Here is a 56,401-nt window from a genome sequence, read left to right on the forward strand (position 1 = left end):
CTCGTCGAAACAATCGAGGCAGCCGAATGCAAGAACTACTTCGAAAACGCAGGCTACGCTTCCGTCAAAATATGAAACGCTCTAGCCAGGGAAGACCCGCACCTCAAAAGAGGCGCGGGTTGTTGCCTGGGCGCTTGTGGCGCCGCGGTACTCAAGACATGACCGCAGGATGCGAACCTGCCGCATGATGGTGAACATAGGCTTAACGCGCCGGGTGTTCGTGATGGCGGTGACTGCGTCGGTCAGGTGATATGCCGGAGCAGGCTGAAGAGCCGCTCGAACGTCTTGCCGTAGGGCGGGCGCAACAAGGCTCCCGCGCTCAGCCGGGACTGCAGGAAAACCGGCTTCTCCTTGCTGAAGGTGCGAAAGCCCCATTCGCCGTGATAGGCGCCCACGCCGCTGGCGCCGACGCCGCCGAAAGGCTGGTTCTCCTGCACCAGATGCAGCATGCAGTCGTTGATGGTGACGCCGCCGGCGACGGTCTCATGCAGGATGCGTTGACGGTTGCCGCTGTCGCGCCCGAACCAGTAGAGCGCCAGCGGCCGGTCCGCCCCGTTCACATGGGCTATCGCCTCGTCGATCCCGGCATATTCGACGATGGGCAGTACCGGCCCAAAAATCTCCTCGCGCATCAGCCGCAGGTTTGCGCCGGCGTTGCGGACCAGGGTCGGCGGCAATTTCCGGTTTGTCGCGCCGAATGCCTCGCCGGCCGGGTTGATTTCGGTGACATCGGCGCCGGCATTACGCGCCTCGGTGATCATGTCGCGCAGGCGCTGGTGGTGCCGCTCGCTGATGATGGCGGTATAATCGGGGTTGTCGCGCAGGGTTGGGTAGAGCTTCGTGATCGCCGTTGCGAGCTTGGCAGCGACCGTGCCTGCCTGTCCCTTCGGCACCAGCAGATAATCCGGCGCGATGCAGGTCTGCCCGGCATTCAACAGCTTGCCATAGGCAATGCTGGATACCGCCGCGTCGAGATCGCATGACGGATCGAAGATTGCCGGCGACTTGCCGCCGAGTTCGAGCGTGACCGGGGTCAGGTTGGCGGCCGCGGCGATCGCGACCTGGCGTCCGACCGCGGTCGAGCCGGTGAACAGCAAATGATCGAAAGGCATCGACACGAAGGCCTTTCCCATCTCCGCGTCGCCGCTGATGACGCTGAGCTCATCGGGTGCGAAATGCTCGGCAACGAGTTTGGCCAGCAGCGCTGAAAATGCCGGCGTCAATTCGGAAGGTTTTATAAGCACGCGATTGCCGGCCGCGAGTGCCGCCGTGACCGGCGCGACGGCGAGCTGGAAAGGATAATTCCAGGGCGACACGATGCCGACGACGCCGAGCGGCTGCGGGACGAGGCGATTTCGGCCGGGCAGGAACGGCATGGTGGTGACAACGCGGCGTTCGCGCATCCAGCCCCTGAGGTGCGACAGCGCGTGGCGGATACCGGCGCGCACGACGAACAGTTCCGCAAGACGCGTCTCATGCGCGGAACGGCCGCCAAAGTCGGTGTCGATGGCGGTGCAGATGTCGGCTTCATGCCGCTCGGTCAACGCCAACAGGCGTTTCAGGCGATCCTTGCGGATGCCAAAGTTGGGGAAAGGCTGCGTCTCGAAGGCAGCACGCTGCAACCGAAACCGCTCGCCGAGAGCATCCTGAATGGCCTGCAGCATCGCGCCCTCCCTGACTTGTCGGGCCGAGCTTACATCGTGGTGCGTGGCGGAATCCAGCGGGGGTGCAGGTCTCGCAAGGGAAGGTGCTGCGGCGAGCCTTGGATCAATCGGTCAGCTTCCGCGTTCGCGCCGCAGGCTTTCCTTGTGCCGGCTTGTTCTGGTTGTGGTCCGGTGTCAGCTGCGCTAAGGCAAGGTGCCCATGCGGAGAGTCGTTTTGACCGGTTTCCACATCCTCTCCAATCCACGAAATTGCAGCCCGGTGTCTGCCTGATGCAGGCATCGGCGATGAGCATCTTGGCCGTGGCCCGCAGGCGGCGCGTTTCGTCCCGGGTGGCCCTGATGCAAGATCGGGTTGCCGCATTGCGCCAGCGGAATTGCGGATGAAGGGCGCGCGCAGGCTTGAGGCTGCGTTTGGAGCGGCCGCGCGAAGGGTTATGCGGGAGTTTCTGCGATTCGTGCCGCTGTCTCTGAAACAGCGCATGCAAAGACGCACATACGCACGCGCAACGCCCGCCAACAGAATTTTCATTTCGGGCTGCGCGCGCAGCGGGACGACGCTGACACAGCGGCTGATGAGGTGTTTCGGGGATATTTTCGTCCATCCGCCCGAAGCGCGATACACAATGCTGGACATGCTGGATCGGCCGGAATCGAACCTCGTCGTCAAGCGCGATGCGCGCGGTTTTGCGCATCTGGCGAAGCTACCTCCCTCCATCAGCTTGATCTATTGTGTGCGCCATCCATTCGACACGCTGACAAGTTCGCATCCGCAAACACGCCACGAGCGTCGGTTCCACGTCACGCCGCATCGCTGGCTGGCCGAATACGACGCGCTGACCCGGCTGAAGAAGGCACAACCGCACCGGCAGATACTCTTTGTCCGCTACGAAGACATGATCGGCGCGCCCGATGCGCAGCAGGACAGAATCGCGCAGTCGTTCGGACTGACACCGCGCATTCGTTTCAGCGAGGATCCGGACAATCCGATCCGGGTGGCTTCGTTGAGAAAATGGGAACGGAATGAAGAATTCAGGACCTATCTCGACGGTCTGCCCCCGGCATTTCTCGTCGGCGTCCGGCGTTTCTGCGCCGAGTTCGGCTATGACATGCCAATAAGCACGCCGACCGTGGACGCGCGGTGATGCAGGCACCGGCGGCCGTCGCGACAGAAGAGCGAGATCCCAAGCGGCGCGTGCTGAAAGACGTGTTCGGCTTCGATGATTTTCGCCCCGGCCAGGCCGATGTCATGGACGCGCTGCTGGCTGGGCGTCATGTGCTGGCCGTCATGCCGACAGGTGCGGGCAAATCGCTCTGCTACCAAGTGCCGGCACTGGTCCTGGGTGGGCTCACCATTGTCGTTTCGCCGCTGGTGGCGCTGATGCAGGATCAGGTCGCCGCCTTGCGGCTTGCCGGCGTGGCGGCCGACACGATCAATTCCTCGATCGACCGCGATGCCAATATCGCCGCATGGCGTCGCGTCGCCTCAGGCCAGACGCGCCTGCTCTATCTCGCGCCGGAGCGGCTGATGACCGAGCGGATGCTCGAGGCGCTGGCCAGGCTCGATGTCAGCCTGATCGCCGTCGACGAGGCGCATTGCATCTCGCAATGGGGGCCGGCGTTCCGGCGCGAATACGAGGACCTGTCGCGTCTGCGCGGCATCTTTCCCAATGTGCCGATCATCGCGCTGACGGCAACGGCGGACGAAGGCACGCGCACGGACATCGAATCTCGGCTGTTTGCCGAGCGCGTCGAGACCCTGGTGCTGGGCTTCGACCGGCCGAACATCAAGCTTGCCATCGAGGCCAAGCAGGACAGCAAGCGGCAATTGCTGCGCTTCGTCGAGCGCCATCCCGGCCGCAGCGGCATCGTCTACTGCCTGTCGCGCAAGAAGACGGAGGAGATGGCGGCCTTCCTCGAGAAGAACGGCGTGACCGCGCTCGCCTATCATGCCGGCATGAGCAAGGAGGCGCGAGACGCCAACCAGAACAGCTTCATGACTCTTTCAGGCGTCGTCATGGTGGCGACCATCGCTTTCGGCATGGGTATTGACAAGCCTGATGTCGCCTATGTCTTCCACACCGACATGCCGGGCAGCCTGGAGGCCTACTACCAGGAGATCGGCCGCGCCGGCCGCGATGGGCGGGACGCCGAGGCGCATATGCTGTTCGGCCTTGGCGATATCCGCATGCGCCGGATGTTCATCGACGACGAGGATGCGCCGCCCGAGCACAAGAGGCGCTCGCATGGCCGGCTCGACACGCTGATCGGCTATTGCGAGACGGCGCAGTGCCGCCGCCAGGTGCTGCTCGGCTATTTCGGCGAAGAAGCGCAGCCTTGCGGCAATTGCGACACCTGCCTCGACCAGGCGCCGCGCGCCGATGGCGGAGCGGAGGCGCGGATCATCCTGGCAGCCATCGCCCAGAGTGGCGAACGCTTCGGTGCCGGCCATGTCATCGACATTCTGCTCGGCCATGAAACCGAGAAGGTGCTGGCCAGGAACCACCAGAGACTTGCCAGCTTCGGCAGCGGGCTGGCGCATAAGAAGGATTTTTGGCTGTCGCTGATCCGGCAACTCGTCGCCGGCGGGTTCCTGATCCCGGATCCGGCCGGCCATGGCGGGCTCGCCATCGCCGAAAAGGGCCAGGCGCTTGGCCGTGGCGAGGTGCCGTTCCATTATCGTGTCGAGGTACGCAGCCGCGCCTTGCGCGGCAAGACGCGCTCCGGGCAGGATTTCGGGCAATCGGATGTGGACACCGGGCTGCTGGCCGCGCTGAAGACCTTGCGACTGCGGCTCGCCAAGGAGCGCCAGGTGCCGGCCTATGTGGTGTTTTCCGATCGCACCCTGATCGACATGGCAGAGCGCCGCCCAAACGACCTCGACGCCTTCGCTGAAGTGAATGGGGTTGGGGCGGCAAAGCTGAAGGAGTTCGGCCAGGTTTTTCTGAGTGCGATTGCCGAGCACCAATCCGATGGTTCGGCCTGAGGTCAGATCAGCGACTGGTCACGCGCCCTGAAGCATAGGGATCTTCGGAGAAGGCATCCGTTCCGAAACCTCCTGTTCCGTCGCCGCCCATTCCTCCACCGCCCATGCCCCCGCCGAGACCGATCAGTTCAATGTTCTCTGGCCGGCCAGTCGACAGATCAGGCCCAGACTGAGGCGTTCATCGACTTCATGGCTGAGCATCTGCAACCGCAATAGGTGCCGCTATCCGCCTATCCACCGCAGCGTCGACCCGCCGGGCGTCAGTCGCGCGATATGGACAGTCCCGTGAAAAGCGGAGCGTAGGCGGCGAGCCTGCGGGATACGAACTCCGTGAAGAGCCGCACGCGCTTCGTCTTGCGTGTCTCCCCCTGTGTGAGAAGCCAGAGCGTTCCGTACATGTGCAGGTCGGTGCCCGGCACCCTCACCAGCAGGGGGTCGGCATCTCCGACGAAGCACGGCAGTGTCGTGATCCCGAGACCTTGCCGTACGGCAACGATCTGCGCCTCGGCGTCCGTGGTCCTGAATGGAACCCCCGCGGTGCGAACCTCACCCGCGCCGGCCCACTCTGGAATTCCATGAACGCTTATGACGATCCACCGGATGGGATCAGGCGCGCCCGCACGCCACGCGGCCAGGCGATCGCGGGACATGTAGACGCCGCCGAACACCTCCGGTCCCTTCAGGCCGTGAAGATTGAGCGGCAGGGTTTTGCGGTCGTAGACGACGCGGATCGCGACGTCGGCCTCTCGGTTGGTCAGATTTGCCAGCTCGCCGGACGACAGGATTTCCATCTCGATGTCCGGGTGCAGACGCGCGAAATCGGCGAAGTCCGGCATGAGCAGGTGTGTCGCGAGGGGAGGTGCCAGCGTCACCCGCAGAAGCCCGCGCACACCCTGGTCGCGCCCGAAGACGCGCGTCTCCAGCTGGTGCGACGACGCTTCCATCTGGTTCGCGAGATCGAGGACCTCCTCGCCCGCAGCCGTCAGGCGGTAGCCCGAAGGCAGCTTTTCGAACATGTGCGCTCCGAGGCGTTCCTCGAGCTGGGCGACGCGTCGCAGCACGGTCGAGTGATTCACCCCGAGCTGCGCGCCGGCAGCCCGCACCGAGCCTCCGCGCGCGACGGCAAGAAAGTAGCGAATGTCATCCCAGTCGATCATGGTGCAATCCGGCACCGCGCGGTGCGCCTTCCAAAGCCCGTATCTAACGCATGCTACAGCAGTACGGGCGGGACATCATAGCTTATGTCGACAGGGGCGGCGCAATTCCGAATGGCGGACACGGATCGTCACGGCTGGCGTCAGTTCCTGAAAGCGGATCGATTTTGCACCACCGATGTGCGCGCTTCCGCACTCACGGCGTGACTCTGACGGGCCCATCTAGAGGTTCTCGGGGCTTACCCGAACGACCAAAGACAGAGCCTGGAAGGATTGAGTTATGGGAAAACTAGACGGTAAGGTTGCGGTTATTACGGGTGGCGCCACCGGCATCGGCCGCGCCGCAGCGAAGCGCTTCATCGAGGAGGGCGCCTTCGTCTTCATCTTCGGCCGCCGGCAGGAAGCGCTAGATGCCGCCGTGGCCGACCTCGGGCCTAATGCCCGCGCGGTGAAAGGCTCGGTTTCCAACGAGGCCGACCTCGACCGGCTCTACGTAGCGGTGAAGGCCGAGCGCGGAACCCTCGACATCGTCTTCGCCAATGCCGGGGCGGGAGGCCTGCTTCCGCTCGGCGAGATCACCGCCGAGCACATTGACGAAACCTTCGACACCAATGTGAAGGGTACGATCTTCACGGTCCAGAAGGCGCTGCCGCTGATGGGCGAGGGCGGTTCGATCATCCTGACCGGATCGAGCGCCGGCACCACGGGCGCCCCCGCATTCAGCGTCTACAGCGCGAGCAAGGCGGCCGTGCGCAATCTTGCGCGGAGCTGGGCGGAGGACCTGAAGGGCACCGGCATCCGGGTAAACGTGCTGTCGCCCGGGCCGACAGCGACCGAACTCGCGAAGGCAGCGATAGGGGAGGAGGGCTTGAAGGCCTTTGCCTCGATGAACCCGCTCCAGCGCATGGCCGATCCGGCTGAGATTGGAGCGGCGGCTGCCTTTCTCGCGTCATCGGACAGCAGCTTCATGACCGCCAGTGAGGTAGCCGTCGACGGCGGCTTGGCGCAAATCTGACGCCCTGCGCCCGGCCGGTCACTCCATTCGATATTTTGAGCCCGCAGGGCGTGGTAAACTGAAGGAGAATATACATGAGCTATGCAATTATTGGCTTCGGCAAGATCGGCCACGCTCTTGCCAAGGCGTTTGCCCGCAACGGCATCGAAGTGTCCGTGGCAACCACGCGCGACCCGGAAAGCTTTGCAGCCGATGCGGCCGCGATCGGACCCACGATTATCCCGAAAACGCTGGCGGAAGCGATCAAGGCGGACATCGTCTTTCTGGCGGTTCGTTTCGAGTCGCACCCAGATGTTGCGAAGGCTCTGTCAAGCTGGGAAGGCAAGACGATCATCGACGCGACGAACGTGTTTCCAGTCCCTGAAGAGCTGGACGGTCTGCCGTCCTCCGCTTTCGTCGCAAAGGCGTTCACCGGCGCCAAGTTGGTCAAAGGCTTCAATCACCTGATCGCGGCCACTTTGGCTGCCGATCCGATCGTGGAGGGCGGGCACCGGGTCGTCTTCCTGTCGAGCGACGACGAGGACGCGATCGCTCCCGTGGCGGCCTTAGCCAAACAACTCGGGTTCGCACCGGTCAAGCTGGGGAAGCTCAACGAGGGTGGCGCACTGGTGCACGCACGCGGCCGCACTTGGGGCCAGCTGATCTTCCAGGACCTGTTCAAGAAGGAGCAGTAACGGATTTATCGTGCACCGACAGAGTGGCCGGTGTTCGACGCCGGCCACATCGTCAGCAACGAGCCGAGCCGCAAAGTGACATGCTTGAAAGCGGCTTACATTTGCCTGGGATCCTTCGGCCGACATGTGCCGGCCACCCATGAATCGTAATTGCAATAGCTGACGTCCCAGCCGGCATCGCGTCTTTTGGAAGTTACCTCACGACCGCCCGGGCGGATGGGTCCGAAGCCACCCCAACTGCCATCCGAGCCTTTGCAATTTCCCATGACGCGATAATTGCAGTTGTTTACGACGAAGTTGCCGTCCATCGACACGCATGCCGATGCGACAGTGGAAAGACTGAAGAAGGCCGTGCCGACGACTGTGACGGCGAGAGAGGCTTTGCGCATAGTGGTCTCCTAACTGGCTGGGCGAACCAACCATTACGAGATCTTGGGCCGGCCACTTCCCCCATTTGGGCCAAACCGGCTGGCAAATTCACAGCGACATGGCTGCGCTTGCGGACAGAAAACCATGTGCGGAGAGCCGAATGGGCCTGCCCATCGCCGAAGCTTTACGCCTCCGCAAAGGCCAGAGTGTCCCGGCTCGGGCGGCTTTGTCCTGTTGGCTGCGCGATATGCGGCAGGCGGCTAGCAGCCCAGGAGATGTCAGGTTCTTGGGCTAAATGGCGGAGAGGGAGGGATTCGAACCCCCGATGGGCTTGCACCCATGCCGCATTTCGAGTGCGGTGCATTCGACCACTCTGCCACCTCTCCGCGGTCATGGTCGGCCGTTGCCGGCGCGGCGCACTAGATAACGGCTGAACGGGCAGGTTACAAGGCCAATCCGTCAGTTATTTGGCTTGCTTGGCAAGCGGCGGATTCACGGCTGGTGGGGTACAGCGAGACCCGAGGCAGATTGCCGACCAGTCACCCATCCTCAGCCCAGGCGGGGGGCAACGCCGTGGGCATGTCGGCACAGCCGGTCCGTGCCCGCCAATGACAATCTCGGAAACGGCGCGGCTGGTTTGCCTTGACTCGCCCCCAACCTTCGGTTAGGGACAGCGCGCAATCGGCGTGGAGGGTTCTTCCGCGCCGCTTGTTTTTTGAACCCGCAGACTGACAAAAAGACGGCTGAACTGCCAGAGGCGGTTCATCAAGGCCGACCGAACAGCGAAAGGCAAAAAATGTTCGCAGTCATTAAAACGGGTGGCAAGCAGTATCGCGTTGCCGCCAACGATCTCCTGAAGATCGAAAAAGTTGAAGCCAATGTCGGCGATATGGTCGAAATCGGCCACGTTCTGGCGCATGGCGAAGGCGAGAATGTCACGTTTGGCGCGCCGTTCGTCGACGGCGCGGTGGTCACCGCCGAAGTCGTCGAACAGGGCAAGAACCGCACCGTCATCGCCTTCAAGAAGCGCCGCCGGCAGAATTCGCGCCGCAAGATCGGCCATCGCCAGCTTTTGACCACCGTGCGGATCTCCGAGATCCTGCTGGGTGGCGCCAAGCCGACCAAGACGGCAGCGGCCAAGGCGCCGAAGAAGGTGAAGGCCGAGGCCGCCACCGAGGTGCAGGCGGAAGCCGCGCCGAAGAAGGAGCCCAAGGCCAAGGCAGCCGAGACAAAGGCAGCCGAGACCGCCGCAGCGCCACTGTTCAAGGCACCGAAGGGTGAGCCGGACGATCTGACCGTGATCAAGGGCATCGGCCCGGTCGCAGCCAAGGATCTTAACGAGCAGGGCATCATCACCTTCGCCCAGCTTGCCAAGCTGACCGAGAAGGATGTCGCCAAGATCGACGAGCACATGCCCTTCAGCGCCGACCAGATCAAGGACTGGCGCGAGCAGGCCAAGGAATTGGCTGCGAAGTAATTTTCTGGCGATTGGGTCGCCGGATCGGACTTGAAACGGAACGCGAACGCGTTCATAAGGCCTTTTAGGCGCCTTGCGGCGCAACGGAGTTAGTTAGATGGCACACAAGAAAGCTGGCGGCTCGTCGCGCAACGGTCGCGACTCGCATTCCAAGCGTCTGGGCGTGAAGAAGTTCGGCGGCGAAGCCGTCATCCCGGGCAACATCATCATTCGTCAACGCGGCACCACGTGGCATCCCGGCGTCAATGTCGGCATGGGCACGGACCATACGCTTTTTGCGCTCGAGACCGGCGCCGTGACGTTCAACAAAAAAGCCAACGGCCGAACCTACGTATCGGTCAACCCGATTGCCAAAGCCGCGGAGTAGCCGGTTCCGCACTAGAACACCGGCGCCCATCTCGGGAACCGGTGTCTGGCAAAGCCAGGAAAAGGATCAGGGGAGATGGGTTTCCATCTCCCCTTTTTCTTGTGCCTGGAGGACTTTCAAATGGTTGCCGAAGCGGAAGACTCAGAAGACGGAAGTTACGCGATAGACTGCCCGGTGCTGGTCACCGAGCGGCTGGTGATGCGGGCGCCCCATGAAGGCGATGTCGCGCAACTGGTCGAACTTGCCGACAACCGTCATGTCGCCGAAATGCTGGCACGCATGCCGCACCCCTATGGCGAGGCCGAGGCGCGCTCCTTCCTCGCCATGACCAGGTCGCGCCGGGCCGGCATCGCCTACGCCCTGACGCTGGCCGGAACCGACACGTTCGTCGGCTGTGCCGGTCTCAACACCACCGAACGCGGGCTGGAACTCGGCTACTGGATCGGCGAGCCTTACTGGAAGAAGGGCTATGCGACGGAAGCAGCGCATGCGCTGGTCGATCTCGCCTTCCAGAGGACGTCGATCCAGGTTCTGCAGGCCTCGACGCGGGTCATCAATCCGGCCTCCAGGCGGGTGATCCACAAATGCGGTTTCCAATATGCCGGCCAGGGCATGCTGAACTCGATCGTTGCCGGCCAGGTTCCCGTCGAGCGCTACCGGCTCGATCGCAAGACCTGGACCAGCCTGCGGAACTGGGTACATTTTTGATGTGTGACGACGGTCAAGCCAATGGTCGACAGCAGCGATATTGAAACGGTCGCGATCGCGCCGATGACGCCCGGGGATATCGAAAGCTTTCATCGCGCGCTCGATGTCGTCGCGCGTGAGCGAAAGTACCTGTCCTTCCTAGAGGCGCCACCGCTGGATCAAGTCAGAAGTTTCGCAATGGACCGTATCGGGAGAGGCGATCCGGGGTTCGTGGCCGTTGTTCGTGGCGAGGTCGTCGGCTGGTGCGACATCTCACGCCACGATCGGCTCATCCATGCGCATCGCGGCTCCCTCGGAATGGGGATCATTCCTTCCTATCGGGAGCGTGGCCTGGGACTGCGGCTCATCAATGCGACCTTGGCACAGGCGCGCAAGACCGGCTTTATCCGCGTCGAGCTTTCCGTGCATTCCGACAATGCTCGCGCCATCTCTCTTTACGACAAGGTCGGGTTTGTCAGGGAGGGCGTGCAGCGCGACGCCGTCCATATCGACGGGGAATACCGCGATACGATCATGATGGCGATCGTCAAACGTGAAAACACTGCCGGATGAAAGGCCATCAGCCCAGTTCGACCCACACCGGCAGGTGGTCCGAACCGTCAGCTTTCCGGTCGACCCACAGGCGCTGCAGGGATCTGGCAAGCGAAGCGCTTGTGAAGATATAGTCGATGCGCTTGTGGCGGCTGGGGTCGGTGGGTTGTTTCGGGTCGACCCAGCTGATGAGATCGTCGCCGGTGGCGTTCAGGCGCAAGGCGGCATCGACGGCAAAGTCGGCGGTCAGCGGCATGCCGAATTCATGGTCCGGCCGGCCGGCGAGTTCGACATATTCGGGTGAACTGGCCAGCATGTTGAAATCGCCCATGCCGACAAAGGCTTCGGGATGCGGCAGTTCCGGCAGGCCGATCTCGGCGACGCCGGACAGCGCGCCGCCTTCGAGCGCGTAGTTCAGCATGCGTTGGCGCAAGAACTGGATCTGGCTGGCGCGTTCGACGGGGCTGCGGTGATCGAGATGGATGGAATAGAAGCGGATGAAACCAAGCGGCGTCTCGATCAGCGCTTCCAGCGCGCCACGCTGGAAGTTCATCATCTCGAAGCTGCGGCTGCGCGGCAAAAGCAGGTTGCGCGACAGATGAATAGGCGTTTTCGACAGCACCATGTTGCCGAGCTGGAAGGTTTTCGTGATGGCGCGGCCATTGTCGATGTGCGAACCGATATTGGCCTCGAAATTGCTGCCATAGACGGCGAAGTAGTCGGGCAGCGCCTCGCCGATCTCGGCGACCATGTCGCGGCCGCTATTCCTGGGATTGTTGCGGGTCACCTCCTGCAAAGCGATCACGTCGGCGCCGCGCACGGCATCAGCGATGCGCCCGACATCGTATTGCCCGTCGAGGCCGATGCCGTACTGGATGTTGTAAGTTACAAGCTTCATTCCGGCATCTCTCCGGCCGATCCCACGCGGCCATTGTCACAAAACGGCCTCGCCCTTCGCCGCGCCTTGGTTTAGAGCAAGGGCCAAGGTTTAGAGCAATGCCGCAAGGCCACTAGTAGAAACTGTACAATCCCATGAAATTTCTCGATCAAGCCAAGGTCTACATCCGCTCCGGCGACGGTGGCGCCGGTTCGGTGTCGTTCCGGCGCGAAAAGTTCATCGAGTTCGGCGGGCCGGATGGCGGTGATGGCGGCCGTGGCGGCGATGTCTGGCTGGAGGCGGTCGACGGGTTGAACACGCTCATAGACTACCGCTACCAGCAGCATTTCAAGGCCAAGACCGGCGTCCACGGCATGGGCCGCAACATGACCGGTGCCAAGGGCGCCGATGTCACGCTGAAGGTGCCGGCGGGAACGCAGGTGTTCGAAGAGGACAACGAGACGCTGATCTGCGATCTGACCGTGGTCGGCCAGCGCTTTCTGCTGGCCAAGGGCGGAAATGGCGGTTTCGGCAACCAACATTTCAAGACCTCGACCAACCAGGCGCCGCGCCGCGCCAATCCCGGCCTGCCGGGGCAGGAGCTCAACATCTGGCTGCGGCTGAAGCTGATCGCCGATGCCGGGCTGGTCGGGCTGCCCAATGCCGGCAAGTCGACATTCCTGGCGGCGGTCACCGCGGCCAAGCCGAAGATCGCCGACTATCCGTTCACGACGCTGCATCCCGGCCTCGGCGTCGCCCGGATCGACGCGCGCGAGTTCGTCATCGCCGACATTCCGGGTCTCATCGAAGGCGCGCATGAGGGCGTCGGCATTGGCGATCGCTTTCTTGGCCATGTCGAGCGCACGCGCGTGCTGCTGCATCTGGTTTCGGCGCAGGAGGAAAATCCGGGCAAAGCCTACAAGACCGTGCGCGCGGAACTTGAGGCCTATGGCAACGGCCTGACCGACAAGGTCGAGATTGTGGCACTTTCCCAGGTCGACACGCTCGACGCCGATGCGCGCAAGAAGAAAGTCGCCTCGCTGAAGCGTGCCGCCGGCCGAGCACCGATGCTGTTGTCGGCGGTCACCGGCGAAGGCGTCGAGGCGGTGCTGCGGGCGCTGATGTCGGTGGTGGGCGAGGCGCGTGCGCGGACGGCTACCCCGGTCGAGACGCGCTGGGACAAGTAGGCCATGCAGTCGCTGAAAAAATATCGGCGCATCACCGTCAAGATCGGCTCGGCGCTGCTCGTCGACCGAACGTCAGGCCTGAAGCGCGACTGGCTGGCCTCGCTTGCCGACGATATTGCGGTGCTTGCGCAGGGCGGCGCTGAAATCCTCGTCGTCTCCTCCGGCGCCATCGCGCTTGGCCGCACCATCCTTGGCCTCGGCAAGCGAGCCCTGAAACTGGAGGAGAGCCAGGCGGCGGCAGCCGTGGGACAGATCGCATTGGCCGGCGCCTGGTCGGACGCGCTCGGCAAGGGCAGCCTGAAATCGGGCCAGATCCTGCTGACGCTCGGCGACACCGAGGAGCGCCGCCGTTATCTCAATGCGCGGGCGACGATCTCGACACTCTTGAAGATGAAGGCAGTGCCGGTCATCAACGAGAACGACACGGTGGCGACTTCCGAAATCCGCTACGGCGACAATGACCGGCTGGCGGCTCGCGTCGCCACCATGATGGGCGCCGACCTCCTGGTGCTGCTCTCAGACATCGACGGGCTCTATACGGCGCCGCCGGCGCGTGACCCCCATGCCAAATTCATTCCGGTGGTCGACCGGATCACGCCCGATATCGAGGCGATGGCGGGTGCGGCCGCTTCCGAACTGTCGCGCGGCGGCATGCGCACGAAGCTCGATGCCGGCAAGATCGCCACCGCCGCCGGCACCGCGATGATCATCACGTCGGGCACGCGGCTGTCGCCGCTGATGGCGATCGAACGCGGCGAACGCGCCACCTTCTTCCGGCCGAGTTCCAATCCGGTCAAGGGTTACAAGACCTGGATCGCCGGCCAACTCGAACCGGCCGGCCGGCTGACAGTCGATGCCGGCGCCATCGGCGCGCTGCTGTCGGGCAAGTCGCTGCTGCCGGCCGGCGTCAAGCTGGTCAGCGGCAATTTCTCGCGCGGCGACACGGTGGCGATCCTGTCGCCCGAGGGCCGCGAGATCGCGCGCGGGCTGGTTGCCTACGATGCAGCCGATGCCGTAAGGATCGCGGGCCTGAAGACGGCCGAGATCGAAACCGTGCTCGGCTACGAGGCGCGTTCGGCGATGATCCACCGCGACGACCTTGTGGTGAGTCATTCTGGTGCCCAAGTAGGGGCTAGCGACCAAGTACTGGCCGGTGGCGCCATAAGCGGAGGATGAGCATGCTGAAGCAGCATGAAAAATCCGGAGAAGACACAGTGGCGCTGATGGCCGATATCGGCCGCCGCGCCCGCGCTGCCGCCCGACCGTTGGCCATTGCCACCACCGCCGCCAAGAATGCTGCACTTGCCGCCATGGCCGAGGCGATCGTCGCCAGGCAGCAAGACATTCTCGACGCCAACGCCATCGATGTCTCGAACGGCCAGGAATCCGGGCTTTCCGCCTCCTTCATGGACCGGCTGAAGCTCGATCCGGCGCGCATTCGCGCCATGGCCGACGGCATCAGGGAGATCGCCGAATTGCGCGACCCGGTTGGCGACGTGATCGCACAATGGGATCGGCCGAACGGTCTGCATATCGAGCGCGTGCGCACGCCGCTCGGCGTCGTCGGCGTCATCTATGAGAGCCGCCCGAACGTCACCGCCGATGCCGGCGCGCTGTGCCTCAAGGCCGGCAATCCGGTAATCCTGCGCGGCGGCTCGGATTCGCTCAATTCCTCGGCCGCCATCCACGCCTGCCTGGTCGAAGGGCTGAAGGAAGCCGGCCTGCCGGAGGACGCCATCCAACTGGTGCCGATCACCGACCGCGCCGCCGTCGGCGAGATGCTGAAAGGCTTGGGCGGTATGCTCGACGTCATCATTCCGCGCGGTGGCAAAAGCCTCGTCGGGCGGGTGCAGGCCGAGGCACGGGTGCCGGTCTTCGCGCATCTCGAAGGCATCTGCCATCTCTACATCGACCGTTCGGCCGAGCTCCAAATGGCGGTGCGGATCGCCGTTAACGCCAAGATGCGGCGCACCGGCGTCTGCGGTGCCGCAGAGACGCTGCTGGTCGACCGCGCGGTCGCCTCCACGCATCTGGTGCCGATCCTCAACGCACTGCGCGCGGCCGGCTGCGAGATCCATGCCGATGCCGAGGTGCTGAAAGTGTTTTTCGACGCCAGGCCGGCGACCGATGCCGACTGGGTGACTGAATATCTCGATGCCATCATCGCGGTGAAGCTGGTCGACGGTATCAAGGGTGCGATCGATCACATCGAGACGTTTTCCTCGCATCACACCGAGGCGATCGTCGCCGAGGATGCGCAAGCGGTCGAAAAATTCTTCAACGAGATCGATTCGGCGATCCTGCTGCACAACGCATCGACGCAGTTCGCCGACGGCGGCGAGTTCGGCATGGGCGCCGAGATCGGCATCGCCACCGGCAAGATGCATGCGCGCGGACCGGTGGGCGTCGAGCAACTGACGTCGTTCAAATACCGCGTGCGCGGGTCTGGACAGGTGAGGCCTTGACGTATTTCGCCCAAAGGGCCTGAAGCTTGCGCCCAGCCACCCCCCTCTGTCCTGCCGGACATCTCCCCCGCAAGGGGGGAGATTGGCTGGCATTTCGGGTTTCGCCGATCTCCAACGCGGCAAGATTTACGCCTTCGCCGAAACTGCTGATCTCCCCCCTTGCGGGGGAGATGGCCGGCAGGGCAGAGGGGGGTGCCTAGCGCGATGCTATCCCCTTCCCACCCCCCCGTTCCCTCCCATTATCTCAAAATGCCGCATGCCGAGAAAGGCCTCGCCGTCGGCCTGTTCGGCGGCTCGTTCAATCCGCCGCATGCCGGCCACGCGCTGGTCGCCGAGATTGCACTGCGGCGCCTGGCGCTCGACCAGCTGTGGTGGATGGTGACGCCGGGCAATCCGCTGAAGAACACCAGGGAGTTGGCGCCGCTGGGCGAGCGGCTGCAGCTGTCCGAGCAGATCGCCAAGAACCCGAAGATCAAGGTCACCGCCTTCGAGGCGGCGCATCACGTCCGCTACACCGCCGACACGCTGGCGCTGGTCAAGGCGCGCAATCCCGGTGTCGACTTCGTCTGGATCATGGGTGCGGATAGTTTGCGCGATTTTCACCGCTGGCAGCGCTGGCGCGAGATCGTCATGACCTTCCCGATCGCCGTCATCGACCGCCCTGGCGCGACGCTGTCGTTCCTGTCCTCGGTCGTCGCCAAGACCTTCGACTATGCCCGCATCGACGAGGGCGATGCGCCGCGGCTTGCCCGCATGAAGGCACCGGCCTGGACCTTCATCCACGGCCCGCGCTCGTCGCTGTCATCGAGCGCGATCCGCAAGCTGGCGAAGGGGTGAGCCCGACCGCCCGGCCATGTCGCTTTTATCGCTCCCTTTGCCCGTTTCATGGGCAATCCTGAGCAGGCATGTCGATTCCCAGGAAAACCCGCAGCGAAGCCGAGCAGGGCGCCGAGCCCACGCCGCTGATCGCGATTGCCAGCGTCATCGTGTCGATGGCACTGATTGCCGTCGGCAACGGGCTGATGTTTGCCTATATCCCGGTTCGGCTCGGCGCCGAGGGTTTCGATCCGACCTGGGCCGGGCTGATCATCACCGGACTTTCGGCCGGCGGGCTGGCGGGCTGCATCCTGACCGGACCGCTGGTGCGAAGGGTCGGCCATGCCCGTGCCTTCATGGTGTTGTCGGCGCTGATTGCGCTGGCCAACGCCGCGGTCGGCGCCGGGGTCCATCCGCTGCTGTGGATAGCCGCCCGCGCGCTCTACGGCTTTGCCATCTGCGGCCTGTTCATCGTCGCGCAGAGCTGGCTCAACGATGCCGTTGCCAACGCCATCCGCGGCCGGGTGATGGCTTTCTTCTACGTTGCCTATGTCGCCGGGCTCGGCGTCGGCTACGCGACGCTGGCGCTGGTCGATATCAGGACAGCGGATGCGCCGCTGATCGGCATCGTCTTCACCGCGCTATCGATCCTCCCTGTCGGGATGACCAAACTTGCCCAGCCGCCGGCACCGCAGGCGGCCTCGGTGGCGCTGCGCCGTGCCTGGCGGGTTTCACCGGTCGGCGTCGCCGGCATGCTTGCGGTCGGCGGCCTGTCGATGTCGATTGCGGGCTTCGCGCCGATCCACGCCACGGCCAAGGGCTACAGCCAGGCCGATGTGGCGCTGCTGCTTTCGGCCATGCCTCTCGGCACGCTGATCCTGCAGATCCCGCTTGGCTGGATTTCCGACCGAACCGACCGCCGCTATGTGCTGATCGCCGCATCCGCGCTCGCCATGGTTGCCGGCCTGTTTGCGCTCGGGTTCGATGGCGGCGCGTTGGCCGCGTTGGTTGTGATCTATATCGTGTGGGACGGCGCCTCGGAATCGATCTATTCGCTGGCCAGCGCACATGCCGCCGACCGCGCCGGCAAGGACGACATGGTGGCGCTGTCCAGTTCGCTTTTGTTTGCCTGGTCGCTGTCGGGTTTCGTCGTGCCCGGCATCGTGACGGCGCTTTCAGCCGTCTTCGGAACGCAGGCTTTCATCTATGTGGCTGTTCTCATCGCCGCAGCCTTCTGCCTGTTCGTGCTTTTGCGCGTGTTCACGACGCGTGCGGTCCCGGTCGGTGAAACCGGCAGCTTCGCACCGATGACGGCGCAGGCGCCGTTGCCGGTCGAACTTGCCTTCGCACCGGACGATGAGGGCCGGCACTGAGCCAACCGACTATTGTCGACGGGCTTCCGGTTGGGGCGCTTCCGGCGGCGGCAGCGGGATCGATATGCCTTCGCTATCGAACTCCTGTTTGGCGCGCTTGGTGAGATCGGTCTGGGTGGCGAAGAAGTCCGCCGACGATGTCCAATAGCGCAGGGCAATCGAAACAGTGCTGTCGCCCAATGTCGAGACGAAAGCGATCGGTGCCGGCTCACGTTTCACTCGCCGTTCGGCCGCGGCAATGGCAAGCAAGGCTTTCTGCGCCCTGTCGATGTCGTTCCAGGAGCCGATGCTGAGTATGATGTCGCTGCGGCGTACGCCGTTGCGCGAAAAGTTGCGCACCGGCTGGTTCCACAGCGTCGAGTTCGGCGCCAATATGTAGACCCCGTCGGCCGTCCTGAGCTTGGTCGCGAACAGGCCGATCTCCTCGATCGTACCGGCGATCGAACCGACCTCGACGGATTCGCCGATGCGGAACGGCCGCAGCGCCAGAAGCATGATGCCGGCGGCGATGTTTTGCAGCGTGCCCTGCAACGCCAGGCCGATGGCGAGGCCAATGGCACCGATCGCGGCAATGATCGAGGCCGTCTGCACGCCGAACTGGCCGAGCACCATGATGGTGACGAGGATCAGGATGGCGTAGCGGACGATCTTCGAGAAGAAATGCCGCAACGTCGCGTCGAAACCATGGATATGGCCGAGACCAGCGAAGATCGAACGTTCGGCAAGACCGGCGACGATGTAGCCGACAATCAAGAGGATGACGGCACCGATGGCCGAGAAGGAGTACGAAACAATCAGCGTGCTCAGTTGGGCGAGGCCAGCCTGGACGCTGAGAAAAGCGTTTTGCGGGTCGATCGGCATGGGGGAAATCCGGTTGGTCGGTGAGCCGATAACCCATGCGGGCGGTGAGGGTTCCGATCTTTTCCGGCGTGCGGCGGAACCACAAGAGCGACAATACGTTCGTGCGAGGCAGGGTCCCGTCTTGAAACTGTCAGGGAACTCTGCCTATCTAAGTGGTGTCACCTGCTTCAAGGGGTGATTTGGTTGTTCTTGCTGCGAAAGGAAATACACTGAGAACAGCACTGCGGAAGAAGGCCGATATCATGCCTTCGCCGGCCAGGATCAGCGTAGACGACGCCGTGTCCCGCGCCATCAAGACAGTCCTTGCCAGTCTGGAAGACTCCAAGGCCGAAAACATTGTCTCCATCGACATCCAGGGGAAATCGAGCCTCGGCGACTACATGGTCGTCGCTTCGGGCCGATCGCACCGTCATGTCGCGGCTGTCGCCGATCATCTTCTCAAAGCGATCAAGGATGCCGGTCTCGGCACCGCGCGCGTCGAGGGGCTATCCGGCGCCGACTGGGTCCTGATCGATTCTGGCGACATCATCGTCCATGTCTTCCGCCCCGAAGTCCGCGAATTCTACAATCTCGAAAAGATGTGGCAGGCGCCGGACCTCGAGGAAGAAACGCTCCACTAAGTCGTTCGCGCGGCTTACAAGGCGAGGATGAAGATATCAGTTCATGCCGTGGGCCGGATGAAAGCCGGCCCCGAAAAGCTGCTGGCCGACCGCTATTTCGAGCGTTTCGCCAAGAGCGGCCCGGTAGTGGGGCTTGAATTTGGCGGCATTGCCGAGATTGCCGAGGGGCGCGGCCAGACCGCCAACGAGCGGCGGCGTGAGGAAGGCCAGAAACTGCAGACGCAGTTGCAGCCCGGAACCGCTTTGATCCTCCTTGACGAACGCGGCAAAAGCTTTTCCTCGGAAGATTTCGCCGGGCGCCTCGGCCTGTTGCGTGACGGTGGCCGCAAGGCGTTGGTCATCGCCATCGGCGGCGCCGACGGCCACGATCAGTCGCTGCGCGACCAGGCCGAACTAGTGATGTCGTTCGGATTGCTGACATGGCCGCATCAACTGGTGCGCGTGATGCTGGGAGAGCAGCTTTATCGTGTGGCCACCATCCTTTCGGGACATCCCTACCATCGCTCGTAAACCGGTGAATTGGTGCGACACACCCGGATTTCCGCCCCAATGCCGAGGCAAGATTGCATCGAGTGGGCGGTTTCGAACATGGTTGATTGTTCGTTAACGACGCCACGCATAGAGTCGGGCTTCAATGTCTGAAGACAGCAAATCAAGAACGGGCTCCTGGCGCGCGCGCTGCGGCATCGCGGCGGCGGTACTTGTGCTGTCGCTGCATGCGGGGCGGGCGGAAAACACGCTCGACATGGCTCCCGATCCGGATCAGAGCCGGGCCGAATATGAACGGGTCTCGAAGGAGATCACGCTGTCGTCGGAACGATTGGCCAAACTCTCCGCCGATATCGCGACGATCAAGAGGGATCACGCCTCGATCACCGCCGCATTGATCCAGTCGGCGATGACCGAGCAGAAGCTCGGCCAGGACATCGAGGACATCGGCGCCCGGCTGGAAGGATTGAAGGGCCAGGAACAGAAGATCCGCGCCTCGCTGATGGCGCGGCGCGACGTTTTGGCCGAAGTGCTGGGCGCGTTGCAGCGCATGGGCCTCAACCCGCCGCCGGCGATCCTGGTTAAGCCTGAGGACGCGCTGTCGTCGGTGCGCAGCGCCATCCTCCTCGGCGCGGTGGTGCCCGAACTGCGCCAACAGACCGATAGCCTGCTTGCCGATCTCAAGGAACAAACCAGGATTACGGCGTCGATCGAGGCCGAACGGGCGCGGCTGACGGCGGCGGTCGGCGACCAGACGGCGGAAAAGAAGCGGCTCGGCATGCTGCTGGAGGCCAAGCAGAAGCTCGAAGCCGACACGCAAACGCAAATGGCCGCGGAAAAGCAGCGATCCGAAGCGCTGGCGGCCAAGGCCGGCAGCCTGAAAGAGTTGATCGCCTCGCTCGAAGCGCAGGCCGACAAGAGCCGCAAGGCCGCCGATTCGGCCAAGGCCGCCGAGCAGAAGACGGCGGATGGCGACAACGCATCTGCGCCGGCGGAATTGGCGTCGCTGCCGGTGCCGGAAGGCAACCAACTTGCCGCCGCGGCACCCTTTTCAGCCTTGCAAGGACAGATCGCGCTGCCGGTGACCGGCCGCATCAAACGGCGATACGGCGCCGATGACGGTAACGGCGCGGTGATGCTTGGCGACATGGTTGCGACACAATCGGGAGCCATCGTCACCGCGCCGGCGGATGGAAATGTGCTTTATGCGGGGCCGTTTCGGTCTTATGGTCAACTCTTGATCCTGAACGCAGGCGACGGCTATCATGTCGTTTTGGCGGGGATGAGCAGAATCAGCGTCGCGACCGGTCAATCAGTGCTTGCAGGAGAGCCGATCGGTGCGATGGGAGAGGCCCGGGTGGCGAGCACCTCGGTTTCGAAGAATGGAAATGCCACGCCGGAACTCTATGTCGAGTTCCGCAAGGATGGAAAACCCGTCGATCCGGCCCCATGGTGGGCGGACCGTTTTTCTGGAAGGACGTGAATAATGCGGAAACTGTCGCTTCTGTTTGCCGGTGCGCTGATGGGCGCGTCCGCCATGAGCCTGGTCTATGGCGCACCCGGCTCGGCGGCGAACGCTGCAGGGTCGGAGACCTACAAGCAACTGGCGATCTTCGGCGATATCTTCGAGCGGGTGCGGGCACAGTATGTGACACCGCCCGACGACAAGTCGCTGGTCGAGAACGCCATCAACGGCATGCTGGCCTCGCTTGACCCGCACTCCTCCTACATGAATGCCGAGCAGGCGCAGGATATGCGCGTCCAGACCAAGGGCGAGTTTGGCGGCCTCGGCATCGAAGTCACCATGGAGAATGATCTGGTCAAGGTGATCACGCCGATCGACGACACGCCGGCCGCCAAGGCAGGCGTGCTGGCCGGCGACTACATTGCCAAGATCGATGGCGAAGAGGTTCGCGGCCTGACCCTCAACGATGCGGTCGACAAGATGCGCGGCCTGGTCAACACGCCGATCAAGCTTACCATCCTGCGCCAGGGCGCCGACAAGCCGATTGAACTGACGGTCGTACGCGACATCATCAAGGTCAAGGCGGTCAAGTTCCGGGTCGAGAACGACATCGGCTACATGAAGATCACCTCCTTCACCGAAAAGACCTATGACGACCTCGAGAACGCCATCGACACCATCAAGAAGCAGATTCCCGACGACAAGCTGAAGGGCTACGTTCTGGATCTCCGCCTCAATCCGGGTGGCCTGCTCGACCAGGCGGTGAGCGTGTCCGATGCCTTCCTCAACCGCGGCGAGATCGTTTCGACGCGTGGCCGCGACCCCAAGGACGTCACCCGCTTCGACGCCAAGCCCAAGCAGGTCGACGACATCAACGGCAAGCCGATGATCGTCCTGGTCAATGGCGGTTCGGCCAGTGCATCGGAAATCGTCGCCGGCGCGCTGCAGGATCTGCGCCGCGTCACGGTGGTCGGCACGCAGTCCTTCGGCAAGGGTTCGGTGCAGACCATCATTCCGCTCGGCGAGAATGGTGCGCTCAGGCTGACGACAGCGCTCTATTACACGCCGTCCGGCAAGTCGATCCAGGGCAAGGGCATCACGCCCGACATCAAGGTCGACCAGCCGCTGCCGCCGGAACTGCAGGGCAGGGACCTGACGCGCGGCGAATCCGACCTCAAGGGCCATATCAAGGGCGCCGATGAGAGCACGACCGGTTCGGGCTCGGCAGCTTATGTGCCGCCGGATCCGAAAGACGATCTGCAGCTCATCTATGCCGAGCAGCTGCTGCGCGGCCAGAAGACCGATCCGGCCTTCCCGCCCAATCCGCAAAAGGCGGTTCTCAACCAGTAAGGATCTGGAGCGGCCACGCGCCGCTCCATCTTTCTGTTTGAGCCTGATGGAAGCAATGCGATGCTGCCGGGACCGAAAGGTTCCGGCAGTTTGATTCGGGGGGGCGAGGCAATGCTCCCGAGACACGGCGCGGGGTGCGCCGGGATTGATGAATTCGCGCATGTCTTTTCGAAGCGGCTTCGCCTTCGGAGCCATGCGCCCGGGGATTAGGCTTGGCTGACATCGGCAAGGACATCGAACGCCCGCTCGGACAGGCAGTCCGGCCGCCGCGCGCCGCCCGCAAGCTCAGCGGCGGTGCGATCATGGCGACCGTGGCCGTGCTGGCGGTGGCAGGCGTCTCCGGCGCGATCGCGCTCAGGGAAAAGCCGTTTCGAAAGCCGCAAGAGGTTGCAGTTTCAACGCCGAAAGTGACCGCGGCGGCCGAACCTGCCCCTGCGCCGCCTGCATTGGCCCCGGCGGCACCGAAGCCGGAGGCGCCGGTCAAATCAGGCGGGCCGCAGATCATCCATGTGCAGACGGAGGAGGGCGATGGGCCGCCCAAGGCAGCGATCGTCATTCGCGATCCGTCGACCATCGGCCAGAACCTGAAGATCGCGCATATTCCCGACAAGGCGCTGATCGAGACCAGCGAGACTGGGCCGTTGCCGGTGCGCGCCACCGATGGCAGACGGCCGTTCGACGTCTATGCGCGGCCCTGGTCGGGCGGGCGCGGCGCACGGGTGGCGATCGTCATCGGCGGGCTTTCGGTTTCGCAGACCGGCACCCAGGCGGCCATCGCCAAGCTGCCGGCGGAAGTGACGCTGGCCTTCGCGCCGCAAGGCAACAGCATCGGCCGGTGGATGCAGGCAGCCAGGCAGAGCGGCCACGAGATCGTCATGCAGGTGCCGCTCGAACCGTTCGACTATCCGAAGGTAAATCCGGGCCGCAACACGCTGACGGTGGCGGCGAGCGCGGATGAGAACCTGAAAAGCCTGCACTGGGCACTGTCGCGGACGACCAACTATACCGGCGTCATGAACTATATGGGCGCCCGTTTTTCCGCCGACGCGGCGGCGATGGAGCCGTTCATCGCCGAGCTCGGCAAACGCGGCCTTGCCTATATCGATGACGGCTCGTCGGCGCGCAGCCTGGCGCCGGACCTGGCGCTGAAGGACGGCGTGCCCTTCGTCGCCGGCGACATGGCGATCGATGCCGTGCAGGATCGCGGCGAAATCCTGAAGAAGCTCGACAGTCTGGAGGCGACCGCGCGGGCCAAAGGCACCGCCGTCGGCATCGGTTCGGCCTTCGACCTGACGGTCGATACGGTGTCGTCCTGGGTGGTCGAGGCCAAGAAGCGCGGCATCGAGATCGTGCCGATTTCAGCGGTGGCCATTGACCCGCAAAAAGGCTAACAGCCGTCTTGATAATTCTACTCCGGCGGGCATCTGTCGACGTTTTCTGCGCTTCCGGTGCTCACGTACTTTAGGTACGCTCCGCTCCGGTTCTCGAAAACGCTCGCCACCTGCCTCACCGGAGCGAATTCTCAAAACGGCTGGACCCCATCACGCATGGCTAAAAAGATTGATCGCGAAACGCTGCCTTATCGTCCCTGTGTCGGGCTGATGATCCTCAATGCCGAGGGCCTTGTCTGGGTCGGGCACCGGATTGCCGAACCGGACAGCGAATTTGCCGGCACGACGCAGCTCTGGCAGATGCCGCAAGGCGGTATCGACAAGGGCGAGGAGCCGCTGCAGGCGGCCGAGCGCGAACTCTATGAGGAGACCGGCATGCGAGGCGTCTCGCTGCTGGCCGAGGCGCCGGACTGGATCAACTATGATTTGCCGGACCATCTCGTCGGCATCGCCTTCAAGGGCCGGTATCGCGGCCAGACGCAGAAATGGTTCGCCTTTCGCTTCCACGGCGACACCAGCGAGATCCAGATCAACCCGCCGCCGGGCGGCCACACCGCAGAGTTCGACGAATGGGCATGGCGGCCTATGCAGGATTTGCCCGACCTGATCGTGCCGTTCAAGCGCCATGTCTATGAGGATGTGGTGGCGGCGTTCCGGCATCTGGTGCAATAGCCGCTATACAACAACCGCGGTTGCCGCGCCGGCCCGGCGGTCCTATTGATGTATCCACTCCACGCGAAGGGTCGCCATGAACGACGCCCCCCAAAAGCCGCCGCCAGAAGAGGTCACCGCCACAAGCGAAGTGGCGGCTGGGGCCATCCTCACCATCGATCTCGGTGCAATCCGTGAAAACTACCGGCGGCTGAAAGCGCGGTTGGGCGATGTTGCCTGCGCTGGTGTGCTCAAGGCGGACGGCTACGGCGTTGGCGCCGGCCAGGTCGGGGCGGCGCTGCTGCGCGAAGGCTGCGATGTCTTCTTCGTTGCGCTTCTGGGCGAAGGCGTCGCCCTGCGCCGCTCGCTTGGTCCGGGCCCTGCCATTTTCGTGTTGAACGGCGTTCCGTCCGGTGCCGAGACGGACGCCGTGGCAGCGGACGTTTGCGCTGTCATTAACAGCCCCGAGCAACTGGTGGCCTGGCGTGTGGCGGCTCGCCGCGCCGGCCGAAAACTGCCGGCCGCGATCCAGGTCGACAGCGGCATGTCGCGGCTCGGCATGGCGCCCCGGGATGTGGAGCGCGTTGCCGCCGATCCGCAGGCCTTCGACGGCATCGACATCCGGTTCGTGATGAGTCATCTGGCTTGCGCCGACGAGCCGGAGCATCCGGCCAATGAACGGCAGCGGCTGGCGTTCGAGCGGCTGCGCGCAATGCTGCCGGCGACGCCAGCCTCGCTCGCCAATTCGTCCGGCATCTTTCTTGGGCCATCCTTTCACTACGATCTCGCCCGCCCCGGTGCCGCCCTCTACGGCATCAATCCGACGCCGGCAAAGCCCAATCCGATGCTGCCGGTGGTGCGGCTGCAGGCAAAGGTGGCACAGACGCGCAGCGTCGAAAAGGGCGCGGGCGTCGGCTATGGCCATACCTATCAAGCGCAAGGCCCGCTCAGGCTGGCGACGATTTCGTTCGGCTACGCGGATGGCTGGCAGCGCCGCGCCGCGTCCGCCGCCTGGTTCGAGGGCGTGCGCCTGCCTTTCCTCGGGCGAGTGTCGATGGACTCGATCATTCTCGACATTTCCGCCCTGCCGGCCGGCAGGCTGCGCGAGGGTGATCTCGTCGAACTGCTCGGTCCCTCGCAAAGTGTCGACGACGCTGCCGGCCATGCCGGCACCATCGGCTACGAGATTCTGACCAGCCTCGGCTCGCGCTTCCATCGGCGCTATGTCGGCGGTTGAGCGGTTTGGCCACGCTTGACAAGCGGACGCCTGTCGGCAAGGCTCCTTGCATGAGCAACCCAGCTTATATCAGAACCTTGTTCAGGGTCTGCCCGATCGCGGGATCGTAGCCCCGGCGCGGCCGCCTTTTGGCGTCCGTCCGAACCGGGGCATTTCTACCTGATCATCATTCCCGAGCCAGACAGCTTCGCGGCTGCCGGCTTTTCATCAAGCCACCGTTTGTGCGGCGGCAGGCGCGCGTCTGTTCGATGCGCCAACTCATCGAGGTTTGCCATGCAACATGCAACAGGATTGCGTCCACCGAGCCGGCCTCTGGTCAGCGATGCCGACCACCACAGGCTGACCGGCCTGGCGCGGGCGTCGCTCGACCGCGTGCCCGAGACGGCCGAAGAACTGCTTTCGGAAATGGACCGCGCCATCGTCACGGCAGCGGCTTCCATGCCGGCCAACGTGGTGCGGATGGGTTCGACGGTGACAATCCGCAACGATGGCGGGGAGCGCATCACACTGGTCTATCCCGGCGATGCCGACATCAGTGAAAACAGGATCTCGGTGCTGACGCCGTTGGGGACGGCGCTCATCGGCGCCACCATCGGGCAGACAGTGCGCTGGAGCAGTCGTGGCGGCCGGGAACTGTCGGCGACCATCGAAGTGGTCGATGCGCCGGCCTGCGGGCGGGAAGGGTCCTGATCATGGAGACGGCGATGACAGGCGCGAATTTCCGGCTGACGACAAAGGACTTCGCCGTCCTCGAGATCATGTTGGAGCGTCGGCGGGCTTTCGCGGATCCGATTGTTCCAATGCTTGAAGACAAGCTTTCCAAAGCCGAGGTCGTCGCGATCGATTCGGTCGGATCCGATATCGTGACGCTGAACAGCAGGCTGGTGTTTCGTGTCGATGCCGGCCCTGCCCAGACCCGGACCCTGGTGCAGAACGAGGTGCGCGGTCCGGTCGGCTCCAGCCTGTCGATCATGACAAGGCGGGGGCTTTGCATGCTCGGCATGGCAGAGGGTCAGACTGCATGGATCGAACAGGCCGACGGCAGGCGGGAGTCGGTCCTGATCGCGACCGTGCTCTACCAGCCGGAGGCCGCGCGGCGTGCCGTCAGGGAGAAATCCCAGGCCGAGGCGCGACGGCCGCATGGGCTCACCCTCGTCTACAGCGCCGCAGCCGATTGGCGGCCCCTTGGCGAAAGGGCCGGAATGCGGCAGACAGGGGATGACGACCCCGGTCCCACGGCGGCGTGAACAGGCAACACTGCACGATCCCGAAAGTCAGCATCGATTTTCGCCGGGGATCGTGCGCAAATCGGAAATGCGGCCGCGTCCAGGCGTCCCCAAGGACGTGCTGCGCGCCGCAAGGAGTGAACGATGAAGATCATGGTGCTGGGCGGCGGCGTCATCGGAGTGACCACGGCGTACTTCCTTGCCGAGGCCGGCCACGAGGTGACGGTTCTCGACCGCCAGAAAGGCCCGGCGCTGGAAACCAGCTTCGCCAATGCCGGCGAGATTTCGCCCGGCTACGCCTCGCCCTGGGCCGGACCCGGCATTCCGCTGAAGGCGATCAAATGGCTGCTGATGAAGCATGGCCCGCTGGTGGTGCGGCCGGCCTTCGACCCGCATATGTGGACATGGCTGATCAAGATGCTGCGCAACTGCACGGCCGAGCGCTATGCGATCAACAAGGCGCGCATGGTGCCGCTCGCCGAATACAGCCGCGACACGCTGAAGGCGCTGCGCGAAGCGACCGGCATCGCCTATGACGAGCGTACCCAGGGCACGCTGCAGCTGTTCCGTACGCAAAAGCAGCTCGACGGCACCGGCGGCGATGTCGAGGTGCTGAAGAAGTACGGCGTGCCTTACGAGATCCTCGACCAGGACGGCTGCATCGCGGCTGAGCCTGGCCTTGCCGGGGTGCGCGAAAAGTTCGTCGGCGGCCTCAGGCTGCCGCACGACGAGACCGGCGACTGCAAGATGTTCACCGACAGGCTGGCCGAGCTTTGCGTGGCGCGCGGCGTCAAGTTCGAATACGACGTGACGATCTGGCGGGTCATCCGCAGCCGTAACCGCATTGCCAATCTCAGCACCAGCAAGGGCTGGAAGGCCGCCGACGCCTATGTGATGGCGCTGGGCAGTTATTCGGCAGGTTTCATGCGCCGGGTGAAGCGGCCGATCCCGGTCTATCCGGTAAAGGGTTATTCGATCACCGTGCCGATCAAGGACGCTGCCGCGGCGCCGGTGTCGACGGTGATGGACGAGACCTACAAGGTGGCGATCACCCGGCTCGGCGACCGCATCCGGGTTGGCGGTACGGCCGAGATTTCCGGCTTCGACCTCAGGCTGCACGAATCGCGGCGGCGCACGCTGGAACACTCGGTCGGCGATCTCTTTCCGGGCGCCGGCGCGATGCGGGACGCGACGTTCTGGTGCGGGCTGCGGCCGATGACGCCGGACGGTCCGCCGCTGATCGGCCGCACCGAGCTCTCCAATCTCTATCTCAACACCGGCCACGGCACGCTCGGCTGGACCATGGCTTGCGGCTCGGGCAAGGTGCTGGCCGACATCATCTCCAGCCGGGTGCCCGACATCGACGTCCGCGACCTCGCGCAGGAGCGCTATCTGCGGTAGAAGGTCAGAACGCCTGTCGGACCCAGTCCTCGTCGAACAGCAGCCGGTAGGCCCACGGTATCGTCACATTGGTGGCGACCGGGTTCGAGTGGGCGACATAGTCGTCATAGATCGGCTTCATCCTGGTGTAGAAGGCCGGATCGAGCACCATCATGCCGTTCTCCGAGTCGTGAAAGAAGCTGCGGTTGTTGAGATTGACCGACGAGATGGCGACCAGCCTTTCGTCGATCATCATGATCTTGGAATGCAGCACCACGTCAGGCGACTTGAACTCGCGGATGTTGATGCGGTCGCCATATTTCTCGACGAACAGCTTGTTGAGCGCGGTGAGAAACTTGCCGCCGATATCGCCCTTGAGATCGATGCGGCCGACAATGTCGATCCTGACGCCGCGGGCGAGCGCCCGGTCAACAGCCTGGGCAAGCTTGGGCGTTAGGTTGAGGTAGGGGTTGACGATCTGGATATGGTGCCGGGCGGCGTCGACCAGCTCGACGAAATAGTCCTCCAGCGCATGACCATCCTCGTAAGGCACCGAAATGAAGTGTCGTGCCGTGCCTGACGGGCGGGCGCCGTCGGACCGGACCGGAATGGAGAAGGGGCGCGCCAGATTGGTGTCGGCGTCGCGCAGCCACATTGTCGAAAGATGCGCAGCCAGCGTTTCGACCGTGGCCGGATCGGCGAACTCGATGTCGAAGTCGCTCCAGTTCGAATAGTAGTTCAGCGAAAACCCGTCGGTCTTGTCGTATTGCTCAAGGTCTGGATAGCGCGACAGATCGATCGGCTGGTGGAACAGGAAGCCGTCATGGATGTTGCGGCCACCGATGATGGCGCGTGAGCGCCCGGGATCGTCGGCAAGCGTTGCCAGCATCTTGACGTGATGGACCTTGTGCAGTTGTGAGGTCTGCTCGTCGATCGGCGCGCCATGGTCCGCCCGCCAGCGATATTCTTGCAATTCGACATTGGGGAATTCGGCGGCCAGCCGGTGCAGCAGGGCGTCGTCCTTGTCGCGCTCCAGAACGTCGGTGACGATGATGCGGACCTTGGTGCCTAGTGCTGCATGATGGCGGATCAACCGCTCGATGATGCGACCGGAGAAGTCGGCCTTGAACTCCAGCGACGACAGATAGATCAGCTTCAGCCTTGGCGCCCTGGAGAAATCGAGCGGCAGTTCCGGGTCGCCCTTGTCGATGGCGCTGTCGGACAGTGGTGCTCCCATCAGCGCCTCGACCTTGGCGTTGAAGCCGTCGCGCGATTTGCGCAGCAGGCGCGGCTTTCCGATCGGCAAGGCACAGGTCTGCGAGAGCCAGCGGCTGGCATAGAAGGCGCGGCTGAGCGGATCGAGGCCGGTTGGGTCTGGCGTCGGGCAACGCTCGTAGCGGCTGTCGAAGGCGGCGAGAGCCGGATCGGCGGTCTCTTCGCGCCGGATGGTGAGCGGCGCGCCGGCCGGGGCGAGGCTGGAGCGGATCCTTGCCGTGCAGCGGTTCAGACCGTCACTTGGAAACAGGCTGACCGTGTCATCCTCGCCGGTCAGGCGAAAACGGAATGCCGTGCCCGTGGCGATGGTGCGTGAACCGCCGCCGGCACGGATCGCCAGCGTGCCGTCGCAGACGCCTTCGATGTCGGCCGGTTGCTTGCCGGCCTGGCGCAGGACGATCTCGACGCTGCGCGCCTGCAGGCCGGAGAAATCGAAGATCCTGGGCACTGAGGGCCGCGCTGCCGCATCGATGTAGAGCGTCTGCCGCGACACCCGCCAGCGTCCGTCGAAACGGCCCTCGCCGCTATTGGCGCCGGCCGGCGGCAGATGCGTTTCGGCCACCGGCCGGGCCAGTTGTTGCAGTGTCCGGTAGGTCTCCTGGAAATCGCTGTTGCGGATCTCATGGCGGTCATGGCCGAAAGGGCCGGTGCCGTTGGCGCGGTCCATGGCGCCAAGCTGATGGCGGGCGAGCAGCGCCAGGAACCGCTTTTCGTAGTCGCTGGTGCCGGCGTCACCGAAAAACTGTGCGGCGGCGATCCGCGGCCCAGCTGTCTCGGCGGAGAGCGCGGGTCGCGCGCAAGCGCTCTGACCTTGCAGGAGATCGCAGGCATTGCGGCCAGCGACGGCACAGCCGGCAAGGACAGCCAGCCCGAACAGAGCGATGGCGATGGATGCGTGACCCTTCACCCGGCCGCTCCGGTCTTCAGGGCGCTCAATTGCGCCGGATCGCGCGGCGGCATGAAGCCCTGCGGGAAGACCTTGCAGACGGGAATGGTGAAGGTGGCGATCAGCAGTTCGGCCTCGCCGCGCATTTTACGCGGCGCTGTCTTGTCGTCGCGGATCGCTTTCGCCGAGGCGACGAGGGTGCCGTCGCAGTCGCAATGGTTGTGGCGGGCGATGTAACAGGCGTCATGCGTCTGGCAGGCAGCATCGAGGCGGTTGACCGGCCGGAACGACAGATCGCCGGTGCGGGTGCCGGGGCCGCAATAATTGCCGAAGACGAAAGGCGAAGGCCGCGCCATGGCGTTGCGGATCGGTTTGGGCAGTTCGGCCTCCGGGACCTTCGTCCACGGATTGGCGCAAGCGGAAACGAAAAGCAGCGGCAGGATGGCAAGAACGGCTCGCATGTCTATCCGCGCCAGCTTTCTGAAAGATTTCCCTACGCGGCGACCGCGCGCCTGATGCCACACTCGCTGGTTTTGTGGCAAGGAAAAGGCGCACGGCTAAAGCGCAGCGCGTTTGAAAGGATTCATGCGATGCGCTTTAGCGTCTTTGTTTATGCATGTCGTTCTCCCAAAACCGAGATCACTTTTGGGCGACATGCATCAGACAAACAGGTTTCGCTCCCGCTCCACTGCCTTGGTGATGAAGCTGGCAACGATCTGGACGCGGCGCAGCGGCCTGACCGATTCGTGATAGACCAGCCAGTAGGCACGGCGGATGGGCGCGACAGCATCGACGGACACAAGTTCCGGCATCGAGCGGGCGACGAATGTGTGCAGGATGCCGATGCCGGCGCCCGAGCGCACCGCTTCGGCCTGGCCGAGCGCCGAGGAGATGGCGAAGCTGGTGCGCCAGTCGGCGCTGAATTCGGCCGCGTAGTCGAGCGAGGGACTGACGATGAGGTCCGGCACATAGCCGATCAATGTGTGCTGGCCAAGCTCGGCGGCGGTTTGGGGCAAACCATGCACGTCAGCATAGGCGCGGGAGGCAAACAGGCCGAGCGAGTAGTCGACCAGCTTTCCCGCCACCAGCCGACCCTCCGTCGGCCGCTCGACGGTGATGGCGATGTCGGCCTCGCGCCGCGACAGAGAGAAGGAGCGCGGCACCGGCACCAACTGGATCGTCAGCTCGCGGTGCAGGGCGGTCAGCGCGCCAAGGCGCTTGGCCAGGAAGGCGACACCAAACCCGTCCGGCGCGCCGATGCGCACCGTGCCGGAGACATCGTCGCCTTCGCCGGCAACGGTCGAACGTGCGGCGATCATGTCGCCTTCCATGCGCTCGGCAATGTCGAGAAAGCGCTCGCCGGCAGGCGTCAGCTCGCTGCCGGTGGTCAACCGGCGAAACAGCTTTGTCCGCAGCGCATCCTCGAGTGCGGCGATGCGGCGCGAGACAGTGGCGTGGTTGAGCTCCAGCCGTTTGGCCGCGCCAAGGATCTGGCCGGCGCGCGCCACGGCGAGGAAGATGCGGACGTCATCCCAGTTCATGGGGATGGTCCGATCTAATGACGAGCGTCGCGTTCCCGCCCACCCCCCTCTGTCCTGCCGGACATCTCCCCCGCAAGGGGGGAGATTGGCAGCTCCGCTGACAGAGCCTCTTTTGCGGAGCTGAAGATTTGCGAAAGCGACCGCTGCATCCGATCTCCCCCCTTGCGGGGGAGATGTCCGGCAGGACAGAGGGGGGTGTGACGAAGCTCAACCTTGAGAAATCCTGTAAAGACGGGCGCACCCTATCATTTGCGGCAATTGATGCACAGGTGCCTCTCGTTATCTACTTTCCGCACAACGGTTGCGTTCTCACTCGCGTTGCCATCCGCCGGCCAAAGGCGGACAATGCAGCATCACAAACAAGGGAGAGAAATCATGATCGACTATGGTCATTTCATCGGCGGCAAGCATGTCGCCGGGACCAGCGGCCGCAAGCAGGATGTCATGCAGCCGATGGACGGCTCCGTGCGCGGCACGGTGGCGCTGGCCTCGCAGGCGGAACTGCGCGCGGCGGTCGAGAATGCCAAGGCAGCGCAGCCGAAATGGGCCGCGACCAACCCGCAGCGCCGCGTGCGCGTGCTGATGAAGTTTCTCGAACTGGTCGCCCGCGACTATGACGAACTGGCCGACATCCTGGCGCGTGAGCATGGCAAGACGATCGCCGACGCCAAGGGCGACATCCAGCGCGGCCTCGAAGTGGTCGAAGTCTGCATCGGCGCGCCGCATATGATGAAGGGCGAATTCACCGACGGCGCCGGCCCCGGCATCGACGTCTATTCGATGCGCCAGCCGCTCGGCGTCGTCGCCGGCATCACGCCGTTCAACTTCCCGGCAATGATCCCGCTGTGGAAGATCGCGCCGGCCATCGCCTGCGGCAACGCCTTCATCCTGAAGCCTTCGGAGCGCGATCCCGGCGTGCCGATGCGCATTGCCGAACTGTTCCTCGAAGCCGGCCTGCCGGCAGGCATCCTCAACGTCGTCAACGGCGACAAGGACGTGGTCGACGCCATCCTCGACGATCCCGACATCAAGGCCATCGGCTTTGTCGGCTCGACGCCGATCGCCCATTACATCTATTCGCGCGGCACGGCCGCCGGCAAGCGCGTGCAGTGCTTCGGCGGCGCCAAGAACCACATGATCATCATGCCCGATGCCGACATGGACCAGACCGTCGATGCGTTGATCGGCGCCGGCTACGGCTCGGCCGGCGAGCGGTGCATGGCGATCTCGGTCGCCGTCCCGGTCGGCAACGATACCGCCAACCGGCTGATGGAAAAACTGATCCCGCGCGTTGAAAGCCTGAAGGTGGGTCCTTCGACGGACTCTTCCGCCGATTTCGGCCCGCTGGTGACGGCGCAGGCATTGGAACGCGTTAAGGGCTATGTTGACACCGGCGTCAAGGAAGGCGCCAAGCTGGTCGTCGACGGCCGCGGCTTCTCGATGCAGGGTTATGAAGACGGCTACTATATGGGTGGCTGCCTGTTCGACAACGTGACCGCCGATATGCGCATCTACAAGGAAGAGATCTTTGGGCCGGTGCTCTCTGTTGTGCGCGCGCCGACCTATGAGAGCGCGATCAAGCTCGCCAACGATCACGAGATGGGCAATGGCGTCGCCATCTTCACCCGTGACGGCGATGCTGCGCGCGACTTTGCAAGCCGTGTCCAGGTCGGCATGGTCGGCATCAACGTGCCGATCCCGGTGCCGATCGCCTACTACACCTTCGGCGGCTGGAAGGCATCTTCCTTCGGCGACCTCAACCAGCATGGCCCGGACGCGTTCCGCTTCTACACCAAGACCAAGACGGTGACCTCGCGCTGGCCGTCCGGCATCAAGGACGGTGCCGAATTCGTCATCCCGACGATGAACTGAGCCGGACAACAAATTGGTTTGGATTCAACGCTCGGGCGCTCGCGCCCGGGCGTTTTTTTGCAATCGGTGGCGACCCTATCCGTTGAACGCTAATGTGATGGAACCAAGTAGCATCTGCCGTCTTGGTTTGCAGTCCTGCCGCAAGGAGGTACGGCAGATCAAGCAACGGCGCTGGCGACAGCTTCGGGGACATCGTCTGGCGCAAGGAGGTGTCAGATGACCCGTCTTGTCGCAACGCTATTTTTCGCGGCGGTTTCCGCGTTTCCGGCCACCCCGGCGATGGCAGAGCAATGCGCGGCCCGTGCGGATATGATCAAAGCGCTCGGGGAAAAATTCCACGAAAGCGAAGCGGCGCGGGGCCTGGTCAACCCGAGCCTGATTCTTGAGATATTCGTCTCCGACCAGGGCACCTGGACAATTCTTGCCACCGACACGCATGGTCAGAGCTGCGTCATCACGGCAGGCGAAGGCTGGGACGGTCCGTTGATGGCGGCGGCTGCCTTGCCCGGGACTTAACCCGAGCTTCGAGGAAGCGCCAACGACGAGAGCGCACCGGATATAAAAGGACGTTCAGCGCGTGGCGGCCGTCTCGGCGTGGCCGCGCAACAGCGCCATCAGGCGTTTGGCGTCCTTGGCCGCGGCCTCTTCGTCGCCCGCAAGGATCGAGCGGATCAGCGCTACATGGTGCTCGGCGGATTCGGCAAGACCGGTTTCGGCCTTGTAGCGGAACCAGAAGCGGCGGCTGTGGGTCTGCAAGGGGGCGGCCAAACGGGCGGCGAAGGGATTGTCGGCAGCCAGCGCCAGCGCTTCGTCGAGTGCCTTGTCGGCCTGGATGAAGGCAAGCACATTGCCCGAGATCACCGCTTTCTGCATGGCGAGCGCTGCTTCGTGAAACAAGTCGGCGGCTTCGCGGGTGACGAAGCGGGCGGCCGAGCGGGCGAGCACCACCTCGACGCCGCGACGTGCATCGAGGACGCGCAGCCAGTCGCCGGCATGGAGCGGGGCGATGGCGATCCCGGCGCGCGGCCTGATGTCAAGCAGCCCTTCCCAGGCCAACCGCTGGATCGCCTCGCGCACCGGTGTCCTGCCAAGCCCGAGCCTGTCGATCAGAGCGCCCTCGGTGACGAAGCTTGCCGGGGCCAGTTCGAGCGTGACGATCATGTGCTCGAGCACATGGTAGGCCCTGGTCGCGGCTGGCTCCGTCGCGGTGCTTGCTGCCGTGGATATCAAATGCGCTCTCCTGATATATCTTGAATATATCATAACGGAATCCGCATTGACAGCGGGTTTGTTAATAGATATACCACTGATATATCAGATGGAGAGATGATCATGTGGACCGGAGTTTTTCCTGCCGTCACGACCAAATTCACCGCGGATGATCGTCTCGATCATGCCGAGATGGAGCGCTGCTTCAGCCTGCAGATGGAGGCCGGCTGCGACGGCATCATCGTCTGCGGATCGCTCGGCGAGGGGCCGATGCTGTCGCCCGACGAGAAGATCGAGGTGCTGAAGACCGCACAGAAGGTCGCCGGCAAGAAGCCGGTGCTGCTGACCGTCAACGAGGCCGGCACACGCGAGGCGGCCAGCATCGCCAAGCGCGCGAGCCGGGAAGGCGCCAACGGCCTCATGGTCGTGCCGAGCCCGATCTACCACACCAATGCGGAAGAGACGGTTGCAGCGCTTCGTGCGGTCGCCGAGGCGGGCGACCTGCCGGTCATGATCTACTCGAACCGGCTCGCCTACCGTGTCGACGTCACCGTCGACCAGATGGAGGAGCTGGCGTCGGACAAGCGCTTTGTCGCGATCAAGGAATCCTCCGACGACATCCGTCGTTCGACCGAGATCATCAATCGCCTGGGCACCCGCTACGACCTGTTCACCGGCGTCGACAATCTGGCCTTCGAGGCGCTGTCGGTCGGCGCCATCGGCTGGGTCGCGGGACTGGTCACAGCCTTCCCGCGCGAGACCGTCGCCATATTCCAGCTGATGAAGCAGGGCCGCCGCGAGGAGGCGCTCGCCATCTACCGCTGGTTCCGGCCGCTGCTCGATCTCGATGTCTCGACTTACCTGGTCCAAAACATCAAGCTTGCCGAAGTGTTCGCGATCAACACAAATGACCGCGTTCGCATGCCGCGCCAGCCGCTGTCTGGAGAGCGCCGCAAGGCTGTCGAGAAGATCGTCAAGGATGCGCTCGAGGTTCGGCCGAAGCTGCCGCAGTTCTGAGCTGGTATGAAGCGAGCGGGGCGGAGACTGGGACATGCATGCAGGGGTGACGTACAAAGATGAATAGCGATGTTCCAATCGACATCGCCATCATCGGTGGCGGCATCATCGGCATCTGTGCCGCTGCGTCTCTCGCCGAGGCCGGACGCAGGGTCACCGTCTTCGACCGCACCGGCATTTGCGAGGAGACGAGCTCCGGCAATGCCGCCGCCTTCGCCTTCTCCGACGTGCTGCCGCTGGCCCACAAGGGCATGATCCGGCAGCTGCCGAAATGGCTGGCCGATCCGCTTGGCCCGCTCAGCATTCCGCCCGCCTATCTGCCGAAGCTTCTGCCCTGGCTGACCCGCTTCTGGCGCGCCGGTGCGCCGGGAAAATACGAGGCGAGCCTTGCTGCTCAGGCGGGCATGATGAAGCTCGCCGAAGCGGAGTGGATGGGCCTGCTCGATCGCTCCGGCACGCGGTCGATGCTGCGCGAAGATGGCTCGCTCGAGCTCTATGAAAGCGAAGCCGAATTTCAGGCCGGGCTGCCCGGCTGGGCGGCGCGTGAGCGTTTCGGCATCGGTTTCCGCCATGTCGAGGGCGAGGAACTGGCCGCCTTGCAGCCGGGGCTGTCGCCGCGCTTCATCAAAGGCACGTTCGTGCCGGGATGGAAGACGGTCGCCGACCCGAAACTGCTGGGCAAGGCGGTGTGGGCCTATGCGCAGGCCAAGGGCGCCCGCTTTGAGCTGGCCCGGATCAGCCAAGTCGCGGCGGATCAGGATGGTGCGACGCTGACGTTGGCAGACGGCACCACAAGGCAGGCGCGACAACTTGTCGTCGCCGCCGGCGCATGGTCGCATCTGCTGGCGCGGCAGCTCGGCGATCGCATTCCGCTGGAGACCGAGCGCGGCTACAACACGACGTTGCCGACGAGTGCCTTCGACGTGAAGCGGATGCTGATCTTCTCCGGCCATGGTTTCGTCGTCACGCCGCTCGAAACGGGCCTGCGTGTCGGTGGCGCCGTTGAACTCGGCGGCATCGAGCGGCCGCCCAATTATGCCAGGTCGAAGGCGCTGCTGCAGAAGGCGCAAAAATTCCTGCCGGGGCTCGATCCCTTGGGTGGGCGCGAATGGATGGGGTTCCGTCCCTCGCTGCCGGATTCATTGCCCGCCATCGGCGGCGCGCCGGGAAGGCGGTCGGTGGTCTATGCCTTCGGTCATGGCCATCTCGGCCTGACCCAGGCGGCGGCCACCGGACGGTTGATCAGGGATCTTGTCCTGGGGCAGACTCCACCGATCGATCTGGCCCCCTTCAGTCCGCAGCGATTTTGATATTTTCGGGTTTTGATTTTCGAGGAGCGTCATGGCCAAGAAATCCTTCTTCTGCATAGACGGCCACACCTGCGGCAATCCGGTGCGGCTGGTCGCTGGCGGCGGCCCGCTGCTGCAGGGCGCGACGATGATGGAGCGGCGTGCGCATTTTCTGGCCGAGTATGACTGGATACGCACCGGGCTGATGTTCGAGCCGCGCGGCCACGACGTGATGTCCGGTTCGATCCTCTATCCGCCGACGCGCGAGGATTGCGACATCGCCATCCTGTTCATTGAAACCTCCGGCTGCCTGCCGATGTGCGGTCATGGCACCATCGGTACGGTGACGATGGCCATCGAGCACGGACTGATCAAGCCGAAGACGCCGGGCGTGCTTCGGCTCGACACGCCGGCCGGCCTTGTCATCGCCGAATACAAACAGGTCGGCGACTATGTCGAGGAGGTGCGCATCACCAATGTGCCGTCCTTCCTCCATGCCGAAGGGCTGACGGTCGAATGCCCTGGGCTCGGCGAAATCACCGTCGATGTCGCCTATGGCGGCAACTTCTACGCCATCGTCGAATCACAGAAGAACTATCGCGACATGGCCGATTATTCGGCGGGCGACTTCATCGCCTGGAGCCCGGTGGTGCGCCAGCGACTCAACGACAAATATTCCTTCGTCCATCCCGAAAACCCCGGCATCAACCGGCTGTCGCACATGCTGTGGACCGGTGCGCCGACGGTGGATGGCGCGGATGCCCGCAATGCCGTGTTCTACGGCGACAAGGCGATCGACCGCTCGCCCTGCGGCACCGGCACCTCGGCGCGCATGGCGCAGCTTCATGCCAAGGGCAGACTCAAGGCCGGCGACAGCTTCGTCCATGAATCGATCATCGGTTCGCTGTTCAAGGGCAAAGTCGAAAAGGATGTCAGCGTGGCCGGCAAGCCGGCCATCATCCCCTCGATCGGCGGCTGGGCGCGGATGACCGGACTGAACACCATCTTCATCGACGACCGCGACCCGTTCGCTCACGGATTTGTTGTCAAGTGATGGGGATCCTGACCTTGCGGAAAGCGACGGCTTAAAAAATGGATCGTGCCAAAAACGCAAGGATTCCTTTCATCGCCTAATTTTGACGGTGATTTCTTCGAAACGGAGCGCATGATGCGGTCGAATCGTCAAAGACATTGCGTTATGCCAATGGTAGGGTCCGCGATAGTCCAGGGGTCGGATGATGGAAAACGGGCAATCGGACAGCGTGCTTCGAAAACACGCATGACGATTGAAAAATGACGTTGCAATCCGGGCTCGAAACTTTACGACTAGGGGAAATACGAAAAGGAATGCGTCTGCATGGGCGACATTCCAGGGGAGCCATGTACACATGCAGTACTTTGTCCAGCAGCTTATCAACGGGCTGACGCTGGGATCGATCTATGGGTTGATCGCGATCGGCTACACGATGGTCTACGGCATCATCGGCATGATCAATTTCGCCCATGGCGACATCTTCATGGTGGGTGCCTTCACGGCACTGATCGTCTTCCTCGCCCTTGGCGCGCTGTTCTATTCGGTGCCGGTTGTGCTGGCGCTGCTGATCATGATGATCGTGGCGATGCTGCTCACCAGCCTCTATAACTGGACGATCGAAAAGGTCGCCTACCGGCCGTTGCGCGGTTCGTTCCGACTGGCCCCGCTGATCACTGCCATCGGCATGTCGATCGCGCTGTCGAACTTCGTCCAGGTGACGCAGGGTCCACGCAACAAGCCGATCCCGCCGATGGTCAGCCAGGTTTACAACATCAACGGCATCAGCGTGTCGCTGAAGCAGATCATCATCGTCGTCGTCACGGCGCTGCTGCTGGCGCTGTTCTGGTATCTGGTCAACAAGACCTCGCTCGGGCGAGCGCAACGGGCCTGTGAGCAGGACCGCAAGATGGCGGCGCTGCTCGGCATCGATGTCGACCGTACCATCTCGATCACCTTCATCATGGGTGCGGCCCTCGCCGCAGTCGCCGGCACTTTGTTCCTGATGTATTACGGCGTCATTGCCTTCTCGGATGGCTTCACGCCGGGCGTGAAGGCCTTCACGGCGGCGGTGCTGGGCGGCATTGGTTCGCTGCCTGGGGCGGTGGTCGGCGGGCTGATGATCGGCTTCATCGAGAGCATGTGGTCGGCCTATTTCTCGATCGACTACAAGGACGTCGCGGCGTTCTCGATCCTGGCCATCGTGCTGATCTTCCTGCCTTCCGGCATATTGGGCCGGCCAGAAGTCGAAAAGGTCTGAGACTATGGCCGTCACCGTATCTCCGGAGCGCGACACCGTCGCCACCCCCATGCAGCGCGCGTTGCGCGAGGCACTTTATGCCGCTGCCATATCGTTCGGCCTGTTCGTGCTGTTCATCGGCCTGAAGACCGGCCAGAACATTTCCAATGAACTGGTCCTGACGACACGCTGGGGCCTGCTTGCCGCCGTGGTGATCGCCACGGCTGTCGGGCGCTTCCTCTATGTCGCTTATGGCCAGCCCTTCCTCGCCAACCAGAAGATCACCGACGTCGCCACCGGCCTGCTGCCGGCCAGCGTGGCGTCACGCTTCTTCCAGTTGCCGGCCTTCATCGTGGCCTTGGTCGCGGCGGTGGTGTTGTTTGCGGTCAACAGCTCTCTCGTCGGATGGGTGGGAGCCGAGCCGGCGGGCTATCTGCAGTTCCTGCGCGCCCTGGCAGTCATCTATGTGCTGGCCTGCGTGATCTATTATTTCCGGGGCTTCATCCATGCTAACTTCACCAAACTCGGCATTGCCGCGCTGATCCTCTATCCGATCCTGGTAGTGGCGATCCTGTCGCTGATGTCCTGGTCGTTCGTCGGCGGTCTGCAAGGTTCGCTGAAATGGGTCGACAATTTCGGCATCCAGATCCTGATCTATGTGATGCTGGCCTGGGGCCTGAACATTGTCGTCGGCCTCGCCGGCCTGCTCGACCTCGGTTATGTCGCTTTCTACGCGGTCGGCGCCTATGCCTATGCGCTGCTCGGCACGCAATACGGCCTGTCGTTCTGGATCCTTTTGCCGGCCGCCGGCGCCATGGCCGCCTTCTGGGGCGTGCTGCTCGGTTTTCCGGTGCTGCGCCTGCGTGGCGACTATCTGGCGATCGTCACCTTGGCTTTCGGTGAGATCATCCGCCTGGTCCTGATCAACTGGCGTGAGGTCACCAACGGTTCGGCCGGTATTTCCGGCATTCCGAAGGTCACCTTCTTCGGCCTGATGACCTTCAACGTGTCGGACCCCAATTACATCGCCAAGGTGCTGCATCTCGCGACATCGAGCGCCTACTACAAGATCTTCCTCTATTACCTGATCCTGGCGCTGGCGCTGCTGACAGCCTTCGTTACCATCCGGCTGCGGCGCATGCCGGTCGGCCGTGCCTGGGAAGCGTTGCGGGAGGACGAGATCGCCTGCCGTTCGCTCGGCATCAACACCACCACTACGAAGCTTACAGCCTTTGCCACGGGTGCGATGTTCGGCGGCTTCGCCGGCGCGTTCTTCGCCGCGCGGCAGGGCTTCGTCAGCCCGGAATCCTTCGTCTTCCTGGAATCGGCCATCATCCTGGCCATCGTCGTTCTCGGTGGCATGGGCTCGCTGGTCGGCATCGCGGTCGCCGCAATGGTGATGATCGGAGGTACCGAGGCGTTGCGCGAACTCGACTTCCTCAAGCAGGTCTTCGGACCGGACTTCACACCGGAACTCTACCGCATGCTTCTGTTCGGCATGGCCATGGTCATCGTCATGCTGTGGAAGCCGCGCGGCTTCGTCGGCAGTCGTGAACCAACCGCCTTCCTCAAGGAGCGAAAGGCTGTCTCAAGCTCCTTCACCAAGGAGGGACACGGCTGATGAATGCGAACCCTGTTCAGAAAGCCACTTCGGGCACGAACGACGCTATCCTGCAGGTCGATCATCTGTCGATGAAGTTCGGTGGTCTGGTGGCCATCGGCGATCTGTCTTTCGCCGCCAAGCGCGGCGAGATCACCGCGCTGATCGGCCCCAATGGCGCCGGCAAGACCACGGTGTTCAACTGCATCACCGGCTTCTACAAGCCCTCGGAAGGCATGATCACGCTCAACCGGAACGATGGTTCGACCTTCCTACTCGAGCGGCTGCCCAACCATGAAATCCCGGCGCGCGCCAAGGTGGCGCGCACCTTCCAGAACATCCGCCTGTTCTCCGGCATGACCCTGCTGGAGAACCTGCTGGTCGCCCAGCACAACAAACTGATGAAGGCATCGGGCTACACGGTGCTTGGCCTGTTCGGCTTCAGCGGCTATCGCAAGGCCTCGGCCGAATCGGTGGAGCTCGCCAAGCATTGGCTGGAAAAGGCCGATCTTGTCGACCGTGCCGACGACCCGGCCGGCGACCTGCCCTATGGCGCGCAGCGCCGTCTCGAAATCGCTCGCGCCATGTGCACGGGACCCGAGCTTCTGTGCCTCGATGAACCGGCGGCCGGCCTCAATCCGAAGGAATCGGCGGCGCTCAACGAGCTGCTGATCGACATCAAGAACACATCTGGCACCTCGATCCTGTTGATCGAGCACGACATGTCGGTGGTCATGCAAATCTCCGACCATGTCGTGGTGCTGGAGTATGGCCGCAAGATTTCCGACGGCAGCCCGCAGTCCGTGCGCACAGATCCGCGCGTCATCGCCGCCTATCTCGGCGTCGACGACGAAGAAGTCGAAGCCGTCCTTACCGAAGTCGGCGACGAAGATGTCATTGAACAGCTGGATACAGGGCCGGATGCCGCGCATGGTCCGGGAACATCGTCGTCCTATCTCGCCGGGCCGGTGACCGACACGGTCGGCCACAGTTCGGGCGAGCGGGTTACGGTGGCCAAGGGAGCGTCAAAGGCCGGTCAGGTCGACGCCAGGTCGCTCGCCGCGGCAAACAAGGCAGCCTCGCTGGCAGCCGTACCGGCGGCGAAGGCAAAGCCTGCTCCGAAAGCGGCTTCAAAGGCGGCAACCGGCACGGCGGCGAAGTCGACCGCGTCGGCCAAGCCGGCAGTCAAGGCCACGGCGAAGGCTGGAGAGATCTCCAATCGGCTGGCGGCGCCTCGCGGCGGCAAGGCCGATAATTTGACCCGCATCAAGGGCATCGGTACGGTCAACGAGAAGAAGCTCAACGATCACGGCATCTTCCACTTCGACCAGATCGGCGCCTGGAAAAAGGCCGACGTCGAGGCCGCCGAAGCCTATCTCGCCTTTGACGGACGTATCGCGCGCGAGGAATGGGTCAAACAGGCCAGGTTGCTCGGCCAAGGCAAGGACACGGAATTCTCGCGCCGCGTCGATGCGGGCAAGGTGGCGACAAGCCATGCTTCCGCAAAGACTGCAAAGGCAGCCTCCGGAAAGACCGCGAGCAAGACCGCTGCCAAGCCCGTGGCGGGCAAGCGTGGAGGGGGCAAGTGATGGCCGCGACAACGCTGCTCGATATCAAGGGCGTGCAGACTTACTACGGCAACATCCGAGCCTTGAACGGCGTCGATGTCACTGTGAAGGAAGGTGAGATCGTGGCGCTGATCGGTGCCAATGGCGCCGGCAAGTCGACGCTGATGATGACCATTTTCGGCGCGCCGCGGGCTCGCGCCGGCACCATCACCTTTGCCGGCACCGACATAACCCAGATGCCGACGCACGAGATCGCGCGCATGCGCATTGCCCAGTCGCCCGAGGGCCGGCGGATCTTTCCGCGCATGACGGTGATGGAAAACCTGCAGATGGGCGCCAGCCTCGACAACCTCAAGCATTATGACGAGGACGTCGAGAAGGTGTTCACGCTGTTCCCGCGTTTGAAAGAGCGCATCACCCAGCGCGGCGGCACGCTGTCGGGCGGTGAGCAGCAGATGCTGTCGATCGGACGCGCGCTGATGGCACGACCGAAGCTGCTTTTGCTCGACGAGCCGTCGCTGGGTCTCGCGCCGCTGATCGTCAAGCAGATCTTCGACGCCATCCGCGAACTGAACCGCACCCAGGGGCTGACCGTGTTCCTGGTCGAGCAGAACGCCTTCGGCGCGCTCAAGCTCGCCACGCGCGGCTACGTCATGGTCAACGGCAATGTGACGATGAGCGGCACCGGCAAGGAGCTGCTCGCCAATCCGGAAGTGCGCGCCGCCTATCTCGAAGGCGGACACCACTGAGTTCGGAGCGGAATGCGTGCATTCGCCATTCCGCTCCAGATTGTTTGTTTGTCGCATGATCTTGTCCGGAAAGTCCGCAACTTTTCGGGATCATGCTAAGGAGACTTCACCATGCAGGGCATTCTTTACGAGGAACCCTCGATCTGGCAGTTCTTCTTCGTCACCTGTCTGCTCGGCGGCTGGGCGGCGTGGATGACCGGCAAGGCCAGTGCTCAGACGTGGCGCAGCTTCATCCAGCTGTTCGCCTATATGCTGGGCCTCGGCATCGCGATCCGCTTCATCCATCACGCGCTGTTCGGCGGCACCATGTTCTCGCTGCACTATTATGTCGTCGACACCATCGTGCTGATGATCCTCGGCTTCGTCGGCTATCAATACACGCGCACCAACCAGATGGTGACACAGTATAATTGGCTCTACGAAAGAGCTTCACTCTTGAGCTGGAAACCGAAAGGCTGACGTTCATCATTAACGCCGTCTCGAAATTGAATCGGCGTGACAAGTGCCTGAAAATCGGCAAACTATGCTTTCTGCGATAAGGGTGGGCATCGCATGAAAGCTTCATCCACGCCCACTCCGTAAATGGGAGCGTTTAAATGAAAAAGTCACTTTTGTCCGCCGTCGCCCTGACCGCGCTGGTCGCGTTCGGCGGCAACGCGTGGGCTGACGTCATGTTCGGCGTCGCCGGTCCGATCACCGGTCCGAACGCGGCCTTCGGCGCACAGCTTCAGAAGGGTGCGGAAGCGGCCGTCGCCGACATCAATGCCAAGGGCGGCATCAACGGCGAGCAGATCAAGCTCGAAGTCGGCGACGACGTCTCCGATCCGAAGCAGGGCATCTCGGTTGCGAACAAGTTCGTCGGCGACGGCGTCAAGTTCGTGGTCGGCCACTTCAACTCGGGCGTTTCGATTCCGGCTTCGGAAGTCTATGCGGAAAACGGCATTGTCGAAGTGACGCCGGCCGCGACCAACCCGCAGTTCACCGAGCGCGGCCTGTGGAATGTGTTCCGCACCTGCGGACGCGATGACCAGCAGGGTAGCATTGCCGGTGCTTATCTCGCCGCGAACTTCAAGGACGCCAAGATCGCCGTCATCCACGACAAGACCACCTATGGCCAGGGTCTTGCCGACGAAACCAAGAAGGCAATGAATGCCAAGGGCCTGACGGAAGTCATGTATGAAGGCATCAATGTCGGCGACAAGGACTTCTCGGCGCTGATCGCCAAGATGAAGGAAGCCGGCGTTTCGATCATCTACTGGGGCGGCCTGCACACCGAAGCAGGCCTGATCATCCGCCAGGCGGCCGACCAGGGCCTCAAGGCGACACTGATTTCCGGCGACGGCATCGTGTCGAACGAACTGGCTTCGATCGCGGGCGACGCTGTTGCAGGCACGCTCAACACGTTCGGTCCGGATCCGCGCCTGATCCCCGCCAACAAGGAACTCGTCGAGAAGTTCCGCGCGCAGGGTTTCGAACCGGAAGCCTATACGCTCTACTCCTACGCCGCAGTACAGGCTATCGCCGAGGCAGCGACCGCTGCCAAGTCGAACGACCCGCAGGCAGTTGCCAAGGCGCTGCATGAAAACGGCCCGTTCAAGACCGTGCTCGGCGATCTGTCCTATGACGCCAAGGGCGACCCGACGCTGCCCGGCTACGTGATGTACGAATGGAAGAAGGGCGACGACGGCAAGTACACCTACATCCAGAAGATGTAAGCCCCGTCAGTCTCCAGACCGTTTGCGGATGCCCGGCGCCTCGCGCCGGGCATTTTCTTTTGCCATTCAGGGGGCGACCGATGGAGCCGGGTCCCTTAGCCGGGAATGATCGTGCGTCACGGCAGAGCCGGCGCTTTTTCTGGCTGTTTGGATGAATGCGATGGCCTCTGGCGCAATGATTCCATTTCAATCGGTTTAAATGCGCGTCAAATTTGTTTGCACTGCAGCATTTTCACGCTAATCATTGCGCCGATTTCTCTTCCTTCCGTTGCTGGAGCCCAGTCCTTGGCCATCACGAAGATCCTCGTCGCCAACCGGTCCGAAATCGCCATTCGCGTCTTTCGCGCGGCCAACGAACTCGGCCTCAAAACCGTGGCGATCTGGGCCGAAGAAGACAAATACTCCCTGCATCGCTTCAAGGCCGACGAGAGCTACCAGGTCGGGCGCGGACCGCATCTGACCCGGGACATGGGGCCGATCGAAAGCTATCTGTCGATCGAGGAGGTGATCCGCGTCGCCAGGCTGTCGGGTGCCGATGCTATTCATCCCGGCTACGGCCTGTTGTCGGAAAGTCCCGAATTCGCCGACGCCTGTGCCGAAGCCGGCATTACCTTCATCGGGCCGAAGCCGGACACAATGCGGCGGCTCGGCAACAAGGTCGCGGCGCGCAATCTCGCCATCGAGGTCGGGGTGCCGGTGATCCCCGCCACCGATCCGTTGCCGGATGACATGGAGGCGGTCAAGAAACTGGCCAAGGGAATCGGCTATCCCGTGATGCTGAAGGCATCATGGGGTGGCGGCGGCCGCGGCATGCGCGCCATCCGCGCCGAAGCCGACCTTGCCCGTGAAGTCACCGAAGGCAAGCGTGAGGCGAAAGCCGCCTTCGGCAAGGACGAGGTCTATCTCGAAAAGCTGATCGAACGCGCGCGCCATGTCGAGGTGCAGGTGCTGGGCGACACCCATGGCAATGCGGTGCACCTGTTCGAGCGCGACTGTTCGATCCAGCGCCGCAACCAGAAGGTCGTCGAGCGGGCGCCGGCGCCCTATCTCGAAATGTCGCAGCGCGAGGAGCTTTGCGGCCATGCGCTGAAGATCGCCCGCGAGACCAGTTATATCGGCGCCGGCACGGTCGAGTTCCTGCAGGATGCCGACACCGGCAAATTCTATTTCATCGAGGTCAACCCGCGCATCCAGGTCGAGCACACCGTCACCGAGCAGGTGACCGGCATCGATATCGTCAAGGCGCAGATCCATATCCTCGACGGCTTTGCCATCGGCACACCGGAATCAGGCGTGCCGGCGCAGAAGGACATAAGGCTGAACGGCCACGCGCTGCAGTGCCGCATCACCACGGAAGACCCCGAGCACAATTTCATCCCCGATTACGGACGCATTACCGCCTATCGCGGCGCAACAGGCTTCGGCATCCGCCTCGATGGCGGCACCGCCTATTCGGGCGCTGTCATCACCCGCTTCTACGATCCGCTGCTGGAGAAGGTGACGGCGTGGGCGCCGACGCCGGCCGAGACGATCGCCCGCATGAACCGGGCGCTGCGCGAGTTCCGCATCCGCGGCGTCGCCACCAATCTGACCTTCCTCGAAGCGATCATCAACCACCCGAGCTTCGCCGACAATTCCTACACGACCAAGTTCATCGACACGACGCCGGAACTGTTCCAGCAGGTCAAGCGCCAGGACCGCGCCACCAAGCTCATCAACTATCTCGCCGACGTCAGCGTCAACGGCCATCCCGAGACGCGCGGCCGGCCGCAGCCGAAGGCCGATGCGGCCGCACCCGTGGTGCCTTACCTCAACGGCAATGTGCCCGGCGGCAGCAAGCAGAAGCTGGATGTGCTCGGGCCGGAGAAGTTCGCCGCCTGGATGCGCGATCAGAGGCAAGTGCTGGTCACGGACACGACGATGCGCGATGGCCACCAGTCGTTGCTCGCCACGCGTGTGCGAACGCATGACATTGCCGGCATCGCCGGTACCTATGCGCGTGCCTTGCCGCAGCTTCTATCGCTGGAATGCTGGGGCGGCGCCACCTTCGATGTCGCCATGCGCTTCCTCACCGAGGATCCGTGGGAGCGGCTGTCGCTGGTGCGCGAGGCGGCGCCCAATCTGCTGTTGCAGATGCTACTGCGCGGCGCCAATGGCGTCGGCTACACCAACTATCCCGACAATGTCGTGCAGCATTTCGTCAAGCAGGCAGCAAGCGGGGGCATCGACCTGTTCCGGGTCTTCGATTGCCTGAACTGGGTCGACAATATGCGCGTCGCCATGGATGCGGTCGGCGCCGAGGGTAAGCTGATCGAAGCGGCGATCTGCTACACCGGCGACATCCTCGATCCGGCGCGGGCGAAATACGACCTCAAATACTATGTCGGCCTGGCCAAGGAATTGCAGGCGGCCGGCGCCCACATCATTGCTGTCAAGGACATGGCCGGACTGCTGAAGCCGGCGGCGGCACGCGTGCTGTTCAAGGCGCTGCGCGAGGCGACCGACCTGCCGATCCATTTCCACACCCACGACACGTCGGGCCTGTCGGCGGCGACGGTGCTGGCGGCGGTGGAAAGCGGCGTCGACGCCATAGACGCGGCGATGGATGCTTTCTCCGGCAACACCTCGCAGCCATGCCTTGGCTCGCTCGTCGAGGCGCTGAAGGGCACAGAACGCGACCCCGGTCTCGACCCGCAATGGATCAGGAAAATCTCGTTCTACTGGGAAGCGGTGCGCAACCAGTACGCCGCCTTTGAAAGCGACCTCAAGGGGCCAGCTTCGGAAGTCTATCTGCACGAGATGCCGGGCGGGCAGTTCACCAATTTGAAGGAACAGGCGCGCTCGCTCGGACTGGAGACGCGCTGGCACGAGGTGGCGCAGACCTATCACGACGTCAATCTGATGTTCGGCGACATCGTCAAGGTGACGCCGTCCTCCAAGGTCGTCGGCGACATGGCATTGATGATGGTCAGCCAGGATCTCACCGTTGCCGATGTCGAAAACCCGGACAAGGATATCGCATTCCCGGATTCGGTCGTCTCGATGCTGCGCGGCGACCTTGGCCAGTCGCCAGGCGGGTGGCCGGCGGCGCTGCAGGGGAAGGCGCTGAAGGGCGACAAGCCGATCACGGTGCGGCCCGGCTCACTGCTCAAGCCAGCCGACCTAAAGGCCAACCGCAAGGAAATCGAGGAGAAGCTCGAGCGCAAGCTATCGGAGTTCGAATTCGCCTCGTGGCTGATGTATCCAAAGGTGTTTACGGATTTCGCCGGAGCGCAGGAAACCTATGGGCCGGTCAGCGTCCTGCCGACGCCGACCTATTTCTACGGCATGAAGCCGGAAGACGAGATCTTCGTCGACATCGAGAAGGGCAAGACGCTGGTGGTCCGATGCCTTGCCATCGGCGATGTCGACGAAAAGGGCATGGTCACCGTGTTCTTCGAGCTCAACGGCCAGCCGCGTCGTGTCAAGGTGCCCGACCGGGCGCATGGCGCGTCCGCCGCCAAAGCCCGCCGCAAGGCCGAACCCGGCAACGAGGCGCATGTCGGCGCACCGATGCCGGGCGTCGTCTCGGCGCTTTCGGTGGCTGCCGGCCAGGCTGTGAAGGCCGGTGACGTGCTGCTTTCCATCGAAGCGATGAAGATGGAGACGGCGCTGCATGCCGAGCGCGACGGCACCGTTGCCGAGGTGCTGGTCAAGGCGGGCGACCAGATCGATGCCAAGGATCTGCTGATCGCTTTCAATTAGAGTTCGCAAAACGGACCGGTTGTCGGCTTCTGGCGGCAGCCCGCGTGGCTTGGTCGATAACGGCTTGACCCGCCGCCGCCGGTCGGGCATCGAACCGGCTCAAATTTTGCCGCAGTCGTCCGCGAGTCGCGGAGCCGATGCTTTTGGAGAAAAATATGGCCGACGATATCACCGATACCAGCCAGACTGTTGCCGCCGGCCAGCTGCGTGCCTTCATCGAGCGCATAGAGCGGCTCGAGGAAGAGAAGAAAACCATTTCTGACGATATCAAGGAAGTGTTCGCCGAGGCCAAGGGCACTGGGTTCGACACCAAGGCGATGCGCACGATCATCCGGCTGCGCAAGAAGGACCAGGCCGAGCGGCAGGAAGAGGAAACCATCCTCGATCTGTATAAGGCCGCACTCGGCATGGTGTAAGATCAGCCGGCCCCGGCACCGACACGGTTGCCGGAGATACGGTTTAAGCCATGAGCGAATTCGACTTCGGCGCCCGCCGCGCCTCTGAATTCCGCCAGCGCGGCTTCTGGACGCTGTTCGCTGAGCGGCATCCGGAAGAAAGGGCTCTGATGGCGCGGCGCGGACCCTGGTTCTGGCAGCGCGGGCTGCCCGACTTCGCCTTGGTCCTTTCCATGTATGTCGCGCCGGCGCAGAATCAGGTCGGCGTCTTCTTCGGTCGCAACGAGAAGTTCGGCGCCACGCAAGCCTGGTCGCGGCTGAAGCCGTTTCAGCGTGAAATCGAAGACAGGCTGAAGCTCAGGCCGGAACAGAGTTGCGAGGGCCTCGGCATCAATTCGATGTGGCGGGTGAACTGCTATGCCGAGGACAACTGGCCAGCCATGGCCGACTGGCTGGTGACCGAATGTTCGCGCTTCGAGCGTGCGGTAACCGAAGTCCTGGGGCAGGGATAGATATCCGGTGTTGCCAGAAGGTATCGGCTCCTTTTTCCGCTCACGCTGGCAAGGCCAGGTGCCGCTCGACCGGCTGTTCTGGCGCGACCTTGTCCTCGTCGGCACCGCGGTCAGCATCGTCGCATCGGTGCTGGCGCTCGTCTTGCTCGGATTGAAGTTGCCGCTCGGGCTTGTGCTGGCAGTGCATTTCGCGTCGGTGCCCTACAGCCTGTTCCTGACCTTGGCGGTGTGGCGGACCACCGAAAAGATTCCCGGGGCCAAGGCCTGGATGATGACGCTGGGCGCCACGCTGTGGCTGGTGGCGATGATCGTGGTCTGATCGTCTGCCCAGAGGGGGGCGACGGATATTTAAACGAAAAGGGCGACAGATGCCGCCCTTTCATAGTGTCGAACCCGGATGGCTCAGGCCGAGGGCTCGAATTTCAGCGCCACGCCGTTGATGCAATAGCGCAGGCCGGTCGGCGGCGGGCCGTCCTCGAAGACATGGCCGAGATGGCTGCCGCAGCGGGCGCAATGGCATTCGGTGCGAACCATGCCGTAGCTGCGGTCGACGGTGTTTTCGACCGAGCCCGGCACCGGGTCGTTGAAGCTCGGCCAGCCGGTGCCGCTCTCGAACTTCAGCTTGGATTCGAACAAAGGCTGGTCGCAGCCGGCGCAGGAAAAGGTGCCGGCGCGCTTCTCGTAGAGCAAAGCGCAGCTTCCCGGCCGCTCGGTGCCGTGACCGCGCATGACGGCATACTGCTCGGGCGTCAGCCGGGCGCGCCATTCGGCGTCGGTGCGAGTTACAGGGTAGGTGTGGGTGTCCATGTGATCTCCTCAGCCTTGCCGGCTCGCTCCTACAGCGCCGCGCGTCCATCGGACGCGCAAGGGACGCTGTAGCACTTTGGTTTTGCGCATGATCCTTTCCGAACCGGAGGCTCGGGGTCATGCGCGGATTGCAACCTCATATTCGCACCAAGATAGGCATTTGTTACGGCATTTTCCCGCATTTTCGATCGTGACCTTCATGCGATCGCCGCCAGATAGCGATCGACCGAAGCAGCCAACGCCGCTTTTGCGCCTCCGATGACATTCTGGTTCCACCACGCGCCGTAGATATGCTCGAATGCGAATGGCTCCAGCGCCGCCGCGATGCGGCGCACGGCCGCTGCATTGAGCGGAATGTAGTTCGGATAACTGTACATGAAGCTGACATGGCGGCGCGTCGGCGTCACCTGCAGGATATCGCCGGCCAGCAAGACGTCGCCGCCATCGCGTTTCCAGTGCAGCACCTGACCGCCGGCAAAGTGGCCACCGCAGCGGATGAGCGTCAGCGAAGGGTTTATGGCCAGCGTCTCGCCTTCCCAGCTGACGATCGCCTTGTGCGGCCGCATGATCCACTGGCGGTCATCGGCGTGGAGATAGATCGGCACGCCGCCAAACGCCTCGCTCCAACAGACCATCACCGAATAATAATGGCAGTGCGAGATGGCGATCGCCGCCAGGCCGCCGCGGCGGTTGATCTCGGCCACCGCCTCGTCGCTGACCATCGAAACGCAGTCCCACAGCACGTTGCCGTGTGGCGTCTGTGCCAGCAGCGCCCGCTGGCCGATGGCGAAGCGCGGCTCGATGCCGAAGGCGAGAACGCCGGCATCATCCTTCATCACAAGCCGATGCCCTTCAGCAAGTTCCTCCGGCGTGATCCACGCCTGCCCTTCCCAGCGCACATATTGGCGCTCGTCCTCGCAGATCGGGCAATGTCTTGGCGGCGTCTCTGTCGCCGCGAACTGGACGCCGCATTGCAGGCAGAGAAAGCAGGTCATCGGATCTCCTGTCAGTCTTTCAGTGTTTTCTTGAAAGCTGCCTGGTCGCGCCCTCAAGCCCGGCCAAAGTCAGCGGGAACATGCGGCCGCCGAAGATGTCGCGGATCATCGCAGTCGAATGGGTGTAGCCCCAGTTCTTGGGGTCTTCGGGGTTCAGCCATACCGCGTTCGGCCATTGCTGCAGCAGACGGCCGAGCCAGACACTGCCTGCCTCCGGATTCCAGTGCTCGACCGAACCGCCGGGATGAGCGATCTCGTAAGGGCTCATCGAGGCGTCACCGACGACGATCACCTTGTAGTCCGGGCCATATTTGTGGAGGAGGTCGAAGGTCGGAATCACCTCGGCATGCCTGCGGCGATTATCCTTCCACACACCCTCATAGAGGCAGTTGTGGAAATAGAAATATTCGAGCTGGCGGAATTCGGCGCGGGCGGCCGAGAACAGCTCCTCGACGCTCTTGATGTGGTCGTCCATCGAGCCGCCGACATCGAAGAACATCAAAAGCTTCACCGCGTTGCGCCGTTCGGGCCGCGTCTGCACGTCGAGATAGCCATGTTCGGCGGTGGCGTGGATGGTGCCGGGCAGGTCGAATTCCTCCTCGGCGCCTTCGCGCACCCAGCGACGCAAGCGCTTCAGCGCGATCTTGATGTTGCGGGTGCCGAGTTCGACGGCATCATCGAAATTCCTGAACTCACGTCTGTCCCACACCTTCACCGCGCGGCGGTTGCGGCTTTCATGCTGGCCGATACGCACACCTTCGGGATTGTAGCCATAGGCGCCGAAGGGCGAGGTGCCGCCGGTGCCGATCCATTTCGAGCCGCCCTGGTGGCGGCCTTTTTGCTCGTCCAGCCGCTGCTTCAAGGTCTCCATCAATTTCTCGAAACCGCCCAGCGCCTCGACCAGTTTTTTCTCTTCGTCGGTCAGGTGCTTTTCGGCGATGCGGCGCAACCATTCCTCGGGAATGTCAGCGACATCGACGGCATCCGGCCCGCCCAGCGCTTCGATGCCCTTGAAGACATGCGCAAACACCTGGTCGAAGCGGTCGATATGGCGCTCGTCCTTCACCAGCACCGCACGGGCGAGGTAATAAAAACCTTCGACGTCGTAGTCGACCAGCCCGGCTTCCAGTCCCTCCAGCAGCGACAGATATTCCCTGAGCGAAACGGGAACACGCGCGGCCTTCAGTTCGAGGAAGAAGGGGATGAACATTGTCTATCTACAGCAGATCATACTCGATGAAGCCGGTGCGGCGCGCGACATGGTCGTAGAGTTTGCGCGCGGTGGTGTTGGTTTCGTGCGTCATCCAGTAAACGTTCTTGACGCCGATTTTCGCGGCTTCTTGTCTTACTGCCTCGATCAGCGCAGCACCAATGCCCTTGCCGCGCACGTCAGGGTCGGCGAACAGATCCTGCAGATAGCAGTTGTTTTTTTCCGACCAGCCTGAGCGGTGGTAGAGATAGTGGGTGAGGCCAACCGCCTTGCTGTCCAGCGTGGCGATGAAGCCTTTCGGCTCGAACTCACCCTCGGTGAACAGCCGCTTCCAGGTGATGGCGTAGACCTCTTCCGGCAGCTTCGTCTCATAGAAGGTGAGGTAGTCGGTCCACAGCCGCCGCCAATCGGCGCGGTCGGACTGCGCGAGCGGGCGGACGATAATCTCAGCCATGTCATCTCCTCTGAAGGTTTGGCCGAGGCTGCCTGCCTGTTCGGCTGCTGGCAACGGTCCACAGAAGCGAAAGCGCTGCTGCTACCTATTGCTGCCTTCGTGCCATGAACGCCAGCCGCTCGAACAAATGCACGTCCTGCTCGTTCTTCAGCAATGCGCCATGCAACTTGGGCAGGGCGTTCTTCGGATCGGCGCGCAGATCTTCCGGCGCGATGTCGTCGGCGACCAGCAGCCTTATCCAGTCGAGCGCCTCGGAGGTCGACGGCTTCTTCTTCAAGCCGGGCACGTCGCGGATTTCGTAGAACTGGGTCAGCGCCGCGCGCACCAGGTTCTGCTTGATGCCGGGATAGTGGACATCGACGATTCTATGCAGCGTGTCGACGTCGGGAAAGCGGATGTAGTGGAAGAAGCAGCGGCGCAGGAACGCGTCCGGCAACTCCTTCTCGTTGTTGGAGGTGATGATGACGATCGGCCTGACGGCGGCGCGGATGGTTTCGCCGGTCTCGTAGACGAAGAACTCCATCCGATCGAGTTCCTGCAGGAGGTCGTTGGGGAATTCGATGTCGGCCTTGTCGATCTCGTCGATCAAAAGCACGACCTTCCTGCCGGCGGCGAACGCCTCCCAGAGCTTGCCGCGCTTGATGTAGTTCCTGATGTCGTTGAAGCGCTCGTCACCAAGCTGGCTGTCGCGCAGGCGCGAGACGGCGTCATATTCGTAAAGGCCCTGCTGCGCCCTGGTGGTCGACTTGACGTGCCATTCGATGAGGTCGAGGCCAAGTGCTGACGCCACCTGGCGGGCCAGCTCCGTCTTGCCGGTGCCTGGCTCGCCCTTGACCAGCAAGGGCCGCTCCAGCGCGATCGCCGCGTTGACGGCCACCATCAGATCCTTGTCGGCGACATAGGCCGCCGTGCCTTCGAAACGCATTCTTGCTCCTCGGTTGATCATGGCAACCGTAAGGACGCGGCTCACCCTGTGCAAGGGTGCGCCGGCCGCGACGAATGGGCTTGAACCCTGATGGAAACATATGCCCGTCTCACTGGCGCTTAGCCGGCCGGCAGCCTATATTGGGCGGGACGGTCTGTGCTTCCCGGCAGGAGAACATTTTCCCCGGGGCCTTAACGATCCTTAGGGAGCTGTCCCTGGGAAGACCCGTGGGTTTTCTCACACGGCGCCCACCTACTTTGTAGGTTCCCGGGATCGCTCTCTCCACCGGTTGTGTGGATCGTCACTTATTGCCACGCGTCCCGCATTTCGGTGGATGATTGCGGTGGAAAACGTCGCTCCCAAAACTCCATCCAGATCTGACCTTTTCTAGCCTGGCTGAATGACCTCTCTCAAAGACCTGAAAAAGCAGCTTCGCCGTGAGGCCCTCGGACGCCGCGATGCGCTCGATGAATTCTGGCGGGTGGAGGTCGCGCTTGAAATGGCCGAGACGGCACGCGATCTCCTCCACGTCGAGCCGGGCCAGATCGTTTCCGGCTTCTGGCCGATGCGTTCCGAAGTCGACGTTCGGCCGTTGATGTTTGCCTTGCGTGAAAAGGGCGCGCGGCTTTGCCTGCCGGCCATTCTCGACAAGACCACCATCGTCTTTCGCGAACTGGTGCGCGGCGCGCCGATGGTCGAGATGGGTTTCGGCACGGTCGGCCCTCACGAGGAAGCCGAGGTGCTCGACCCCTCTGTGATGCTGGTGCCGCTCGCCGCTTTCGATGCGCGCGGCCATCGCATCGGCTATGGTGCCGGCTATTACGACCGCGCCATCGCCAAGCTGATCGACAAGGGACAGCCGCCGCGGCTGGTCGGCATCGCCTTCGACTGCCAGGAGGTGGCAATGGTGCCGGATGAGGAACATGACGTCGTCATTCCGGAAATACTGACCGAGAGCGGGTTGCGCCGCTTCGCGCCAAAATTGTAGATAAGTACAAGGGACGCATGATCTTCACTGGCGTCATGCAGCTTTCGCTGACCTTCGGTGCGGGATCATATGAGACTTCTCTTCCTCGGTGACATGGTTGGAAAGACAGGACGGACGGCGGTGTGGGAACAACTGCCCGGCCTGATCTCCGACTTCAAACTCGATTTCGTCATCGTCAATGGCGAGAACGCCGCGGGCGGCTTCGGCATCACCGAAGATATCTTTCGCGAGACGATCGCCGCTGGTGCTGATGTCGTCACCACCGGCAACCATGTCTGGGACCAACGCGACGCGCTCGCCTTCGCGCCGCGCGAAGAGCGCTTCCTGCGTCCCTCCAACTTTCCCAAGGGCACGCCCGGGCGCGGCTCCGGTGTCTATATCGCCAGGAGCGGCGCGCGCGTGCTGGTCGCCAACATCATGGGCCGGGTGTTCATGCATCCCGAGCTCGACGATCCGTTCCAGGCCGGCGAACGCGAGCTTGCCGCCTGTCCGCTCGGCGAGCAGGCGGATGCCGTGATTATCGACTTCCACGCCGAGGCGACCTCGGAAAAGATGTGCTTCGCGCATTTCGTCGACGGCCGCGCCAGCCTCGTCGTCGGCACCCACACCCACCAGCCGACCGGCGATCACCAGGTCCTCAACGGCGGCACCGGTTATATGTCCGACGCCGGCATGTGCGGGGACTACGATTCCTCGCTCGGCATGGACAAGGAGGAGCCGCTCAACCGGTTCCTGTCGAAGGTGCCGAAAGGCCGCTTCGAGGCGGCGACCGGACCGGCGACCTTGTGCGGCGTTGGCGTCGATATTTCCGACCGCACAGGGCTGACCGAGCGGATCGCGCCGTTTCGTCGCGGGCCACGGCTGGAAGAAACCGCACCGTCCTTCTGGTCCTGACATTGATATAGGCACGCTTAGTACCTAACTGCCGGCGACACTGCTCTAGATCGTTAAAAGAGGGGACGACCTCCATGCAGCTCATCGAATTCCTGGCGCCGCATTTCCAATTCGTGTCCGACCCGACCGCCTGGGTCGCGCTGCTGACGCTGATTG

Annotated in this window: 54 protein-coding genes, 1 tRNA gene and 1 other RNA gene (1 of these 56 cut by a window edge); 42 read left to right on the plus strand and 14 right to left on the minus strand. The window is 63.2% G+C overall.

What is annotated here, in order from left to right:
• Nucleotides 1–242: 242 nt before the first annotated feature.
• The gene (locus NKI69_RS27725) at nt 243–1,664 is read right to left on the minus strand and encodes a coniferyl aldehyde dehydrogenase (RefSeq protein WP_352722963.1); all 1,422 of its coding nucleotides are present in this window, start codon (nt 1,662–1,664) and stop codon (nt 243–245) included.
• 380 nt (nt 1,665–2,044) lie between these two features.
• Between NKI69_RS27725 and NKI69_RS27730 the strand changes: the two genes are divergently transcribed.
• Both NKI69_RS27730 and recQ read left to right on the plus strand, forming a co-directional pair.
• Nucleotides 2,045–2,806, plus strand: coding sequence for a sulfotransferase family protein (locus NKI69_RS27730; protein WP_352722964.1), 762 nt, complete (start codon nt 2,045–2,047; stop codon nt 2,804–2,806).
• Nucleotides 2,806–4,647, plus strand: coding sequence for a DNA helicase RecQ (gene recQ, locus NKI69_RS27735; protein ID WP_127294236.1), 1,842 nt, complete (start codon nt 2,806–2,808; stop codon nt 4,645–4,647). Before NKI69_RS27730 ends, recQ begins: the two co-directional genes overlap by 1 nt.
• A gap of 260 nt (nt 4,648–4,907) precedes the next feature.
• On the opposite strand, the gene NKI69_RS27740 is transcribed toward recQ, so the two are convergent.
• Nucleotides 4,908–5,804 (minus strand): LysR family transcriptional regulator, encoded by an 897-nt coding sequence (locus NKI69_RS27740; RefSeq protein ID WP_352722965.1) that lies wholly within the window; start codon nt 5,802–5,804, stop codon nt 4,908–4,910.
• Nucleotides 5,805–6,081: 277 nt separating this feature from the next.
• Here NKI69_RS27740 and NKI69_RS27745 point away from each other — a divergent pair, with 277 nt between their 5' ends.
• Both NKI69_RS27745 and NKI69_RS27750 read left to right on the plus strand, forming a co-directional pair.
• Nucleotides 6,082–6,816 (plus strand): SDR family NAD(P)-dependent oxidoreductase, encoded by a 735-nt coding sequence (locus tag NKI69_RS27745; protein WP_352722966.1) that lies wholly within the window; start codon nt 6,082–6,084, stop codon nt 6,814–6,816.
• A gap of 74 nt (nt 6,817–6,890) precedes the next feature.
• Nucleotides 6,891–7,490, plus strand: a complete 600-nt coding sequence (locus NKI69_RS27750) for an NADPH-dependent F420 reductase (RefSeq protein WP_128304050.1) — start codon at nt 6,891–6,893, stop codon at nt 7,488–7,490.
• 665 nt (nt 7,491–8,155) lie between these two features.
• Here the strand turns inward: NKI69_RS27750 and NKI69_RS27755 are convergent.
• Nucleotides 8,156–8,245 (minus strand) — tRNA-Ser (locus tag NKI69_RS27755).
• A gap of 410 nt (nt 8,246–8,655) precedes the next feature.
• Between NKI69_RS27755 and NKI69_RS27760 the strand changes: the two genes are divergently transcribed.
• From NKI69_RS27760 to NKI69_RS27775, 4 genes are all read left to right on the plus strand, one after another.
• Entirely contained in the window at nt 8,656–9,336 is a 681-nt protein-coding gene (locus tag NKI69_RS27760; RefSeq protein WP_352441000.1) for a 50S ribosomal protein L21, read from the plus strand.
• Nucleotides 9,337–9,433: 97 nt separating this feature from the next.
• Nucleotides 9,434–9,703, plus strand: coding sequence for a 50S ribosomal protein L27 (rpmA, locus tag NKI69_RS27765; RefSeq protein WP_013529063.1), 270 nt, complete (start codon nt 9,434–9,436; stop codon nt 9,701–9,703).
• A gap of 120 nt (nt 9,704–9,823) precedes the next feature.
• Nucleotides 9,824–10,411, plus strand: a complete 588-nt coding sequence (locus NKI69_RS27770; RefSeq protein ID WP_023811776.1) for a GNAT family N-acetyltransferase — start codon at nt 9,824–9,826, stop codon at nt 10,409–10,411.
• A 21-nt stretch (nt 10,412–10,432) separates the two neighbouring features.
• Nucleotides 10,433–10,963, plus strand: a complete 531-nt coding sequence (locus NKI69_RS27775) for a GNAT family N-acetyltransferase (RefSeq protein ID WP_352611366.1) — start codon at nt 10,433–10,435, stop codon at nt 10,961–10,963.
• A gap of 7 nt (nt 10,964–10,970) precedes the next feature.
• Here NKI69_RS27775 and NKI69_RS27780 read toward each other — a convergent pair whose 3' ends face one another.
• Nucleotides 10,971–11,840 carry an endonuclease/exonuclease/phosphatase family protein gene (locus NKI69_RS27780; RefSeq protein WP_352722967.1) on the minus strand — a complete coding sequence of 290 codons (870 nt, stop codon included), beginning with the start codon at nt 11,838–11,840 and terminating at the stop codon, nt 10,971–10,973.
• Nucleotides 11,841–11,974: 134 nt separating this feature from the next.
• Here NKI69_RS27780 and obgE point away from each other — a divergent pair, with 134 nt between their 5' ends.
• The 5 genes from obgE (at nt 11,975) to NKI69_RS27805 (ending at nt 17,660) form a co-directional block, all read left to right on the plus strand.
• Nucleotides 11,975–13,006: a GTPase ObgE gene (gene obgE / locus NKI69_RS27785; RefSeq protein WP_352611367.1), complete on the plus strand. Its 1,032-nt coding sequence runs from the start codon at nt 11,975–11,977 to the stop codon at nt 13,004–13,006.
• A 3-nt stretch (nt 13,007–13,009) separates the two neighbouring features.
• On the plus strand, nt 13,010–14,182 hold the full coding sequence (proB, locus tag NKI69_RS27790) for a glutamate 5-kinase (RefSeq protein WP_023811780.1): 1,173 nt from the start codon (nt 13,010–13,012) through the stop codon (nt 14,180–14,182).
• A 2-nt stretch (nt 14,183–14,184) separates the two neighbouring features.
• Nucleotides 14,185–15,471, plus strand: coding sequence for a glutamate-5-semialdehyde dehydrogenase (locus tag NKI69_RS27795; protein ID WP_352440998.1), 1,287 nt, complete (start codon nt 14,185–14,187; stop codon nt 15,469–15,471).
• A gap of 204 nt (nt 15,472–15,675) precedes the next feature.
• Nucleotides 15,676–16,308, plus strand: coding sequence for a nicotinate-nucleotide adenylyltransferase (locus tag NKI69_RS27800; RefSeq protein ID WP_352440997.1), 633 nt, complete (start codon nt 15,676–15,678; stop codon nt 16,306–16,308).
• A gap of 68 nt (nt 16,309–16,376) precedes the next feature.
• Complete coding sequence (locus NKI69_RS27805; protein WP_352440996.1) at nt 16,377–17,660, plus strand: MFS transporter; 1,284 nt, start codon at nt 16,377–16,379, stop codon at nt 17,658–17,660.
• Nucleotides 17,661–17,669: 9 nt separating this feature from the next.
• On the opposite strand, the gene NKI69_RS27810 is transcribed toward NKI69_RS27805, so the two are convergent.
• Complete coding sequence (locus tag NKI69_RS27810) at nt 17,670–18,521, minus strand: mechanosensitive ion channel family protein (RefSeq protein ID WP_352440995.1); 852 nt, start codon at nt 18,519–18,521, stop codon at nt 17,670–17,672.
• Nucleotides 18,522–18,763: 242 nt separating this feature from the next.
• Here NKI69_RS27810 and rsfS point away from each other — a divergent pair, with 242 nt between their 5' ends.
• From rsfS to NKI69_RS27860, 10 genes are all read left to right on the plus strand, one after another.
• The gene (rsfS, locus tag NKI69_RS27815) at nt 18,764–19,141 is read left to right on the plus strand and encodes a ribosome silencing factor (protein ID WP_013529073.1); all 378 of its coding nucleotides are present in this window, start codon (nt 18,764–18,766) and stop codon (nt 19,139–19,141) included.
• A gap of 27 nt (nt 19,142–19,168) precedes the next feature.
• Nucleotides 19,169–19,651: a 23S rRNA (pseudouridine(1915)-N(3))-methyltransferase RlmH gene (rlmH, locus tag NKI69_RS27820; protein ID WP_023811784.1), complete on the plus strand. Its 483-nt coding sequence runs from the start codon at nt 19,169–19,171 to the stop codon at nt 19,649–19,651.
• Nucleotides 19,652–19,775: 124 nt separating this feature from the next.
• The gene (locus NKI69_RS27825; protein ID WP_023811785.1) at nt 19,776–21,113 is read left to right on the plus strand and encodes a murein hydrolase activator EnvC family protein; all 1,338 of its coding nucleotides are present in this window, start codon (nt 19,776–19,778) and stop codon (nt 21,111–21,113) included.
• Entirely contained in the window at nt 21,114–22,445 is a 1,332-nt protein-coding gene (locus NKI69_RS27830; RefSeq protein WP_023811786.1) for a S41 family peptidase, read from the plus strand.
• Between the two features lie 212 nt (nt 22,446–22,657).
• Entirely contained in the window at nt 22,658–23,836 is a 1,179-nt protein-coding gene (locus NKI69_RS27835) for a divergent polysaccharide deacetylase family protein (protein ID WP_023811787.1), read from the plus strand.
• A 156-nt stretch (nt 23,837–23,992) separates the two neighbouring features.
• Complete coding sequence (locus NKI69_RS27840) at nt 23,993–24,508, plus strand: RNA pyrophosphohydrolase (protein WP_023811788.1); 516 nt, start codon at nt 23,993–23,995, stop codon at nt 24,506–24,508.
• A gap of 76 nt (nt 24,509–24,584) precedes the next feature.
• Nucleotides 24,585–25,724: an alanine racemase gene (gene alr, locus NKI69_RS27845; protein WP_352722968.1), complete on the plus strand. Its 1,140-nt coding sequence runs from the start codon at nt 24,585–24,587 to the stop codon at nt 25,722–25,724.
• 273 nt (nt 25,725–25,997) lie between these two features.
• Nucleotides 25,998–26,414, plus strand: coding sequence for a nucleoside diphosphate kinase regulator (gene rnk, locus NKI69_RS27850; RefSeq protein ID WP_023811790.1), 417 nt, complete (start codon nt 25,998–26,000; stop codon nt 26,412–26,414).
• A 2-nt stretch (nt 26,415–26,416) separates the two neighbouring features.
• Nucleotides 26,417–26,971 (plus strand): GreA/GreB family elongation factor, encoded by a 555-nt coding sequence (locus NKI69_RS27855; RefSeq protein WP_081734873.1) that lies wholly within the window; start codon nt 26,417–26,419, stop codon nt 26,969–26,971.
• Between the two features lie 123 nt (nt 26,972–27,094).
• A complete protein-coding gene (locus NKI69_RS27860; protein ID WP_023811792.1) occupies nt 27,095–28,351 on the plus strand; it encodes a D-amino acid dehydrogenase in 1,257 nt (418 codons plus the stop codon).
• Nucleotides 28,352–28,355: 4 nt separating this feature from the next.
• Here NKI69_RS27860 and NKI69_RS27865 read toward each other — a convergent pair whose 3' ends face one another.
• From NKI69_RS27865 to NKI69_RS27875, 3 genes are all read right to left on the minus strand, one after another.
• Nucleotides 28,356–30,512, minus strand: a complete 2,157-nt coding sequence (locus NKI69_RS27865) for a phospholipase D-like domain-containing protein (RefSeq protein WP_352722969.1) — start codon at nt 30,510–30,512, stop codon at nt 28,356–28,358.
• Nucleotides 30,509–30,952, minus strand: a complete 444-nt coding sequence (locus tag NKI69_RS27870) for a phospholipase A2 family protein (RefSeq protein ID WP_352722970.1) — start codon at nt 30,950–30,952, stop codon at nt 30,509–30,511. The genes NKI69_RS27865 and NKI69_RS27870 overlap by 4 nt, the downstream gene beginning before the upstream one ends.
• A gap of 198 nt (nt 30,953–31,150) precedes the next feature.
• Nucleotides 31,151–32,032 carry a LysR family transcriptional regulator gene (locus tag NKI69_RS27875; RefSeq protein ID WP_023811795.1) on the minus strand — a complete coding sequence of 294 codons (882 nt, stop codon included), beginning with the start codon at nt 32,030–32,032 and terminating at the stop codon, nt 31,151–31,153.
• Between the two features lie 375 nt (nt 32,033–32,407).
• On the opposite strand from NKI69_RS27875, the gene NKI69_RS27880 reads away from it, so the two are divergent.
• Together NKI69_RS27880 and NKI69_RS27885 are read left to right on the plus strand one after the other, a co-directional pair.
• A complete protein-coding gene (locus NKI69_RS27880) occupies nt 32,408–33,904 on the plus strand; it encodes a CoA-acylating methylmalonate-semialdehyde dehydrogenase (RefSeq protein ID WP_023811796.1) in 1,497 nt (498 codons plus the stop codon).
• 216 nt (nt 33,905–34,120) lie between these two features.
• Nucleotides 34,121–34,420, plus strand: coding sequence for a hypothetical protein (locus NKI69_RS27885; RefSeq protein WP_352722971.1), 300 nt, complete (start codon nt 34,121–34,123; stop codon nt 34,418–34,420).
• A gap of 54 nt (nt 34,421–34,474) precedes the next feature.
• On the opposite strand, the gene NKI69_RS27890 is transcribed toward NKI69_RS27885, so the two are convergent.
• Nucleotides 34,475–35,167, minus strand: coding sequence for a GntR family transcriptional regulator (locus NKI69_RS27890; protein WP_352722972.1), 693 nt, complete (start codon nt 35,165–35,167; stop codon nt 34,475–34,477).
• A gap of 69 nt (nt 35,168–35,236) precedes the next feature.
• Here NKI69_RS27890 and NKI69_RS27895 point away from each other — a divergent pair, with 69 nt between their 5' ends.
• From NKI69_RS27895 to NKI69_RS27955, 13 genes are all read left to right on the plus strand, one after another.
• Complete coding sequence (locus tag NKI69_RS27895) at nt 35,237–36,130, plus strand: dihydrodipicolinate synthase family protein (protein WP_352722973.1); 894 nt, start codon at nt 35,237–35,239, stop codon at nt 36,128–36,130.
• A 59-nt stretch (nt 36,131–36,189) separates the two neighbouring features.
• A complete protein-coding gene (locus NKI69_RS27900; protein WP_352722974.1) occupies nt 36,190–37,440 on the plus strand; it encodes an NAD(P)/FAD-dependent oxidoreductase in 1,251 nt (416 codons plus the stop codon).
• A 31-nt stretch (nt 37,441–37,471) separates the two neighbouring features.
• Nucleotides 37,472–38,473 (plus strand): 4-hydroxyproline epimerase, encoded by a 1,002-nt coding sequence (locus tag NKI69_RS27905; RefSeq protein ID WP_352722975.1) that lies wholly within the window; start codon nt 37,472–37,474, stop codon nt 38,471–38,473.
• Nucleotides 38,474–38,807: 334 nt separating this feature from the next.
• A complete protein-coding gene (locus tag NKI69_RS27910) occupies nt 38,808–39,710 on the plus strand; it encodes a branched-chain amino acid ABC transporter permease (protein ID WP_013529092.1) in 903 nt (300 codons plus the stop codon).
• A gap of 4 nt (nt 39,711–39,714) precedes the next feature.
• Nucleotides 39,715–41,310 (plus strand): high-affinity branched-chain amino acid ABC transporter permease LivM, encoded by a 1,596-nt coding sequence (gene livM, locus NKI69_RS27915; protein ID WP_023811802.1) that lies wholly within the window; start codon nt 39,715–39,717, stop codon nt 41,308–41,310.
• Nucleotides 41,310–42,878: an ATP-binding cassette domain-containing protein gene (locus NKI69_RS27920; RefSeq protein ID WP_352722976.1), complete on the plus strand. Its 1,569-nt coding sequence runs from the start codon at nt 41,310–41,312 to the stop codon at nt 42,876–42,878. The genes livM and NKI69_RS27920 overlap by 1 nt, the downstream gene beginning before the upstream one ends.
• Nucleotides 42,878–43,606 (plus strand): ABC transporter ATP-binding protein, encoded by a 729-nt coding sequence (locus NKI69_RS27925; RefSeq protein ID WP_127296224.1) that lies wholly within the window; start codon nt 42,878–42,880, stop codon nt 43,604–43,606. Before NKI69_RS27920 ends, NKI69_RS27925 begins: the two co-directional genes overlap by 1 nt.
• Before the next feature lie 111 nt (nt 43,607–43,717).
• Nucleotides 43,718–44,065, plus strand: a complete 348-nt coding sequence (locus NKI69_RS27930) for a DUF6867 family protein (protein WP_023811804.1) — start codon at nt 43,718–43,720, stop codon at nt 44,063–44,065.
• Between the two features lie 137 nt (nt 44,066–44,202).
• Nucleotides 44,203–45,321: a branched-chain amino acid ABC transporter substrate-binding protein gene (locus NKI69_RS27935; protein WP_023811805.1), complete on the plus strand. Its 1,119-nt coding sequence runs from the start codon at nt 44,203–44,205 to the stop codon at nt 45,319–45,321.
• Between the two features lie 285 nt (nt 45,322–45,606).
• Nucleotides 45,607–49,065 carry a pyruvate carboxylase gene (gene pyc / locus NKI69_RS27940; RefSeq protein ID WP_352722977.1) on the plus strand — a complete coding sequence of 1,153 codons (3,459 nt, stop codon included), beginning with the start codon at nt 45,607–45,609 and terminating at the stop codon, nt 49,063–49,065.
• A gap of 155 nt (nt 49,066–49,220) precedes the next feature.
• The gene (locus NKI69_RS27945; protein ID WP_013529099.1) at nt 49,221–49,481 is read left to right on the plus strand and encodes a DUF2312 domain-containing protein; all 261 of its coding nucleotides are present in this window, start codon (nt 49,221–49,223) and stop codon (nt 49,479–49,481) included.
• A gap of 50 nt (nt 49,482–49,531) precedes the next feature.
• On the plus strand, nt 49,532–49,972 hold the full coding sequence (locus NKI69_RS27950; RefSeq protein WP_127296220.1) for a hypothetical protein: 441 nt from the start codon (nt 49,532–49,534) through the stop codon (nt 49,970–49,972).
• A 7-nt stretch (nt 49,973–49,979) separates the two neighbouring features.
• The gene (locus NKI69_RS27955; protein WP_127296219.1) at nt 49,980–50,291 is read left to right on the plus strand and encodes a hypothetical protein; all 312 of its coding nucleotides are present in this window, start codon (nt 49,980–49,982) and stop codon (nt 50,289–50,291) included.
• An 83-nt stretch (nt 50,292–50,374) separates the two neighbouring features.
• On the opposite strand, the gene msrB is transcribed toward NKI69_RS27955, so the two are convergent.
• The 5 genes from msrB to NKI69_RS27980 all read right to left on the minus strand — a co-directional run bounded on the left by msrB (nt 50,375) and on the right by NKI69_RS27980 (nt 54,363).
• Nucleotides 50,375–50,779 (minus strand): peptide-methionine (R)-S-oxide reductase MsrB, encoded by a 405-nt coding sequence (msrB, locus tag NKI69_RS27960; protein WP_127270383.1) that lies wholly within the window; start codon nt 50,777–50,779, stop codon nt 50,375–50,377.
• A 197-nt stretch (nt 50,780–50,976) separates the two neighbouring features.
• Nucleotides 50,977–51,774 carry an MBL fold metallo-hydrolase gene (locus tag NKI69_RS27965; protein ID WP_352722978.1) on the minus strand — a complete coding sequence of 266 codons (798 nt, stop codon included), beginning with the start codon at nt 51,772–51,774 and terminating at the stop codon, nt 50,977–50,979.
• Nucleotides 51,775–51,793: 19 nt separating this feature from the next.
• On the minus strand, nt 51,794–52,984 hold the full coding sequence (locus tag NKI69_RS27970; RefSeq protein WP_352611383.1) for a vWA domain-containing protein: 1,191 nt from the start codon (nt 52,982–52,984) through the stop codon (nt 51,794–51,796).
• 7 nt (nt 52,985–52,991) lie between these two features.
• Entirely contained in the window at nt 52,992–53,438 is a 447-nt protein-coding gene (locus NKI69_RS27975; protein WP_352611384.1) for a GNAT family N-acetyltransferase, read from the minus strand.
• An 85-nt stretch (nt 53,439–53,523) separates the two neighbouring features.
• The gene (locus NKI69_RS27980; RefSeq protein WP_023811813.1) at nt 53,524–54,363 is read right to left on the minus strand and encodes an AAA family ATPase; all 840 of its coding nucleotides are present in this window, start codon (nt 54,361–54,363) and stop codon (nt 53,524–53,526) included.
• Between the two features lie 148 nt (nt 54,364–54,511).
• On the opposite strand from NKI69_RS27980, the gene ssrS reads away from it, so the two are divergent.
• The 4 genes from ssrS to NKI69_RS28000 all read left to right on the plus strand — a co-directional run.
• A non-coding RNA gene (gene ssrS, locus NKI69_RS27985) (6S RNA) lies at nt 54,512–54,667 on the plus strand.
• A 96-nt stretch (nt 54,668–54,763) separates the two neighbouring features.
• On the plus strand, nt 54,764–55,351 hold the full coding sequence (locus NKI69_RS27990) for a 5-formyltetrahydrofolate cyclo-ligase (protein WP_023811814.1): 588 nt from the start codon (nt 54,764–54,766) through the stop codon (nt 55,349–55,351).
• Nucleotides 55,352–55,420: 69 nt separating this feature from the next.
• Nucleotides 55,421–56,245 (plus strand): TIGR00282 family metallophosphoesterase, encoded by an 825-nt coding sequence (locus NKI69_RS27995; RefSeq protein WP_023811815.1) that lies wholly within the window; start codon nt 55,421–55,423, stop codon nt 56,243–56,245.
• Between the two features lie 74 nt (nt 56,246–56,319).
• Nucleotides 56,320–56,401, plus strand: partial view of a TerC family protein gene (locus tag NKI69_RS28000; protein ID WP_031213449.1) — the 5' portion only. The gene runs 686 nt beyond the window's last position; only the first 82 of its 768 coding nucleotides appear in the window; the start codon lies at nt 56,320–56,322; its stop codon lies off the right edge, out of view.

The sequence above is a fragment of the Mesorhizobium sp. M0491 genome, from assembly GCF_040321265.1.
In the GTDB taxonomy this organism is placed as follows: Bacteria; Pseudomonadota; Alphaproteobacteria; order Rhizobiales; family Rhizobiaceae; genus Mesorhizobium.

Coding starts and splice junctions, on each gene's coding strand:
- livM (WP_023811802.1), top strand. CDS start 39,715: ATGGCCGTCACCGTATCTCCGGAGCGCGACACCGTCGCCACCCCCATG.
- NKI69_RS27875 (WP_023811795.1), bottom strand. CDS start 32,032: ATGAACTGGGATGACGTCCGCATCTTCCTCGCCGTGGCGCGCGCCGGC.
- NKI69_RS27935 (WP_023811805.1), top strand. CDS start 44,203: ATGAAAAAGTCACTTTTGTCCGCCGTCGCCCTGACCGCGCTGGTCGCG.
- proB (WP_023811780.1), top strand. CDS start 13,010: ATGCAGTCGCTGAAAAAATATCGGCGCATCACCGTCAAGATCGGCTCG.
- NKI69_RS27745 (WP_352722966.1), top strand. CDS start 6,082: ATGGGAAAACTAGACGGTAAGGTTGCGGTTATTACGGGTGGCGCCACC.
- NKI69_RS27995 (WP_023811815.1), top strand. CDS start 55,421: ATGAGACTTCTCTTCCTCGGTGACATGGTTGGAAAGACAGGACGGACG.
- NKI69_RS27760 (WP_352441000.1), top strand. CDS start 8,656: ATGTTCGCAGTCATTAAAACGGGTGGCAAGCAGTATCGCGTTGCCGCC.
- NKI69_RS27825 (WP_023811785.1), top strand. CDS start 19,776: ATGTCTGAAGACAGCAAATCAAGAACGGGCTCCTGGCGCGCGCGCTGC.
- NKI69_RS27930 (WP_023811804.1), top strand. CDS start 43,718: ATGCAGGGCATTCTTTACGAGGAACCCTCGATCTGGCAGTTCTTCTTC.
- NKI69_RS27885 (WP_352722971.1), top strand. CDS start 34,121: ATGACCCGTCTTGTCGCAACGCTATTTTTCGCGGCGGTTTCCGCGTTT.
- NKI69_RS27870 (WP_352722970.1), bottom strand. CDS start 30,952: ATGCGAGCCGTTCTTGCCATCCTGCCGCTGCTTTTCGTTTCCGCTTGC.
- NKI69_RS27810 (WP_352440995.1), bottom strand. CDS start 18,521: ATGCCGATCGACCCGCAAAACGCTTTTCTCAGCGTCCAGGCTGGCCTC.
- alr (WP_352722968.1), top strand. CDS start 24,585: ATGAACGACGCCCCCCAAAAGCCGCCGCCAGAAGAGGTCACCGCCACA.
- NKI69_RS27855 (WP_081734873.1), top strand. CDS start 26,417: ATGGAGACGGCGATGACAGGCGCGAATTTCCGGCTGACGACAAAGGAC.
- NKI69_RS27840 (WP_023811788.1), top strand. CDS start 23,993: ATGGCTAAAAAGATTGATCGCGAAACGCTGCCTTATCGTCCCTGTGTC.
- NKI69_RS27730 (WP_352722964.1), top strand. CDS start 2,045: ATGAAGGGCGCGCGCAGGCTTGAGGCTGCGTTTGGAGCGGCCGCGCGA.
- NKI69_RS27780 (WP_352722967.1), bottom strand. CDS start 11,840: ATGAAGCTTGTAACTTACAACATCCAGTACGGCATCGGCCTCGACGGG.
- NKI69_RS27975 (WP_352611384.1), bottom strand. CDS start 53,438: ATGGCTGAGATTATCGTCCGCCCGCTCGCGCAGTCCGACCGCGCCGAT.
- obgE (WP_352611367.1), top strand. CDS start 11,975: ATGAAATTTCTCGATCAAGCCAAGGTCTACATCCGCTCCGGCGACGGT.
- NKI69_RS27770 (WP_023811776.1), top strand. CDS start 9,824: ATGGTTGCCGAAGCGGAAGACTCAGAAGACGGAAGTTACGCGATAGAC.
- NKI69_RS27880 (WP_023811796.1), top strand. CDS start 32,408: ATGATCGACTATGGTCATTTCATCGGCGGCAAGCATGTCGCCGGGACC.
- NKI69_RS27905 (WP_352722975.1), top strand. CDS start 37,472: ATGGCCAAGAAATCCTTCTTCTGCATAGACGGCCACACCTGCGGCAAT.
- NKI69_RS27910 (WP_013529092.1), top strand. CDS start 38,808: ATGCAGTACTTTGTCCAGCAGCTTATCAACGGGCTGACGCTGGGATCG.
- rsfS (WP_013529073.1), top strand. CDS start 18,764: ATGCCTTCGCCGGCCAGGATCAGCGTAGACGACGCCGTGTCCCGCGCC.
- NKI69_RS27740 (WP_352722965.1), bottom strand. CDS start 5,804: ATGATCGACTGGGATGACATTCGCTACTTTCTTGCCGTCGCGCGCGGA.
- NKI69_RS27895 (WP_352722973.1), top strand. CDS start 35,237: ATGTGGACCGGAGTTTTTCCTGCCGTCACGACCAAATTCACCGCGGAT.
- NKI69_RS27860 (WP_023811792.1), top strand. CDS start 27,095: ATGAAGATCATGGTGCTGGGCGGCGGCGTCATCGGAGTGACCACGGCG.
- NKI69_RS27900 (WP_352722974.1), top strand. CDS start 36,190: ATGAATAGCGATGTTCCAATCGACATCGCCATCATCGGTGGCGGCATC.
- NKI69_RS27775 (WP_352611366.1), top strand. CDS start 10,433: ATGGTCGACAGCAGCGATATTGAAACGGTCGCGATCGCGCCGATGACG.
- NKI69_RS27945 (WP_013529099.1), top strand. CDS start 49,221: ATGGCCGACGATATCACCGATACCAGCCAGACTGTTGCCGCCGGCCAG.
- msrB (WP_127270383.1), bottom strand. CDS start 50,779: ATGGACACCCACACCTACCCTGTAACTCGCACCGACGCCGAATGGCGC.
- NKI69_RS27920 (WP_352722976.1), top strand. CDS start 41,310: ATGAATGCGAACCCTGTTCAGAAAGCCACTTCGGGCACGAACGACGCT.
- NKI69_RS27980 (WP_023811813.1), bottom strand. CDS start 54,363: ATGCGTTTCGAAGGCACGGCGGCCTATGTCGCCGACAAGGATCTGATG.
- rnk (WP_023811790.1), top strand. CDS start 25,998: ATGCAACATGCAACAGGATTGCGTCCACCGAGCCGGCCTCTGGTCAGC.
- rpmA (WP_013529063.1), top strand. CDS start 9,434: ATGGCACACAAGAAAGCTGGCGGCTCGTCGCGCAACGGTCGCGACTCG.
- NKI69_RS27890 (WP_352722972.1), bottom strand. CDS start 35,167: ATGATATATTCAAGATATATCAGGAGAGCGCATTTGATATCCACGGCA.
- NKI69_RS27970 (WP_352611383.1), bottom strand. CDS start 52,984: ATGTTCATCCCCTTCTTCCTCGAACTGAAGGCCGCGCGTGTTCCCGTT.
- NKI69_RS27990 (WP_023811814.1), top strand. CDS start 54,764: ATGACCTCTCTCAAAGACCTGAAAAAGCAGCTTCGCCGTGAGGCCCTC.
- NKI69_RS27965 (WP_352722978.1), bottom strand. CDS start 51,774: ATGACCTGCTTTCTCTGCCTGCAATGCGGCGTCCAGTTCGCGGCGACA.
- recQ (WP_127294236.1), top strand. CDS start 2,806: ATGCAGGCACCGGCGGCCGTCGCGACAGAAGAGCGAGATCCCAAGCGG.
- NKI69_RS27800 (WP_352440997.1), top strand. CDS start 15,676: ATGCTATCCCCTTCCCACCCCCCCGTTCCCTCCCATTATCTCAAAATG.
- rlmH (WP_023811784.1), top strand. CDS start 19,169: ATGAAGATATCAGTTCATGCCGTGGGCCGGATGAAAGCCGGCCCCGAA.
- NKI69_RS27805 (WP_352440996.1), top strand. CDS start 16,377: ATGTCGATTCCCAGGAAAACCCGCAGCGAAGCCGAGCAGGGCGCCGAG.
- NKI69_RS27795 (WP_352440998.1), top strand. CDS start 14,185: ATGCTGAAGCAGCATGAAAAATCCGGAGAAGACACAGTGGCGCTGATG.
- NKI69_RS27925 (WP_127296224.1), top strand. CDS start 42,878: ATGGCCGCGACAACGCTGCTCGATATCAAGGGCGTGCAGACTTACTAC.
- NKI69_RS27750 (WP_128304050.1), top strand. CDS start 6,891: ATGAGCTATGCAATTATTGGCTTCGGCAAGATCGGCCACGCTCTTGCC.
- NKI69_RS27725 (WP_352722963.1), bottom strand. CDS start 1,664: ATGCTGCAGGCCATTCAGGATGCTCTCGGCGAGCGGTTTCGGTTGCAG.
- NKI69_RS27950 (WP_127296220.1), top strand. CDS start 49,532: ATGAGCGAATTCGACTTCGGCGCCCGCCGCGCCTCTGAATTCCGCCAG.